The organism is Catenulispora yoronensis (assembly GCF_039531695.1).
In the GTDB taxonomy this organism is placed as follows: Bacteria; Actinomycetota; Actinomycetes; order Streptomycetales; family Catenulisporaceae; genus Catenulispora; species Catenulispora yoronensis.
This window is the reverse complement of sequence record NZ_BAAAQN010000082.1, coordinates 1-47,341: the sequence shown is the minus strand read 5'-3', so window position 1 is coordinate 47,341 and position 47,341 is coordinate 1. Positions and strand designations below refer to the sequence as shown.

Genomic DNA, 47,341 nt, shown 5'->3' with positions numbered 1-47,341 from the left:
TCTAGCGCTGCGGTTGGGCTTGCATGAACTTGACACCTGGTCGGCGGTACTGTAGGCAAAGCCCTGCCGACGTGACCGAGGAGAACAAACCAAAACCCAGGGAGAGAGCTGACAATCACTGGGTAGGGGGCTGGGCGCCTCTCTGACTACGGCCGCCGGGAAGGTTCAAAGCAAAAGCGGAGGACAGTTGAAGGACTCCCGCGCCAGCACCCCAAACACTTGCCTCACCGGCGACCTGCCGCACTGACGCCCCGAAGACCTGCTTCACCGGCGACCTACCGCGCTAGCGCCCGAGAGATCTGCCTGACCGGCGGCCGAAGTCCAGCCGCACCGGCACCCCAAAAGACCTGGCCCACCGGCGACCTACCGCACCGGCGCCCTAATGACCTGCCCGACCGGCAATCGAGGACCTGCTCTACCGGCAGTCGAAGACTCGCTCTACCGGCGGCCGAAGGTTTGCCCCACCGGCGGCCGCAAGCCTGAAGCGACCCACCTCTGCCTCCGGATCCTTCAGTCCTCTCCCGGGGTTTTGGTTTGTTCTCCTCGGTCACGTCGGCAGGGCTTTGCCTACAGTACCGCCGACCAGGTGTCAAGTTCATGCAAGCCCAACCGCAGCCCAACAACCATCACCGCAACGGCATGGACTTGATACCTGGGCGGCGGTGCTGTACCCGTAGGGCTGCCGACGTGAGCGAGGGGAACAAACCCCCACCCCACAAACCGCCAGCGCAGAGACTAACCAGACCCCCCTATGGAGCTGGCGCCAGTTCTCCGAGGGATCCGAGGCCCTCGCCGGAGGCGCCTGCCTTACCCAGCTCTTGACTTTGCCTGGCTTTTGACTGGCTTTTAACCGGATTCAGACCGATCGCCCACCACAGAAGTCTGCGATGGGCGATCAGAACGAACTCACCAATCAAATACCAGCTCAGCACCAGAACCAGAGCCAGCCCCAACACCAGGACCAGCCCCAGCCCCAGCCCCAGCTCCAGCTCCAGCTCCAACACCAGCTCCAACCCCAACCCCAAAACCAAGTTGAGGCTCAGCTCAACCCAGACCCCTTCAACATCGCCGCGATCGCCGGCCCGGCAGCAGAGTTGCCGAACCCGGCGTTGAGCACCAGTGCCGCGACTGCGATGTCGTGGTCGGGGTCCATGGCGATCATCCAGGAGTCGGTCTTGTCCTTGCTGTTCGGTTCGGCCGAGCCGGTCTTCGCGCCGAGCGTTGTCGAGATGCCCTGGAGCGAGGTGGCGGTGCCGTTGGTGATCACGCCCCGCATCATTGTCTGGAGGTTGGTCTTCACGTCGGCGGGCAGAGCCTGGGCCTTGGCCGGGCCTTGGAAGCCGGGGATCAGGATGGGCTGGTGGAACTGGCCCGTGGCCACGGTCGCGGCGACGGAGGCCATGGTCAGGGGGGACATCGTGATCCGGCCCTGGCCGAAGGCCTCGGCGGCGAAGAGGTCGCGGCCGTCGGCGGCGGGGACTTGCTGCTGGCCGGAGGTGCCGTAGGTGGCGGCGCCCAGGCCCATGTCCCAGGGCTGGTTCATGCCGTAGTAGTCGTGCGCGGTCTTGGTCAGGGTGTCCAGGGCCAGGTTGTGGCCCAGGGCCGCGTTGACGAAGGAGGTGTTGCACGACATCTCGTAGGCGGTCAGCAGGTTCGCGCCGGTGAAGCCGTTGGCCAGGCCCTCGTCGTTGTGGTAGGTCTGCGAGCCGACGGTCGCGGTGGGGGTGCACTCCGCCGGGTCGGTGAGCTTCATGCCGGCCAGTAGTAGCGCGGTCGAGGTCACCGTCTTGAACGTGGAGCCGGGAGCCCGGGTGGCCATCGTGGCCAGCTTCGGGTTGTCCTTGGCGTTGGAGGCGATCGCCAGCACCTCGCCGGTGGACGGCTTGATCACCACCATGCCGGAGTTCGGGAACGGCGCCAGCGCCTTCTCGGCCTGGGTCTGGATCTTGTCGTCGAGCGTGGAGGCCAGTTGCAGCGACCCGGTCGCGTTCTGGGCACCCAGCTGGATCGGGTTGGACCCGGGTATCGGGTTGCCGGTGTTGTTGTCCACGAACTGGATCTGCAGCGACGCCGAGGTGCCGTTCTGCGGCTTGGCGATCGCCAGCTTGGCCAGGATGCTGCTCAGGCTCGGGTGCGCGGTGGCCGACAGCAGGACGCCGTTGCGGTCCGCGACCGGCACCGACGGCGGCACCGCCTTCAGGTTCGAGGCCGCGCTCAGCTGCGGGTTGATGATCGAGGAGGCGAAGTGCACCAGCGGCGGCGTGCTGCCGTTGGCCGGCACCACCGCCAGCGTCGATGTGTACTGCCACACCAGGTCGCCGTCGAAGGTGTCGGTGACGTTGAAGTCGAAGTGCACTGCGTTGTCCAGCGGATTCGGCGTGGCCGCGCTGCTCGGCGCCCCGGACGACGGCGCACCGGACGAAGACGCCCCCGAGGACGGCGCGCCGGAGGACGTCGCCCCCGGCGTCGCGGACCCCGACACCGCGGACTTGGCCGGCTGCGGGGCGTTCACCTGCGAGCCGAGCTTGAGGTCGACCGTCTTGGGCGCCAGCGAGGTCATGACCTGCTTCAACCGCGGCCCGGCCTTGTCCGGCAGGTCGGTGTAGGAGCCGGCCTTGGTGTAGTCACCGGACTTCCACGCGGCCAGGAACGCCTGCGCCACCGACTCGGGCGTGGGCCCGGTGTCGGCGGAGGACGTCGCGGACCCCGGGGCCCCGTTCGCCGCCGCCTTCGGCTTCGAGCTCCCACCGGAGCAGCCGGCGGTGACCACCGCGAGCGAGGTGGCGGTCGCGGCTATCGCCAGGAGCACACGTCGAGAACCCATAAGGTCCCTCCCCAGTTCTTTCGGATCGGGTTTTCCAGCCTACGACCCTAACCGACGCGCGTGAGGGCCAGATGGTTGACAAGCGGACAGTGACGTTCCCGCCACCATCACCGCGCCGTCACCGGGAGGTGTCGGCCACCGTCGCGGACCCGATAACCCGCGAGCCGTCGTACAAAACCGCCGCCTGTCCGGGCGCCAGCCCGCGCACCGCCTCGTGCAGCACGACCTCGACGCGGTCCGGCCCGGTGCGCTCGGCCGTGGCCGGGACCGGCTCCCCGTGCGCCCGCAGCTGCGCGTGGCACTCGATCCGCCCGGTGAACTCCGGACCGCACCACCGCAGCCTGATCCCGGACAGCCCGGTGACGTCGAGCTCCTCGGCGGTACCGACAGTCACAGTGTTCGTGACCGGTGAGATGTCCAGCACATAACGCGGCCGACCGTCCCCGGCCGGATCGCCGATCCGCAGCCCACGCCGCTGCCCGATGGTGAACCCCCACGCCCCGTCGTGCTCACCGACCGTACGCCCGGTACTGTCCACGATCGGCCCGGAGGAGGTGCCGAGCGTCTTGGCCAGATACGCCTTGGTATCCCCATCCGGAATGAAGCACACATCGTGGCTGTCCGGCTTCTTCGCCACATACAGCCCGCGCTCAGCCGCCTCGGCCCGCACCGCCGTCTTCGTGTCGTCACCGAGCGGGAACATCGAGTGCGCCAGCTGCTCGGCGTCCAGCACCCCGAGCACGTAGGACTGGTCCTTGGCCGGATCGGCGGCCCGGTGCAGCTCGACCCCGTCCGGCCCGTCGAGCAGCCGCGCGTAGTGGCCGGTCGCCACCGCGTCGAAGCCCAGCGCCCGCGCCTTGTCCAGCACCGCCGCGAACTTGATCTTCTCGTTGCAGCGCAGGCACGGGTTCGGCGTCCGCCCGGCCCGGTACTCGGCGACGAAGTCGTCGATCACGTCCTCGTGGAACCGCTCGGCCATGTCCCAGATGTAGAAGGGGATACCAAGCATGTCCGCGGCGCGTCTGGCATCGTGCGAATCCTCGATCGTGCAGCATCCGCGCGCGCCATCACGCAACGCCTGACGGTTACGAGACAGCGCCAAATGGACCCCGGTCACCTCATGACCAGCATCCCGGACCCGCGCAGCCGCCACCGCGGAGTCGACACCACCGGACATCGCCGCCAAGACACGCATGCCTCAAGAGTACGTGCAATGGTTGACTGTGAGATGGGTCATAACGGCCGGGGAACGGCACCACGACTGGAGGACGCCATGAGCGGCGCGGACACCGCCGGAAGCACGGACGCCATGGTCATCGTCGGCGCGAGCCTGGCCGGGGCGAAAACGGCACAGGCGCTGCGCGAGGACGGCTGGGACGGCCCGATCGAGCTGATCGGCACCGAGCTGGACCTCCCCTACGAGCGCCCCCCGCTGTCGAAGGGGTACCTCCTGGGCAAGGAGGGCCGGGACAAGGTCTTCGTCCACGAGTCCGGCGCCTGGTACGTCGAGAACCGGGTGGGCCTGCGGCTGGGCCGCACCGCGGTGTCCCTGGACCGGGACCGCCACGTCGTCACCCTCGACGACGGCACCGAGGTCCCCTACGGCAAGCTCCTGCTCGCCACCGGCTCCAGCCCGAAGCGGCTGCCGATCCCCGGCGGCGACGCACCGAACCTGTCGTACTTCCGCACCCTGGAGGACAGCGAGCGGACCCGCGCCCAACTGCTGCCGGGCTCACGCCTGGTGGTGATCGGCGCCGGCTGGATCGGCCTGGAGGTCGCGGCCGCGGCGCGGGAGCAGGACGTCGAGGTGACCGTGCTGGAGGCGGCGGACCAGCCGCTGGTGCGCGCGCTCGGCCCCGAGGTCGGCGCGCTGTTCGCCGAGCTGCACCGGTCCCACGGCGTGGACCTGCGCCTGAACGCCGGCGTGGACTCCTTCGCGCTCCAGGAGCGGGACGGCGTCGAGGTGGCCGCCCGCGTCCGCCTGACCGACGGCACCGAGATCGAGGCCGACCACATCCTGGTGGCGGTGGGCATCACCCCCAACACCGGTCTGGCCGAGGCGGCGGGCCTCGAAGTCGACAACGGCGTCGTGGTGGACCGGACGCTGCGCACCGCCGACCCCGACGTGTTCGCGGCCGGCGACGTGGCCCGGGCCTGGCACCCCTTCTACGAGGAGGGGATCCGGGTCGAGCACTGGGCCAACGCGCTCAACCAGCCCAAGGTCGCCGCGGCCTCGATGATGGGCGTGACAGACCTGGCATACACCCGGCTGCCGTACTTCTTCAGCGACCAGTACGACCTGGGCATGGAGTTCGTGGGCCATCTGCCGTCGGCGGGCTACGACCGCGTGGTCTTCCGCGGCGACCGGGCGTCCGGCGCCTACATCGCCTTCTGGCTCAGCGCCGACAACCGGATCCTGGCCGGGATGAACGTCAACGTCTGGGACGTGGTGGACGAGATCCGGGCCCTGATCCTCGGCCGCGCCGAGATCGACGTGGCACGGCTGGAGGATCCGGGCGTCCCGCTGGCGGAGGTGGCGGCTTAGAAGTCAGTAGTCCAGGTCGCGTTCGTAGATGCAGATGTTCACATAGGTGATGTTGGTGGGGCTCAGCCCGGAGAGGATGCCGTAGGGCGTCAGCTCCCACTGCCGACCGCGCCAGCCCAGCCGCGACCAGATCCCCTCGGCCCACCAGCCGTTCTCGCTGTCGGCCGACCGGATCTGGTTCGCCAGGCCGTACGCGCTCAAGTCGAGCCAGCCGTTGGTGTGCTCCTCCGGGCACCACAGCGAGCCGGTGCTCAATCGCACCCCCGCGGCATCCACGTTCGAGGTGGAGTAAAGGCATATCTCGCCGGTGCTGCACCCGAACTCGGCTGCCGCCACCGCACCCGGGGCGGTCGCGGGTTTGTAGGTGAGAGTCACGTCGTCCTTGGCATAACGGATCGTGTTCCCGGAGGCCACACCTCCGGGATGCCGGGCCAGCTGCGCGGCGATGGAGTCGGCGACCCATTGCTGCCCGGTGTCGGTGGGCGTCGCGGACGTCGCGGGTAGCGTGGGCGCCGCGGACGTCGCGAGCGTCACGGGCAACGCAGGCGTCGCGGGCGTGGCCGCCCGGGCGATCGCCGGCAGACCGGCTCCGGCCGTCGTCAGAGCCGCGAGCAGGGCCAGCAGCGCGATCGGCCGTCGGCGGCCCGGGGGTGTCCTTGTCGAACCAGGCATGATTCCTCCATCAGCGTAGGTGATGCGACCAGGGAATCAGAGTCCTGTTTCACTCGCCGGAGTGTCAATAGAGTGGCCGGAAAGACCGTTCGCGCAAAGCGATCTCCAATTCGAAACAGGCGGCCGGATCAGCCAGGGCCGGTCCGAACAGGGCTTGGAGATGGTGCAGGCGCTGGCGCGCCGTCTGGGGGTGTACGCCCAGCCGCGCGGCGACCTCCGGGGCCGAACGGTTGGACTGGATCCAGGCGAGCAGGGTCTCCTCCAGCCGCCGGCGGCGTTTGGCCGTGAGACCGGCCAGCGGGGCCAGCCGGCGGTCCGCGATCAGCCGCACCAGCACCGGATCGGCGAGCAGCAGCAGGTCGGCCAGGTGCGCGTCGCAGTACACGGCCTCGGCGAACGGGGTCCCCGGCGCCGCCGGGCGGCTCCGGACGGCCCGGGCCCAGCGCAGGGAGTCCGCGGCCGACTCGATGGGCACCTCCGGGCCGACCACCGCGCCCGCGGCGTCCAGCAGGGCCCTGAAACGCCGGTCCGGGAGCAGCTCGGCGGGAGCGGGCACGACGAGGTAGGCGTCGGTCCGGTCCAGGTCGGCCAGGACGCCGTCCGGCAGGTCCGGCGGCGCGACGGCCGGCCCGGGCAGCGCGACGCAGCTCACCGTCCTGGGCAGCGGCCAGCCGGCGGCCGTGGCGGCGTCGGCGAGGACCTCGCGCGCCGCCCCACTGACCAACAGATGCAGCAGCCGATGACGCCGGAACCCCTCATTGCCGGCCTGGCGCGCTATCGCCTCGGCGTAGCCGCGCACCGACTCGGCGGACAGCTCGTCGATGAACGCGAACGCCGCCTCGGCCAGCTGCACCATGAGGTCCTGCCGGAGGTGGAAGCGGGCGCCGACGCGGGCGTAGCGCCGCCAGGCGATGCGCGCGCCGAGCCGGTACGCGGCTTGGAGCGCGTCCAGGCTGCGGCCCTCGGAGAACTCCCCACGGCCCAGGTGGCGGTAGATGCGGATCCGGTCGTCGGCGAACTCGCCGGCGGCCACGGCCCGGGCGCCGGCCAGGGCCTTGGCCCGGTTCTCACCGTCGTCGGCGCCGGTCACCTGGTCCACGAAGTCGGCGAGCGCCGCCTCCACGCCCATCCGGATCCCGTGCCCGAACTGCCCCGCCAGCGGACGCCCGAACTGCGGGATCTGGACCCGGATCTGATGGATGATCTCGGCGGCGATACTGCTGTTCTCCTGACGCAGCCCGGCGGCGAAGCCTTTCGGCAGCGCGGCGACGGCGAGCGGGGTGACGGTCACGCGGGCAGGATGCGCCGATGTTACCGGCGAGTCAACATCAGGGTTCCGGGCGGAGAACCCGCTCATCCGCGTGACACAAAACACACCCGGCGCACCGCGGATTCGAGCACTTCCTGTGCGAGTTCGCACCAGTCCGGCCCGGAGTTATTTACCTCGGTTCCAATAGCGCCCTACTTTGGCCCGCGCCGCGGCGTGGGGACGTCGCGGCACCCTCGACCACGGTCATGATCGGAACCACGCGTCACGACCACTGATCACGAACACTGATCACGACCACCGCCACGACCACCTGCTTCCGCCACGAGTGAGGAGTCGCACCATGCCCACCCGGAACACCCTCCGCGCCACCGCCGCCGCCCTCGGCGCCGCGCTACTGGCCGCCACGGCCAGTGTCACCGCGCACGCCGGCGGCTCGTCCACGCTGCCGGTCGACTACAGCTTCGCCAGCGGCTTCGTCCAGGGCTTCTTCTCGCCGCAGACCGCGCCGCCGGGGGCGAACGACTGGTCGTGTCACAGCACCGCGCACCCGAACCCCGTGGTGCTCGTCCACGGCACCCTGGAGAACCAGAACGACAACTGGCGCGGCGCCGCCCCGCTGCTGGCGAACAACGGCTACTGCATCTACACCTTCAGCTACGGCGGCCCGGCCGCGGCCTCCCCGATCCAGGGCACCGGCGCCATCGAGAACAGCGCGGCGCAGCTGTCGTCGTTCGTGGACACGGTGCTGGACCGCACCGGCGCGGCGAAGGTGGACCTGGTCGGGCACTCCCAGGGCGGGATGATGCCGCGCTACTACATCAAGAACCTCGGCGGCGCGGCGAAGGTCGGCAAACTCGTCGCGCTCGCACCCAGTAACCACGGCACCACCCTCGACGGCATCACCAAGCTCGGCGCGGCACTGCAGATCCTGGAGCCGGCCAACCAGTTCGTCGTCGGCCCGGCCTGCGCAGCCTGCGTGGAGCAGGAGATCGGCTCACCGTTCATCACAGCACTGAACGCCGGCGGCGAGACGGCGCCGGGCGTCCAGTACACGGTGATCGAGTCGACCAACGACGAGGTCGTCACGCCGTACCAGGGGGCGTTCCTGGCCGCCGCGCCGAACGTGCGGAACATCCTGCTGGAGAGCCAGTGCCCGCTGGACCAGAGCGACCACCTGGAGATCGCCTACTCCCCCGTGGCCCTCGGCGACGTCCTGAACGCGCTGGATCCGGCGCATCCGAGGCCGGTGCCGTGTCAGATCGTGCTGCCGGTGGTGGGGTGACAGCTAGCTGAGCCCCGCAGCGCGGGCCCGGGCCACCACCGGCCCGATCGCCTCGGCCAGGGCGTCCACGTCCGCCTTGGTCGAGGTGTGGCCGAGGGAGAAGCGCAGTGAGCCGCGGGCCAGTTCGCCGGACAGTCCCATCGCGAGCAGGACGTGGCTTGGTTGGGCCACGCCGGCTGAGCAGGCTGAGCCGGTGGAGCATTCGATGCCGCGGGCGTCCAGCAGCATCAGGAGGGAGTCGCCTTCGCAGCCCGGGAAGGCCATGTTGGCGATGCCGGGCAGGCCGGTGCCCGGGCCGCGGTCGCCGTTGACGATCACGTCCGGCACCGCTTCGCGGACTCGGGTCACCAGGTCGTCGCGCAGGGCGGTGAGGAGTTCGGACTTCGCCTCGCGGTTCTTCACGCTCTCCACCACCGCCGCCGCGAAGCCGGCGACGGCCGGGGTGTCGAGGGTGCCGGAGCGGACGTCCCGTTCCTGGCCGCCGCCGTGCAGGACCGGGACGGCGGAGGTCTTGCGGCCCAGGAGCAGTGCGCCGACTCCGATCGGGCCGCCGACCTTGTGGGCGGTGAAGGTCATCGCCGACAGGCCGCTGGAGGTCCAGTCCACCTCCAGGGCGCCCACGGCCTGGACGGCGTCGGAGTGCATCGGGATGCCGTACTCGTGGGCGACCGCGGCCAGGGCGTGGATCGGCTGGACGGTGCCGACCTCGTTGTTGGCCCACATCACGGTGGTCAGCGCCACGGTGTCCGGGTCGCGTTCGATGGCCGCGCGCAGGGCCTCGGGGTCCACGCGGCCGGCCCGGTCCACCGGCAGCCATTCGAGCTCGGCGCCCTCGTGCTCGCCGAGCCAGCTCAGCGGGTCCAGGACGGCGTGGTGCTCGATCTTGGCGGCCAGCACCCGGCGGCGGCGGGGGTCGGCGTCCCTTCGGGCCCAGTACAGGCCCTTGACCGCGAGGTTGTCGCTCTCGGTGCCGCCGGAGGTGAAGACCACCTCGGAGGGGCGGGCGCCCAGCGCCTCGGCGATCTGCTCGCGGGACTCCTCGACGACGCGCCGCGCGGCGCGGCCGGCGGCGTGCAGCGAGTTGGCGTTGCCCGTGACCCCCAGGCGGGCCGTCATCGCGTCGACGGCGGCCGGGAGCATGGGGGTCGTCGCGGCGTGATCCAGATATACGGCCATGATTAGCTGCGATTCTAAGGGCTGGCTCGGCGGTGGCGGGGATCGGCCCGCGTCCGCCGTCGCCCCGGGGGTCCGGGGTGCCGCCGGGCGCGCGGCGGCGGGAGCCTGGAGATGCGCCCGTCCCCAGGCCCAAGGCGGTCAGGCCAGCGCGTATTCCCCGCGCAGCGCGGCCAGCACGATCCTGGCCGGGAAGACCGAGCCCGGAAAGCTGAAGTGGATCCCGTCGTGCTGGCGGGCCAGCACCCGGTGGCCGTCGGTGTCGGTGAGGTAGTCGGTGTAGGCGCCGTTGTCGGAGGTCGGCCCGGCGACGTCGACGTAGCGCAGGCCGGGCACGGTCGGCACGGCGGCCCGGACCGCGGCGTTGATCCGCTCGAAGATGTGGATCCACGGCGCCGAGCGCGGCACCGGCGGGCCGGCCCAGTAGACCCGGCGCTGCGGGTCCCCGGCCAGGAAGTCGCGGGAGACGGCGGCGACCCGGCGGGAGTACTCGGCCACCCAGCGGGCCGAGCCGACGTCGGCGCCGTCCAGCGGCCAGCCGTCGTTCGCCCCGAGAACCATGATCACCACGTCCGGGTCGTAGCCGGCGGCCTCCTGCGCCGCCTCGTCGGACCAGTCGAAGACGTTCGGCTGGGTCAGCCCGGTGCCGTTGCGCGGCTCCACCCGGACCTTGGCCGGCAGGTGCTGCGCGGCCACCAGTCGCGCCAGCTGCTGGCCGTCGAAGTCGGACAGCGAGTCGCCGGTGACCAGGACGCGCAGCGGATCGTCGGCGGTCGGGTGGCGGACGGCGGCGGCGACCGGGGCGAGGCGGGGCTCGGGGCTCTGGCCGTCGTCGGGCGCTCCGGGCGCTCCGGGGGTTCCAGACGCTCCCGGCGTCCCGGCCGCCCCGGCGGACCCGGCCGCCGCCCCGGCGCCGGAGCCCCCCGGAACCGAGCCCGCCCTGCCGGCCGGCGCCCCATCGGCCATCGGCTGCTTGTCCGCGTCCTCCTCCAGATGGGTCCGGCCGCCGTCGCCGACGCCCCGGTCCGGATGGCCGAGCATCGCGTCGAGGGAGGTCCGGGGGCGGTCCAGGTCCAGGACGTGCGCCGCGCTGTTCAGCGGGCGGGCCACGTCCAGGAGCAGGTCCCGGGTCGGCCCGGGGGCCATCCCGAGCCCGGCGCGCACCACTCCGGCGGTGTTCAGCAGCAGCGCCGTCACCAGGGCGACGCGGATCACGCGGCCGGCCTGGCGCGCGGTGGTGACGGGTTCGGACCCCGCCTGTTCCTCGGGCACTGCTCGCTCCTAGAACCGGAAGTAGATGAACGGCGCGACCCCGCGGCCCCCGCTCACGGCCGCGACCACCAGAAGCAGGACGCCGAGCGAGACGCCCTGGGCGTAGACCGGAAGAGTGACGAAGGCACCGCGCAGGCGCGCTCCCGCGCCCGCGGGCAGCCACTGCACGAGCAGCGCCGCGGCGATCAGCAGGACCACGGTCGGCGTGAGGACGCCGGACCCCGGGCCGCCGGCGAACACCTGCCCGAGGACGCTGAGCGCGGTGCTGACGTCCGGCGCGCGGAAGAAGACCCAGGCCAGGCAGACGACATGGAAGGTCAGCACGCGGGCGGCCGTAGTACGGACGCTCCGCGGGACGCGCCCGGGCGCATTCACAGGGATTCGCAGGAATCCGGCAAGCGGCGGCCAGACGCGGCGGGCGACCGTCGGCCACGCCCGCTCGATCGCGAGGCCGACACCGTGGATGCCGCCCCAGAGCACGAAGGTCCAGGCCGCGCCGTGCCACAGACCTCCCAGAAGCATGGTCAGCATGAGGTTGCGGTAGGTCTTGAGACTGCCGCCACGGTTCCCGCCCAGCGGGATGTAGAGGTAGTCGCGCAGCCAACGGGACAGCGTCATGTGCCAGCGCCGCCAGAAATCCTGGAGCGAGCGGGCCGTATAGGGACGGTCGAAGTTGTCGGGGAACCGGAAGCCCATGAGCAGGGCCAGGCCGATCGCCATGTCCGTATAGGCGGAGAAGTCGCAGTAGATCTGGACCGCGTACCCATAGACGGCGAAGAGGGTCTCGGTACCGCTGTGCGCCTGCGGCGAACCGAACACCGGGTCGACCAGCCGGGTGCCGATCACATCGGCGACCACCATCTTCTTGACCAGCCCGCCGCCGATCAGGGCGAAGGCGCGGGCCGCCGGGATCCGGTCGGGGTCGCGCGGGCCGTCCAGCTGCGGAACGAACTCCGAGGCACGCACGATCGGGCCCGCGACCAAGTGCGGAAAGAAGCACGCGTAGATGGCGTAGTCCAGTGGCCGGGCGAGGGGAGTCCGGCCCCGGTAGACGTCGACGACGTAGGAGATGGCCTGGAAGGTGTAGAAGGACACGCCGATCGGGAGCACGAGGTGCAGCAGGCCGAGCGAGAGTCCCAGGGAGTTGCTGACGGTGTCGCTGAAGAAGTCCAGATACTTGAAGAAGCCGAGCGCGCCGAGGTTCAGGCCGATCGCGCCGACCAGCACGGCTCTGCGAACCTTCTCGGAGTCCTGACGGGTGATGAGCGTGGCGGCCGTCTGGTTGACGGCTGTGGAGCCCGCGAGCAGGAACACGTACTGCCAGCCGGCGGCCGCGTAGAAGTAGTACGAGGCCGCGAGGATGAACGGCCGCCACAGGCGCTGCCTGGGCATCAGGGCCCAGGACAGCGGCAGGACGAGGGCGAAGAAGAACGCGAACTGCACGGTGGGGAAGATCAAGGCGCCTGTCCCGGGTGGCGGGTTTCGGGAAGATGGGTCATAACCCCCAACGAAGAAGAACCCGAACGGTCACGGTCTTCCCCGCGATCCACTTCGCTCCTAGCTTGTCCGGTATGGAACCGCTGCGGGAGGACGACCCCAGGTCCCTGGGCGGTTTCCGGGTGCTGGCGCTGCTGGCCGTGGGGGGCATGGGGCGGGTGTACCTGGCGCTGGGCGCGGACCGGCGCGCGGTGGCGCTGAAGGTCGCGCGGACCGAGTTCGCGGCCGATCCGCGGTTCCGGGCGCGGTTCCGGCGGGAGGTGGAGACCGGGCGCGGGATCGGGAGCGGCTGGGGCCGGCCCGGCGGCGAGGCCTGGATCGCGCCGGTGGTGGCGGCCGACCCGGACGCGGAGCTGCCGTGGCTGGCGTCGGAGTACGTGCCGGGGCCGTCGGTGACCGAGGCGCTGATGGGGTTCGGGCCGCTGTCGGCGGTCGGCCTGCGGACCCTGGCCCTCGGGCTGGCGCTGGCCCTGGCCGAAGTGCACGCGGCGGGGGTGGTGCACCGGGACGTGAAGCCGTCGAACGTGCTGCTGGCGCGGGACGGGCCGCGGCTGATCGACTTCGGGGTGGCGCGCGCCATCGACGACGTGCAGCTGACCCGGGTCGGCGCGGTGATCGGGTCGCCGGGCTTCCTGTCGCCGGAACAGGCCACCGGCAAGCCGGCGAGCTTCGGGTCGGACGTGTTCTCGATGGCGTCGGTGGTGGCGTACGCGGCCTGCGGGGTGGGGCCGTTCGGGGCCGGGGCCGGGCCGGCGCTGCTGTACCGCGTGGTGCACGAGGCGCCGAAGCTGGTCAACGTGGCGCCGGAGCTCGGCGAGGTGCTGGCGGCGTGCCTGGTGAAGGACCCCGGGGACCGGCCGTCGGCGGCGGAGATCGCGCAGCGGGTGGCGGGGCTGCGGGGGTCGGAGGGCGTCGGCGGGGCCGGCACGGTGTACGGCGCCGAGACCGGGCACTGGCTCTCCGAGCAGGTGCTCGCCGACATCTCCCGGCGCGAGGCCGAGCTGGCCGCGTGGATCGAGGTGGCCGGCGGACCGGGCCCGCTGTGGGAACGGGCGGTCTCGGCCGGAATCGACTTCGAGGTGGCGGCCGACAGCGCCCTGGAGCTGGCGAACGCGGGGATCGAGTTCGAGATCGCGGCGGACAGCGCGCTGGAGCTGGCGAACGCCGGGTTCGAGTTCGAGCTGGCGGCCGGGAGCGCGATCGAGCTGGCGAACGCGGGAGGCGGAGCGGTCGGGGTGGGTCCGGGCCCGGGCCGTTCGGCGAAGCAGGACTCGGATGCGGACTGGGATGCGCGCTCGAATCACGACGGGGATCCACGCTCGAACCAGGGCTCGGATCAGGGCCGGGATCTGCGCTCGAACCAGGGCTCGAATCAGCGCTCGGATCAGGGCTGGAATCAGGGCCGGGATCAGGGCCGGGCCCAGGACCCGGACCAGGAACCGGGCCCGAAGCGCCGATCGGCCCCGAACCCGGGCCCGCGCACGTCGAAGCGGACGTCGCACCGCCGCTCCGGCCGCCGTCTCCGCTTTCCCGTCTACGCGGCCCTCGGCGCCCTCCTGGGCGCCGCGGCGGCCACGACGGTCCTCCTGCTCCACCATCGCGGCGCCGACGGCACGCAGCCCCCTCAGAGCCCGACCGCGACGGCGAGCACCGGACCGGGTGCGCCGGGCACACCGAGCACACCGCCCACGCCGCCCTCGGCCGCCGGAACGCAGAAGACCGCCCCGGCCGGCCCTTCAGGGCGGCGGAGCGGTGCTTCGGAGCGGACCGGAACCCCGGGGCGCAGCCCGGGCGCGCCGACTACTTCCGCTTCAGGATCTCCTCGGTGACCTGCGGGACCACCTTGAACAGGTCGCCGATCACGCCGTAGTCGGCGAGCTCGAAGATCGGCGCCTCGTCGTCCTTGTTGATCGCGACGATGGTCTTCGAGGTCTGCATCCCGGCCCGGTGCTGGATCGCGCCGGAGATGCCGGCGGCGATGTACAGCTGCGGGGAGACGGTCTTGCCGGTCTGGCCGACCTGCGCCTGGTGCGGGTACCACCCGGCGTCGACCGCGGCGCGGGAGGCGCCGACCGCGGCGCCCAGGGCGTCGGCCAGGCCCTCGATGATCGCGAAGTTCTCGCCGCTGCCGACGCCGCGGCCGCCGGAGACCACGATCGAGGCCTCGGTGAGCTCGGGGCGGTCGCCCTTGGGGAGCACGACCTTCTCCACGACCTTGGCCAGCTTGGCCCCGTCGGAGAGCTCCACGGCCACGTCGATCCGCTCGGGGGCGACCGGGGCGGCCTGCGGGGCGGTGGCGTTCGGGCGCATCGCGATGATCGGGGTGCCCCGGGTGACCTTGGTGTGCGCCACCGTCGAACCGCCGAAGATGGACTGCTCGGCGATCAGCTCGGCGCTGACGTCGACGGCGTCGGTGAGGATGCCGGAGCCGGACTTGACCGCCAGGCGGGCGCCCACCTCCTTGCCCTCGGCGGTGGCCGGGACCAGCACGGCCGCGGCGCCGGTGTCGGCGACCAGCTTGGCCAGCAGCTCGGCCTTGGGGGCGGTGACGTAGCCGTCGAGCTCGGCGTCCTCGGCCACGTAGACCTTGGCGGCGCCGTACTCGCCCAGCTTCTCGGCGGCCTTGTCGAAGCCGGCGCCGACGAACACCGCGCTCGGCGTGCCCAGCGCGCGGGCCTTGGTCAGCAGCTCCAGCGTGACCTTCTTGACCGCGCCGTCGGCGTGGTCGACGAGGACCAGGATCTCAGCCATCTTCCAACGCTCCCTTAGATGAACTTCTGCGCGGACAGGAACTCGGCGAGCTGCACGCCGCCGTCGCCCTCGTCGGTCACCTTCACCCCGGCGCTGCGCGGCGGGCGCTGCGCGGCGTCGGCCACCGCGGTCCACGCCCCGGCCGCGCCGACCAGCGCGGTGTCGATGCCGGCGGCGGCCGCGTCCAGGGTGGCGATCGGCTTCTTCTTGGCCGCCATGATGCCCTTGAACGAGGGGTAGCGGGGCTCGTTGATCTTCTCGACCACCGAGACCACGGCCGGCAGCTCGGCCCGGACCACGTCGTGGCCGTAGTCGGTGAGGCGGTTGACGGTGACGGCGGTGCCGTCGATCTCGACCTTCGAGGCGAAGGTGAGCTGCGGCACGTTCAGCCGCTCGGCGAGCATCGCCGGGACCAGCGAGGTGCGGGCGTCGGAGGCCTCCGAGCCCAGGATCACCAGGTCGTACTCGGTGGTGGCCAGGGCCTGCGCGAGGGCGTAGGAGGTGGCCACGGCGTCGGAGCCGGCCAGCGCCGGGTCGGACAGCAGGATGCCCGAGTCGGCGCCCATCGACAGGGCCTTGCGCACCGCGGCGTCGGCGCCGTCCGGGCCCATGGTCAGCACGGTGACCTCGCCCCCGTGCGCCTCGACGAGCTTGAGCGCCTCCTCGATGGCGAACTCGTCCATCTCGTTCAGCACCGGGTTCGAGCTGTCCCGGTCCACGGTCAGGGTGTCCGGGAGGAGCCGCTTCTCGGCCTCCGTGTCCGGCACCTGCTTCACACAGACGACGATCTTCATATCGCTGTCCGACCTCCTGCTTGAGGGCTAGCTTCCGGTCTCTCCTCCGCAGCTTGCCATGGTCGGACCGATGATCCGAACACGGGGTCTTCTCGCGCGTGAGGCGTCCCGCATCTTCGTTGGTGCGGCCCGGTCGTCACCGACGGTGCCGCCTGCGATTGCGACTAGTGGAATGCTATCGCGACAAAGTTACCGCTTGGTAGTACCGCTGTGCGCGACGCGCGTCACTCCATTCGAGTGAAGCCCTACGGTATTCGAGTGACTACCGTGGGTAAAACACACCAGGTAGGATGATGGAAACACTTTGACCAATGGGGGCGGTGGTTCGGATGATCGGGCCGGGAGGGCGGGGCGCGCGGGGCGCGCGGGACTTCGAGTTCGAGGTGAGTCCGCGGATCCTGGCCGAGTACGCGGACGCCCTCCAGGCCGCCGCGAGCGGGCTCGGAGCGGTCGGCGAGGCGCTGTCGAGAATACGGGTCGAGCGGTCGTGGTTCGGGGAGTTGCCGCAGTCCGGGTTCTTGTTCGATCGCTATGGGGTGCATAGGGAGAACGAGCTCGCGGTGGTCGAACAGCTGAGCGCGTGGGCGGCGCAGGCCGGTGTCGGGCTGTGCGGGACGGCGGGGCGGTATTCGGCGGCTGATCAGATGGTGGCGGATCTCGCGGGGACGGTCGCGACGGGACTGGGGGTGGGGATCGAGAGCGGAGCCGACTCCGTCCCGGACCTGGCCGACGGGGCGCGGGAATGAGCAGCTCGGCGGGGTGCGGCGGGGACTCGTTCGGGGTCGGGTTCAGGTGGGTGGTGGAGCAGCCCGCGGGCTTCGACTCCGGGCTGGCGGCGGTGCACCGGGCGATGCGGGCGGGTCTGGCCGGGGTGGTGGAGTCCGGGGTGGACTGGATCCTGCGGGAGGCCGGGCTGCTGGCGGTGCTGGACCGGGTCAGCGGCGACGCCGGGGAGCTGCACGAGGCCGCGGTGGTGTGGATGGAGCAGGCGTTGGCGGTGCGCGGCATATCGGCGCGCGTGCGTGGGGACGGCGCGGGGGTCGCGGGGAGTTGGCGTGGCGCGGCGGCGCGGGAGTTCGGCGAGGCGATGGGGACGTGGGTGGCGGCGGTGGACCGCCTGGCCTGCGAGACGGCGGCGACCGCGCATCTGCTCAACGAGGCCGGGGTGACGGCCGGCGCGGCGCGGGACCTGGTCACCGGGATCGTCACCGACGCCGCGGAGTGGGCGGCCGCCGAGTTGGCGGCGACGGCGGTGGCCGACGTGCTGACCCTGGGGCTGGCCACGATCGGCGGAGCGCTCGCCGAGTCGGCGACGCTGGCGGCGTTCGTGGTGCGGGCCGAGCGGGTGGCGGCGGAGTTCGGAGTGGCGCTGGAGCGGCTGGCCACGGAACTGGCGGAGTTGAAGGCGATCAGGGACGGCATCGCGGCGGCGCACGGTCTCAGGAGGCTGCGAGCGGTGCGGCAGGCCCAGGGCGGTCTGGCGGAGATGCGCGGAGCCGGGGCGGTGCTCCGCGCGGCCGAGCGCGGCGCCGACGCGATCATCGGGATGGAGACCGGCCTGCCGATCGACGGCGACGGGCCGAAGGGGCTGGGATCGGCGATCGCGAAGACCGCGGCCGAGGAGGTCCACGAGGTCGAGTCCGGGCGGTGAGGGGCTTCGACGGTGCTGGTGAGCACCGGTTCCGAGGCTTCGACCGCGATGGCGGGCGCCGTTGCCGGTACTCCGCCGCCTCGGCGCCCCGGACTACTTGACATGACAGAGCAAGTACTAGACGCTATCCGTCAAGTAGCCGTGACGAGCCCCGGAGGCACCCGTGCCGCAGTCACCACCCTGGAGTGCGGCCCATGAGGAGCTGGCGCGGGATCTGGAGCGCGTCGTCGAAGCCCGGGTGCTCGGTCCGGTCGATGTGCTGTTCGGCCTCGACGACCCGCTGCGCCGGCGGGCCCGCGAGCAACTCCTCGAATGGACCCTGACGCTGCTCGGGCCCGACGACGAGACCGCGTGCCGGACCGCCATCCGCCTGGTCGGCACCCTGTTTCCGGGCGACGCGCCCTTCGATCCGGAGCCGCGGTGGTGGGGTACGCCGTTCGGGCGGGCGGTGCTGTTGCGGGCGGGGCATCCGAGCGCCGAGGCGGTGTCGTTCGCGGTCGCGGCGGCGATGCTCGGCATCACCCGGCAGGGGGTGCACGACCTCGCCAGGCGCGGCAAGGTGCGGGCGCATCCCGACGGCGGCGTGACCGTGGCGTCGGTGCGGGCCCGGCTGCGGGACCGCCTGCTTGCGGACGCCGAAGTCACGACGGCCTGACGGTCTGACGGCCTGAGGGCCTGACGGTCCGGCCGAGCCGTTCCAACGCCGCCGCGGCCGGTCGATCCACCGCGACCGCTGCCCGACACTCCCATCAGCGAAGGGATCTCGCTTCCCCATGCGCACATTCACCCCGACCACCGCACCCAGCCTCACCGTCACCCGCCTCGGGTACGGGACCATGCAACTCCCCGGCCCCGGCGTCTGGGGACCGCCCGCCGATCGCAGTGCCGTGCTGACGGTGCTGCGGCGGGTCGCGGACGCCGGCATCACCCACCTCGACACCAGCGCCGCCTACGGCCCGGACGTCGCCAACGAACTGATTCGCGAAGCGCTGCACCCCCACGGCGACGACCTCGTGGTCGCCACGAAGGTGGGCGTCGAGCGCGGTTCCGAGGGCACGTTCCGGCCGGCCGCCTCACCCGATCAGCTGACCGCGCAGGTGCACCGCAACCTCGAAACCCTCGGCGCGGACAGCCTTCCGTTGGTCTATCTGCGCGTCGGCGGCGACGGTCTGCTGGCTCCGGACCCGACGCCGGTCGCCGAATCCCTTGGCGCGCTCAGCGATCTGCGTGACAAAGGCCTGATACGCGAGCTGGGGCTGTCCGGCTGCACCGTCGAACAGCTCGGGAGCGCCGAGGTCCCGATCGCCGCCGTCCAGAACCGGTTCTTCCTGTTCGACCGCTCCAGCGACGACGTGCTCGCCGCGTGCGAACAGCTCGGCATCGCGTTCGTCCCCTACTTCCCGCTGGCGGCCGGCATGGATCTCCCCCACGCCGCGCAACGAGCCGCACTGCGGACCGTCGCCGCGAAACACGGCGCCACGCCCGCGCAGACCACCATCGCGTGGCTGCTGGCCCGCTCCTCCGTGATCCTCGCCATCCCCGGCACCAGGAACCCGGCGCACCTCGAAGAGAACCTCACCGCCGTGGACCTCGCGCTGACCGCCGAGGACGTCGCCGTCCTCGACGGCATCGCCGGGCTCACGGACCAGCGATAACGGCCGCCGGCGCCTAGTAGCGCCGCAACGCGACCTGGCACGGGTCGTCAGGATCGTTCGTGCTGCACAGCAGCAGATCGGGACCGGCCTTGTAGAGGTCGAACCACAGCGAGTTCGACAAGTCGCCGTCCACCAGCAACCGCACCCCGGAGTGGCCGTCCGCGCTCTCGGCGTCCCAGCGCCCCGACGAGGCCGCGATCGGCTCGCCGTCGCGCAGCCCGCCTCCGGTGAGCGGGCTCGCGGCGAAGGTCCCGTCGGGCCGCAGCTCCACCGACATCCCGGACCGGGAGTGCCAGGTCCCCAGCAGGTCGCCGTCCGCGCCGACGGCGACCTGTTCGGCGTCCGAGGCCGGGGCGTCGACCCGCCAGGCGACGCCGCCGGCGGCCACCAGCACGGCCAGGCCCGCCAGCAGCAGGCGGCGGGACATCGCGGCTCCGGGGCGACGGATGGCCATCGCGCCGACCGAGGCGGCCAGGCCCAGCGGCCAGAAGAAGGCGGTCACCAGGCAGGCGAAGCACCACGCCAGCCGGGCGAAACCGCCGCGGGTGGCCAGGCCCCAGACCCCCACGCCGACCGCCCACAGCGCGCCGACCAGGTAGTACGCGGCCCACGGCCGGCCGTCGGCCAGGTTCGGCATATCAGGGTTCGTGGAACTGCCCTGGAAGCACACGCGGTATCCGTACACCAGGACCAGCACCGCCCAGAACAGGACGCCCAGGCCGAGCGCCGCCGCGAGGCAGACGCGGGCCAGTCGGCGCAGTCCCGGGCCGAGCGCCAGGCCGGTGAGCACCAGGCCCTCGCTCTGCATGCCGAAGAACGACCCCTCGTCGGCCGCGCCCTCGGAGCCCTCGTAGCCCTCATGGCCCTCATGGGCTTCGGGGGCTTCGGGGGCTTCGCCGTCGGCTGCCCCCTCGGCACCCTCGGCACCCTCGGTCATCCCAGCCCCCTCGGCCTCCTGCGACCGGGGTCCCGGCACGACGCCGTCACCACCGGTGTCAGGATCCGCTGGAACGTCGGTGACAATGTCGCTTCCGGCGTCGGCGCCGGCACCCGTGGAGAACACGCGCCCAACAATGCCGAAAGCCCGGCGGGAACGGAAGTTCCCGCCGGGCTTCGCCTCCGGCACCGGTACCAGGACCGGCGCCGGGACTAGACGTTCTCGGGGAAGTGGCACGCCACCTGGTGCGCGTAGCCGGCCTCGGAGCGCTGCCCGATCTGCAGCAGCGGCGGCTCCTGGGTCCGGCAGACCTCCTGAGCCTTCCAGCACCGGGTGTTGAACCGGCAGGCCGGCGGCGGGTTGATCGGCGAGGGCACGTCGCCCACCAGCCGGATCCGGTCGACCTGGCCCTCGGCCTTGCCGTCCTTGCGGTCCGGGTCCGGGATCGGCACCGCGGACAGCAGGGCGTTGGTGTACGGGTGGTGCGGCTTGGTGTAGAGGTCGGCCTGGTCGGCGATCTCCACGATCTTGCCCAGGTACATCACCGCGACCCGGTCGGAGATGTGGCGCACCACCGACAGGTCGTGGGCGATGAACACGTACGCCAGGTTCAGCTCGGTCTGCAGGTCCTCCAGCAGGTTCATGACCTGGGCCTGGATCGACACGTCGAGCGCGGAGACCGGCTCGTCGGCGATGATCAGCTTGGGCTTGAGGGCCAGCGCGCGGGCGATGCCGATGCGCTGGCGCTGACCGCCGGAGAACTCGTGCGGGTAGCGGTTGTAGTGCTCCGGCGACAGGCCGACCATCGAGAGCAGGTCCTGCACCGCGCGCTTGACGCCGTTCGGGGTCTGGATGCCCTGGATGTGGAACGGCGCGCCGACGATGGTGCCGACCGTGTGCCGCGGGTTCAGCGAGGACTGCGGGTCCTGGAACACCATCTGGATGTCCCGGCGCAGCGGCCGCAGCCGGCCCTGGCTCAGGTGCGCGATGTCCTGGCCGTCGAACAGGATCTGCCCGGAGGTGGGCTCGTCCAGGCGGGCCAGCATCTTGCCGGTGGTGGACTTGCCGCAGCCGGACTCGCCGACCAGGCCCAGGGTCTCCCCGGCCCGGACGGAGAAGCTGATGCCGTCCACCGCCTGCACCGCGCCGACCTGGCGCTGCAGCAGGCCGCGCCGGATCGGGAAGTGCTTGACCAACTGGTTGACCTGCAGCAGCGAGTCCGGTTCCACCGCGGAGGTCTCGGACGGCTGCGCCGTGGTTTCGGTGCTCACAGCGACCCCTGGATCTTCTCGGTGAATATCTCCCGCCGGCGGGCCGGGTCCATGTGGCAGCGCACCAGGTGGCCCGGCGTGGTCGCGGCCAGCTCCGGGATCTCGGTGGAGCTGCGGCCGCCGGTCTCGGCGGTGTACGGGCAGCGCGGGTGGAAGGCGCAGCCGGACGGGACGTTGATGAGCGAGGGCGGGTTGCCCTGGATCGGGGTCAGGCGGTCGGCCCGCTCCCGGTCCAGCCGCGGCATCGAGGCCAGCAGCCCCCAGGTGTAGGGGTGCTCCGGAGCCTTGAACACGTCGTGCGCCCGGCCGTACTCCACGGCCTTGCCGCCGTACATCACCATGATGTCGTCGGCCAGCTCGGCGACCACGCCCAGGTCGTGGGTGATCACGATCAGGGCGCTGTTGAACTCGCGCTGCAGGTCCCGCATCAGGTCCAGGATCTGGGCCTGCACGGTGACGTCCAGGGCGGTGGTCGGCTCGTCGGCGATCAGCAGCGCCGGGTTGCAGACCAGCGCCATGGCGATCATCGCGCGCTGGCGCATACCGCCGGAGAACTGGTGCGGGTAGTCGTCCACCCGGGTGTTCGGCTGCGGGATCCCGACCAGTTCCAGCATCTCGATCGCGCGCTTGCGGGCCACGTCCTTGGAGACGTTGTTGTGCACCCGGTAGGCCTCGATGATCTGCGCGCCCACCGTGTAGAACGGGTGCATCGCGGACAGCGGGTCCTGGAAGATCATGGCCAGCTTCTGGCCGCGCAGCCGGCGGACCTCCTCGGGACTGGCCGAGACGATGTCCTGGCCGTCCAGCCAGATCTCGCCGGAGATCTGGGCGCCGCGCTGCTTCTTCTTGTCGGTGGCGGTGCGGTGCAGGCCCATCAGGGCCAGCGAGGTCACCGACTTGCCCGATCCGGACTCGCCGACGATGCCCAGCGTCTTGCCGCGCTCCAGCGCGAAGGTGATGCCGTCGACGGACTTCACCACGCCGTCGTCGGTCGGGAAGTGCACGCGCAGGTCGCGCACGTCCAGGAACGAGCGCGGGCTGGTGTTCTCCAGCGCGATGTCCTCGACGATCGGATTGAAGTCGTTGCTCATGACAGCCTCACTCGGGGGTCGACGACGCCGTACAGCAGGTCGACGACCAGGTTCGCCAGCACGATGAAACCGCTGGCCACGATGGTCACGCCGATGATCACCGGCAGGTCGGACTGGCCCACCGCGCCGACCGCCTCGCGGCCGATGCCCGGCAGGTTGAACACCTGCTCGGCCAGCACCACGCCGCCGAGCGCGAAGCCCAGGTCCATGCCGAAGATGGTGACGATCGGGGTGAGCGCCGCGCGCAGCGCGTGCTTGAAGATCACGGTCCGCTCCGGCAGGCCCTTGGCCCGCGCGGTGCGGATGAAGTCCTCGTTCAGGGTGTCCAGCATCCCGACCCGGGTGAGCCGGGCGTACAGCGCGGCCAGACCGAACGCCACCGCGATCCAGGGCAGGATCAGGTGCGTCGCCCAGCCCACCGGGTCGTCGAAAAGCTTGACGTAGTCGGGGTCCGGGAAGATGTGCCAGTTCACCACGAAGACCAGGGCCAGCAGCGGGCCGACGAAGTACACCGGCAGCGAGACGCCGATCAGCGCGGTGACCATGCCGGCGCGGTCCACCCAGGTGCCGCGCTTGAGCGCGGAGGCGACGCCCACGGCGACGCCGAAGATCAGCCACAGCACGGCCGCGCCCAGGGACAGCGACAGCGTCACCGGCAGCCACTGGCCGATGCTGGTGGAGACCAGGGTGTTGGTGCGGAACGAGTAGCCCAGGCACGGGGCGGGGCAGTGCACCAGCCCGGTGCCGTTGTCGTAGTCGTACCCGAAGAAGATGCCCTTGAGGTAGCGGCCGTACTGCACCCAGACCGACTGGTCGAATCCGAAGCGGTGGATCACGCCCTGGATCGCGTTCGGGTCCTGGGTCTTACCGACGAACTGCGACGCCAGAGACTCCGTGGTCTGCCCGCCCAACCGCGGGAACACGTAGAAGATGAAGAACGTGATCAGGCTGATCACGAACAGCAGAACGACTGCGGCGAACAGGCGCCTGATGATGTAGGAAATCACGGAGTGCGGCGGCGGTCGCCCGAGGGCGCCGCCGGGATCTTGTGGATCCCGACGGCGCCGCCGGGGTTCCCTGCCTTCACCTGCCTATCTGTGAAAGCGGAGGGTTGTGGCCTTCGACGGGCTTACTTCACGCCCAGCTGGGACATGTAGAGCATGCCCAGACCCTGGTTGAACATGACGTTCGTCAGGGACTGCGGACGGTAGATCAGGTTCTTGTCCCAGACCAGCGGCACCACGAGGGCGTCTTCCAGAGCCTGGTGGTCGACCGCGGCGTAGAGCGCGCCGCGCTTGGTCGGGTCGTTCTCGGCCAGGGCGGCCTTGAAGCCGTCGTCGATCTTCTGGTCCGGGTAGAACGACAGGTTGTAGCCACCCGAGTCGTGGATCGCCGAGGACGCCAGGATGCCGTACATGAAGCCGTAGCCGGACGGGAAGTCCGCGCCCCACTTCATGAAGCTGATCGCGACCTTGTGGTCGGCGTCGTACTTCTTGTTGCCGGCGAAGGCGGAGTTGTACTCGCCGAAGGGCTTGGCGTCGATGGTGACGTTCATGCCCATGCTCTTGAGGTTGTTCTGAACCGTCTGAGCGATGTTCTCTTCCTTGGTGCTGTTGTCACGGATGGTCAGCGTGAAGGTGTCCTTCAGCGAACCGTCGGTGTTGAAGAAGGTCGGCTCGGCGGTCTGGCACTTGGCCAGCGAGGCCTTGGCCTTGGTGACATCACCCTTGTTGTCGTCGGTGATGTACTGGTCGCCCTTGACCCAGCCCGGCACGGTCGGCGGGGTGATCGTGCTGGCGATGTCGCCACCGCCGATCGCGCCACCGGACTGCGTCAGGATCGTCTTCTTGTCGACCACCCACTCGACCGCCTGGCGGCAGTCGATGTTGTCGAACGGCTTCGTCAGCGTGTTGATGGCGAAGAACTCGGTGGAGTTGGCGTACGCCGAGTCCGAGTCCGCCTTCAGCTTCGGGTCGTTCACGATCTTGGTCTGGGTGGCCGGCTGCACGCCGACGCCCGCCAGGTCCGCGTTCGCCGAGCCGTCGAACAGCTTGTCGTCGATGGTCGCCTTGTCCTGCTTGAGCTTGACGACGATCTTCGAGGCGCGCAGCACGTGCAGCTTGTCCGGGTCGGTCGAGGTGTCGAACGCCGGGTTCGGCGAGAGCTCCATCGAGGCGCCGACCTGGTAGCTGTCGATCTTGTACTGGCCGGTGGACAGGTAGGACTTGAAGTAGTCCGCACCCTTGTCGGCCGCCTGCGGCACCGGGGCCGAGCCCGGGATCGCCATCAGGTAGTCGAAGTCGGCGAACGGCTGCGTGAGGTGGAAGACGATGGTGGTGTCGTCCGGGGTCTCGATGCCGGACACCCCGTGCGTGGTGTCCTTGTCCTTGTAGGGACCGGCGTACGAGGTCTTGTCCTCGACGAAGTTCTTGAAGTAGTTCGGGCCGTTCTCCAGCACGTCCTGGCCCCAGTTGGAGCGCTCGATGGCGTACTTGACGTCGGCCGACTTCACGACCGAGCCGTCCTGGTACTTCACGCCCGGCTTGATCTTGTAGGTCCAGGTCAGACCGTTGTCCGAGACCACGCCGGGGCCCTGGGCCAGGTCCGGAACGACCTTGGCGCCGTCGATGCCCGGCTTGGGCGCGTAGGTCATCATCGAACGGGAGTAGAACCCGGCGAACGCCCAGGAGAACGCCGCGTAGGTGTTACCGGTGTCCGGCGAGTCCCAGTCGGAACGGTCGACGAAGGTCAGCGTGCCGCCCTCGGTCGTGGTCGGGCGCACGATGCCGGTGACCGCGGCGTTGAAGCCGGTCGCCGCGCCCGTGCTGCCCGAGGGCAGAGTGGTGACGGCCGAGGTCGGCGTCGTCGGCTTGGAGCCTGAGCTCTTGGAGCTCGAGCACGCCGATGCTGCCAGGGCGACGGACGCGGCGAGCGCGACGCCTCCCAACAGCTTGGAGTGACGATTCATTACGGGTGGACCCCCTTGGTCAGCCCGGCATCCCAGCGGGTGGGATGCTTGAGGTGTCTGTGCATCTGATCTTGCGGATCTCGCAGGTGGTGGCGGGCTCGGCCCGCCTGCCCCCCGGCGGTGCGACGCCGGGGGAATCCTTGTGGTGGTTCGGCACGCACGGTGCGCGGCGCGTCAGTGCGCCTTCGGGTCGAAGGCGTCGCGCAGGCCGTCGCCGAACAGGTTGAACGCCAGCACCGTGACGAAGATCGCGGCGCCCGGGACGATCAGGTACTCCGGGTCGACCCGGTAGTACTGGATGGCGTCGTTGAGCATCTTGCCCCAGGACGGTGTCGGCGGCCGGATGCCGACGCCCAGGAAGGACAGCGCCGCCTCGAACAGGATGTTGGCCGGGATCAGCAGCGTGCCGTACACCAGGATCGGGGCGACCAGGTTCGGCATCAGCTCGCGCAGGATGATCCGGCGCGGCTTGGCGCCGAGCACCCGTGCGGCGTCGACGAACTCGCGCTCGCGCAGGGCGATGGTCTGACCGCGGACGATGCGTCCGGCATAGGGCCAGCCGAAGAACCCGATGATGAACACCAGCATGGCGATGCGCAGCGCGTCCCCGGTCATGCCGAAGAAGGTGTCCGGGACGATGGCGGCCAGCGCCAGCGCGAACAGCAGCAGCGGGAAGGCCAGGAAGACGTCCATGATGCGGGAGATGACCGCGTCCACCCAGCCGCCGAAGTAGCCGGCGACGACGCCGGCGGCGATCCCGATCAGCAGCGACACCAGCGAGGCCGCGGTGGCTATCAGGAGGCTGATGCGCGAGCCGAACAGCACCCGGGACAGCACGTCGCGGCCGTTCACCGGCTCCACGCCCAGCAGGTGGTGGCTGTTGATGCCGCCGAAGCTGCCCAGCGGCATCGAGGTGTCCGGGTTGATGTAGTCCATGTACTGCGCCCGCGGATCGCCGGCGCCGGCGGCCGAGGCCAGCAGCGGGGCCAGGATGGCGATGACGACAAGGACCAGCACCACGATTCCGGCGCCCATGGCGACCTTGTCCCGCTTCAGGCGGGTCCAGCCGATCCGGGTCAGCGACCGGCCCTCGATCGCCTTCGCCGCCACGGTACCCGGTTCCGGCGTGTTCTCCTCGCCGAAGTCATTCAGGGTGGAGGCGTCCCCTGGCAGCGTTGTCATGTGAATCCTTGGTGGTCGTCTGACTCGGAAGGCCTTGTGAGCGCACCGGTGAGCCAGGCAGGGCGGAGTCGTATCGCGCCCGGCGATCGCCCCCTGCGAGCGCCGGTGATATTGCACATTGCACTGTCGGGGCCGGAGCCCTCCACAGGAGAGTGGCGCCTGCGGCACCGGCTTGGCTAGGGGGTCCGGGCAGGCTTGTCCGAACTGTGATCAATCCTGGATCGGCCGGTCACCGACGGTTTTTCGGGTATCAGAGGGCCGCTTCCCCTCATCGGAGCGCAGGAGTAATCGTCCTGCCGGTAAACGGAGTATTACCGCCGACGACCCGGATCCTTAGGCGGTTGCCCCTTGACACGGGGGACCTTAGGCGGGATGTGATCGCTCGCCTAAGGTAGCTGAGCGGGGTTGTGGCGTCACCACATTGTGGCCGCTCCGGGGCGTGGACGCATAGTGAATCGGCGATCGGGCGCGCGCAAAGGTGCCCAGCGCCGTGGATCAGTGACGCCGGGTGTCGGGCAGGGTGTCGGGCAGGGTGTCGGGAGGAGCGCCGGTTACGCGGTGCGGGCCGCGGCTATTCGAGCCGGATCCGGGGGTCCAGGACGGCGTAGGCGGCGTCCACCGCGAAGTTGGCCACGACGATGAAAAGCCCTGAGAACAAGGTGACGCCCAGCACCACCGGCAGGTCCTGGCCGTCGACCGCGTCCTGGGCCAGCGCCCCGATGCCGTGCAGGCCGTAGATCTTCTCGGCCAGCACCGCGCCGCCGAGCAGCAGCCCGAGGTCCATGGCGAAGACCGTGGCCACCGCCGGGAAGGTGACCCGCAGGGCCTGCCAGACCACCCGGCGCCGGGGCAGGCCCTTGGCGTGCGCGGTGCGGATGAAATGGCCGGACAAGGCATCGATCATGCCCGAGCGGGTGAGCCGGGTGTAGAGCGCGAAGTAGCCCAGGGACAGCGTGAGCCAGGGCAGGAACAGGTGGTCGGCCCACACCAGCGGGTTGTCCAGGAACGAGGAGTAGGTCACCGACGGGAACAGCCAGGCGAGCTTGGCGCGGGCCAGCGGGCCGATGAACACCACCGGCAGGCAGACGCCGAGCAGCGCCGCCACCCGGATCGCCCGGTCGGCCAGGCCGCCGCGGGTCACGGCGGCCACCGCGCCGGAGGCGACGCCGAGGGTCAGCCAGAGCACCGCGGCGCCGGCCGCGATGGAGACCGTGACCGGGAGCCGGTCCAGGATCAGCGTCAGCACCGAGTCGTGCAGCCGCCAGGAGTAGCCGAAGCAGGGGGCGTCGCAGTGGCTCGCCCCGGAGCCCGGCGGCAGGTCGGTGCCGACCACCAGAGCCTTGAGATAGTCCCAGAACTGGACCGGCACCGACTGGTCCAGGCCCAGCCGGTGCTTGACCACCGCGAGCTGGTCCGGGGACGGGTCGCGGCTGGCGAACTGGGCGGCCAGCTGGTCGGTGGTGCGGCCGCCGAGGGCCGGCACGAGGTAGAAGACCGCGAAGGTGACCGTGGCCACGCCGAACATCAGGACCAGCGCGGTGACGGCCCGGCGCACTAGGAAGGTCGTCATGCCGCGGTGCGTTCCCCTCGTTGTTTCCCAATGGTTTCCGGGTGCCGCGGCCCGGGCCCAGGCTGTCCCAGGTGCCGGCGGCGTCGGGCGCGGACTACTTCACGCCGAGCACCGACAGGTCGTAGCCGCCCATGCCGGCCTGGTCGATCATCACGTTGGTGAGCCGGGCCGAGCGGAACCGCATGACGTGCCGCTGGATCAGCGGGACGAAAGCGGCCAGGTCCATGACCCGGTGGTCCATCTTCACCCAGTCCTGCTGCTGGGTGGTGGCCTCGACGCTGGACAGCGCGTGCGCCTCCAGCGCGTTCACCACGCTGTCGCTGAGGAAGGCGTAGTTCTGGCTGCCGGTGGCCGCGATACCGTTCTTGGTCACCAGCTGGTCGAGCATGCCGTAGCCGGTGAGCCAGTCCGGGCCCCAGTTGGCCAGGCACATGCCCAGGCGGTGCGCCCTGGCGTACTCCTGGTTGCCGCAGTACTGGCTGTACTGGCCGAACGGGTAGAGCTTGACCTCGGTGTCGATGCCCACCAGGGCCAGCGAGGACTGGATCGCGGTGGCGGCGTTCTGCAGGTCCGGGGCGTTCACCTGGGCGGCGATCTTGAAGGTCAGCTTGCCGTTGGGGAACAGCTCCGGCGCCTGGCTCTTGCAGGTGGCCAGCAGCTGCTGGGCCTTGGGCACGTTGAAGTCGTAGGTCGGGAACGCCACCGCGCCGGGGATGCTGTCCGGCAGCAGGTTGCTGGCGATCTTGCCGCCCCACTGGCCGCCGAGCTGGTTCAGCACGGTGCTCTTGTCCACGCCGTACTCGATGGCCTGCCGGCAGCTGACGTTGGGGATCAGCTGGGTGTTGATCGAGGCGTAGGCCACCGAGGAGTCCGCGGCGTCGTCGGTCTGCGACTTCAGGGCCGGGTCCTGGAGCACCTTGGCGTGGTTGGCCACGGTCAGCGCCGAGCCCAGGTCGGCGTCGGCCTGGCCGGTCAGCAGCCGCTGGTCGCGCTCGGCGGAGTCGACGGCGAGCTGCACGTCGATGGTGTCGGCCAGGGCCACGTGGAGGTGGTCGGGGTCGGACTGCTGGTTGTAGGCGTCGTTCTTGACGAGCTTGAGCTCCTTGCCCGGGGAGTAGCTCTGGATCTTGTAGGCGCCGGTGGACACCGGCTGCTTGCCGTAGGTGTCGCCGGCGTCCTTGTCCTTCTCCCGCTCCACCGGGGCGGTCTGGAGCAACGACATCACGTAGTCGAACTCGCCGAAGGCCTCGGGCAGGTTGAAGGTGATCTTCTTCGGGTCGGTGGTGACGATGATGTTGTCGAAGTCCCTGTCGCCGTCCTTGTAGACGTCCAGGTCCTTGAACTTGGGGTCGCCGGCCGGCACCAGGATGTTGCGGAAGTAGGTGGGGCCGTTGCCGATCAGCGAGGACCAGTTGGAGCGCTCGATGGCCCAGCGCACGTCGGCCGAGGTGATGGTCTTGCCGTCCTCGAACGTGGCGTTGTCGCGCAGCGTGTAGGTCCAGGTCTTGCCGCCGTTGCTCTGCACGCCGGGGCCGGTGGCCAGGTCGCCGACGATCTGGTTGCCGCCGGGCGTGTGCTGGTAGGTCATCATCGGCCGGGCGAAGGTGCGGAACAGGTTCCAGGTCGAGGCGGAGTAGGTGACCCCGGGGTCCAGCGAGTCGAAGGTCTGGCTGGAGACCAGGTTGATCGTGCCGCCGGACTTCGTGGACGGGTTCAGGATCTGTTTGGCGGCCAGGTCGAACCCGGGGCCCATGGCCCCGGTCGCGCCGCCGCCGGAACTGGAGCCGCAGGCCGTGGCGGCCAGCGCGATCGCGGCGGCCGCGGCCAGGGCGCGTATCGAGAGTCTGGGTATCACAGCGGTTTCCTCACTAGATCGCCTGAAACGCCGTGCCGCTAAGCGTCACTGTGCGGTGGGGTCGAGGGCGTCGCGCAGCCCGTCGCCGAACAGGTTGAACGCCAGCACGGTGATGAATACTGCCATGCCGGGGACGACGAGATACGCCGGGTCGGTGTAAACCGTGGCGACGGCGTCCGTCATCATCTGGCCCCAGGAGGCGGCCGGCGGGTCCAGGCCGATGCCCAAAGCGGACAATCCGGCCTCGAAGATGATGTTCGCCGGGATCAGCAGCGTGGCGTACACCAGGATCGGCGCCATCAGGTTGGGCATCAGCTCGCGCCACACCACCCACCAGGTGCCGGCCCCCAGGGCCCGCGCGGCGTCGACGAACTCCCGCTCCCGCAGCGACAGCACCTCGGCGCGGACGATCCGCGCCAGGTAGGGCCAGCTGAAGAAGCCCATCACGAAGATCATGATGCCGATCCGCAGCGCGTTCCCGCTGAGCCCGAACGCCTCGTCCGACAGCGCGCCGGTGAGCCCGAGCGCGAACAGCATCAGCGGGAACGCCAGGAACACGTCGGCGGACCGCATGACCACCATGTCCACCCGGCCGCCGAGATACCCCGACACCACGCCGAGCCCGGCGCCCAGCACCACGCTGAGCACCGTCGCCCCGAACGCGATGAGCAGGCTCACCCGCGATCCGAACAGCAGCCGCGCCAACACGTCCCGCCCCATCCGCTGGTCCACCCCGAGCGGATGCGCCCAGCTCATGCCGCCGAACGCACCGTGCGGCCCGAACGTGGCGTCGGTGAGCTCCGGATGCGGGGTGTTCGGATCCACCCCGAACAGCCCGGTGACCGCCGGCGCGAACACCGCCAGCACGATGAGCAGCACGATCGTGTACCCGCCGAGGACCGCCGCCCGGTCCGCCTTGAGCTTGCGCCACACCGTCGAGGCGGTGCTCCGCGACCGGATCCGCTTCGACGGCGCGGCGGCCGGACGCCGCATCGCGTGGAACGGCCAGAGGCTGGCGGCGAGGCTGCGCTTGGCCCGGCGGCGTCCGCGGCCGGGGGTCGGCGCGGTGGATGGCGGAGCTGTGGTTGGTGCGGTGTTCGGTGACGCGGCGGCCGAGGCGGCGGCTCGACGGCGGGCCGGCGGGTCCGAGGCCGGATCGGGCGCGGGCCAGGGCCGGGTGGTCAGGGGCGGGTCGACCGGCGGCTGGCTCCCTTGCCGGGCCTGCGGTTCGGCCAGGGGTTGGGGGTCCGGCCACGGTTGCATCGGACTCGGTGCCGAAAACCGTTGCCCGGCCGACGATCGCGCGGCCGGCTCCGGCCAGGGCTGCGTCGTCGGAGCAGTTCGAGGCGGCAGGCCGGTGTTCCGGTCATAGCCATCGGGATGTTGATGTTGCGCAGGCGTTTCGGAACGCGATGACTGAACCCCATGCTCGGACACCGGTCGAGTTGTCGGCACGGACTCCGGCCACGGCTGCATCGCCGGAGCGGTCCGAGGCGGCAGGTTGTTGCCCGGCTCGAAGGCACTGCGCTGAGCCTGCGGCGGCCGGGGTGCCTGCGCGGTTCGCGGCGGCTCGTCCCGGTCGGGTGCCTGGTTCTGCGCGTGATGCTGCGCAGTGCGCGGCCGCTCGCCCGGCGCCGGCGTTTGTGGCCGAACCGGTGCCTGGCTCAGAGGTGCGCGGTCCGGATCGCCCGGTTCGGGGCGCGTCAGCTGCTCCCGGCTCGGTATCCGGTCGGGCAGTTCCTCCGGCGCCGGATCCGGGATGCGGTCCGCCGGGCGCGGCGGGGCCTCGGCGCGGGCCGCGGGGATGTGCGGGAGGCCGTCTTCGGGGCGGGCCGGGTAGGCGAAGAACTCGGGGTAGCTCTCCAGTGCGCGCCGTGTCCCGTGGGCGTCCTGGTCCGGCCCGTCGGCGGGGGGCGTGGTCATCTGGGTCCGTGGTGTGAAGTGGTGGCGGCAGGCGTGCGGCCGGTGGGCGTACGCGCCCGATACTCTGCCGGGTGCGGCGGTCGGCGCGCCAGTCGGGGTGGCGCGCCTTTGCCGATTCGTGATCCGCGGGTGTGCGCTATTCGCCCAGGACGAAGCGCTGCAGCACCTCGCGGGCGCGGGCGTTGGAGCGCGCGGCCTCGGCGATGGCCGCGGACAGCGTCTCGATCCAGACGTCCAGGCCCACCTTCTGGCGGGACAGCACGATGCCGCGGACCTCCTTGCAGATCTCGCCGACCGGGCCGTGCTTGTCCAGGCGCAGCGTCATGCGCTGCTCGCCGAGGGAGACGTCGACCGACTCCACCCGGCCCTCCCGGCCGGCCGCCCGGTCGGCCAGGCTGCGCTTGCGCTCCAGGGTGACGGCGCCCGGCGGCAGGGTCTCGATCAGGCTGGCCGACAGCACCCGGGCGTAGACCTCCAGGTCCGCGGTGTCCGCGCGCAGCGAGGCCGCGATCAGCTCCGCCGAGACGCCGTCGGCCGGCTCGGGCAAATTCTCAGTGCTCATATATACGAGGTCTCCCTAATGGCCGGTCAGTCCAGGCTCAGCACCATGGTGGGGCGTTCGATGCGGTGGTCCGGGCGCAGCGGGCGGACCGCGGTGCCCAGCGCGAAGAACTCGGTGGTGTGCGAGCCCCAGGTGTGGCTGTGGTTGCGCAGCTGCACCCCGACGATGCCCTCGGCGTGCAGCGCCTCGGCCTCGGCCTGCATCCGGGCCATCGCCAGCTCCCGGGCGTCGTACAGGGCCTGGGTGAACTGCTCCAGCTCCACGTTCTTGCCGATGTTGCCCATCATCGCCCCGAACCGCTGGTGCGCGATGTGGTAGACGCACGACCCCATCACCATCCCCAGCGGCGCGTAGCCGGCCCGGATCAGGGTCCAGAAGTCCTGCCCGGACAGGTCCGAGGTGAACGGCTGGTTCTTGTTGTTGCGCCAGGTGACGTCGCCGTGCTGGCCGCTGCCGTCGTCCTTGACCGCGGTGCCGATCGCGATGAACTCCGCGACGTCGGAGCCGAACTCCTTGAACTCCACCTCCAGCCGGACGCCGACGATCCCGTCCGCGCCGAGCTGGTCGGCCTCGGCCTCCATCCGGGTCATCGCCAGCTCCCGGGCGTGGTACATGGCCTGGGACAGCACGTCCAGCTCCTGGCTCTTGCCCCAGCGCGCCACCTGCAGCCCGACGTGGTAGATCGAGGAGCCCAGCACCAGCCCCAGCGGCCGGAACCCGGCCTCCTTGACCAGCAGGAACTCGTTCACCGTCAGGTCCGAGGTGAAGATCGAGCCGGGCGCGCCGGGCTTGAGCTCGGCGAGCCGGCGCATCGCGTCCTCGGGCACGCCCTCGGCGGTGTGGGCGATCTTGTCAGCCATCTTCGTCTCTTCTCCAGCCTCAGCTCACAGATACCGCAGGGAGGTCTCGCGCCGGGCGGCCGCGCGCCGCTCCGGGTCCAACGACATGATCGCCAGCGATCCCGGCGGCGGCGGGGCGCCCCGGCTCTTGAAGGAGACGATCGCGGTGCCGATCGCCGTCGACTCGCAGATGTGGTCGCGCTGGCCGTCGGTGACCGGGCACTCGCGCTCCCGGATCTCCAGGTCGATCGAGGACACCACGACGCCTTCGCCGTGCGCCTCCTGCACGTGCCGCTTCAGCTCCACCCGGGACTCGTGCCGGGTCCGGTTCACCAGATCGGTGTACCCCGCCACCTCCTGGTTGCCGGCCCAGCGCCGGGACGACATCCGGGTCCACCAGTCGTCGTGCCGGGTGCCGATGGCGATCCCGAGCACCAGCGCCACCGGGATCCAGCCGTTGAGCACCAGCTTGGCGAACTCCTGGCCGGTGACGTGCGAGGTGAAGGGCCGCCGCGGCCGCACCCGGCTGCCGGCGGCGCGCACCGCGGTGCCGATCGCCGTGAACTCCACGCCGCCGGCCGGGAAGCGCCGGATCGCCAGCCGCACGCCGACCACCCCGTCGCCGCCGAGCAGCGAGCACTCGGTGGTCATCCGGTCCAGGGCCCGGCGCCGCGCGTCGTACAGCGACTGCACCATCGGCCCGTAGGCCGCGTAGTAGCCGCGCGAGGACGTGGTCTGGGTGTACCCGGCGCCGCCCATCCAGGCCCCGGGGCACTGGTAGGAGCCGGTGTAGCCGAGGTGGTACACGCACGAGCCGAGCACCTGGCCGACCGGTTCGAAGCCGGCGGCGCGCACCGCGGCGAACTCGTTGGTGGTCAGCGCCGAGCCCCAGGTGCCGGAGGCCCGGATCTCCTCCATCCGGGCCCGGGCTGCCTCCGGGAGCTGTTCCATGCCTGTCAAGCCTCCCTGGCCTGTCGGTAGCCCCTGGCGGGGCCGTACGGGCGGTGCGGGCAGTACTGGCGATACGGGTCGGTACGGGTCGGTGCCGGGTCGCGACGGGCGCCACCGGCGCCGTCAGCGGCCGGTGAACCCCGGCTTCTCCTTGGCCACGAAGGCGCGCATGCCCTCGGCCCGGTCCTCGGTGGCGAAGGTGCCGGTGAACTGCAGGCGCTCCAGCTCCAGCCCGGTGGCCAGGTCCACCTCCAGGCCGCGGTTGACGGCCTCCTTGGCGGCTTTGAGGGCCAGCGCCGCGCTGTCGGCGAAGCCGGCGGCCCACTCCACGGCGGTCTTGTAGACGTCGGCGGCCGGCACCACCCGGTCCACCAGGCCGATGGCCAGCGCCTCGGCGGCGTCCACCTGGCGCCCGGAGAAGATCAGGTCCTTGGCCTTGGCCGGGCCGACCAGCCGGGGCAGCCGCTGGGTGCCGCCGGCCCCCGGGATCACGCCGAGCAGGATCTCCGGCTGCCCGAGCTTGGCGTCCTGCGCCGCGACCCGGAAGTCGGCGGTCAGCGCCAGCTCGCAGCCGCCGCCGAGGGCGTACCCGGTGATCGCGGCGATGACCGGCTTGGGGATGTCCGCCAGCGCCTTGAACGCCTCCTGGAGCCGCACGGAGTGGTGCGCCATGTCCGCGTAGGACATCTGCTCCATCTCCTTGATGTCGGCCCCGGCGGCGAACACCCGCTCCCCGCCCCAGATGACGACGGCGCGGATCGCGGGGTCGGCGCCCACCTGCTCGGCGGCCTCGTGCAGCTCGCGCTGCACCTGCACGTTGAGCGCGTTCATCTTCGGGCGGTCCAGGCGGATGACGCCCACCGCGCCCTCGGTCTCCACGCGTACGAACTCGCCCATGATCAGCGCTGGCCTTTCTCGCAAGTCCCGGTCGTCCCGGTGGTTCTCGGTGTTCTCATCAAATCAGAAGGCCCGCCCCGCCGGGAGGGCGGGACGGGCCTGGTGATCCGTTTCGCGGCGCGGCGCGGCGCGCCGCCGGCTCAGGACTGCGGGTGGACGTTGAAGCCCGGGATGGCCAGCGTGTCGGAGGTCAGCAGGTACTGGTCGACGTGGACGTCGCCGAAGGAGATCGGCGGCAGCGGCAGGTTGAGCTGCAGCAGCGTCATCACGAACTGGCTGAGGAAGTCCGAGCCGGCCTCGTTCGGCGGGCCCAGCGTGACCTCGCCGAGCGGGATGCCGAGCAGCGGCTTGATGATCCCGTTCTGCTTCAGGACGTGCAGGGTGACGTTGGTCAGGTGGACGTTCTTGCCCTTGCCGCCGTTGGAGTCGATCTTCCGGTTGCCGTCGAGGTTGTAGGTGACCATGTCGGTCAGGTCGACGGCGTCGGCGTGGATGACCATGACGGTCACCGTCCGGCCGTCCCCGGTGGTGATGTCCTTGAAGCCCTCGAACTTCTGATTGGTCAGGGTCAGGTTCGAGGCGTCCAGGTGCCACTCGACCTCGCGGTAGGCCTGGTCCGAGGCGTCCTGCACACAGACCGTGGCGGGCGGCGGCGGGACCGTCGTGCCGTCGATGACCACCGGCGTCGAGGAGTTCGGCGCCGACGGCTCGGTGCTGCTCGGCGCCGACGACGGGGCGCTGGTCACCGAGCCGGTGGGCTGCGGCGGGGCCGGCTCGGACGGGGCCGAGGACGGCGCCGAACTCGGGGCCGAGGACGGTGCGGACGACGGGGCCGAGCCGGACGGCGCCGACGACGGCGCGGAGCTCGGGGCCGAACTCGGCGCGGAGGACGGCGCCGACGAGGGTGCCGACGCCGGGGCCGACGGATCGGCGGAGGGCGTGCTGCCGGCCAGCGCCACCTGGTTCGGACCGGTCGCGGCCAGCTGGTTCGCGGCGCCGGTGGTCGCGCCGTCCGGGTTGAAGACCCCGTCGACGGTGGTCCCCAGCCAGCTCAGCGGGTTCCACCAGGTGACGGTGGAGGTCGGGCTCGGCGGGCTGGAGGCCGGGCTGCTGGGCTTGGCCGGGCTGGAGCTCGCCGGCGCGCTGGGCTTGGCGGCGGTGGTCCCGGTCGGCGTGGGCGTGGCCGGACCCGACGGCGCGGTGGACGCCGGCGGCTTCGCGGTCGCGGAGGAGGTGGCGGCCGGCGGAGCCGGGACATGCGTGGCCGAGGTCGGGCCGGGAGCCGGCACCTTGTCGGACCCGGCGGCCGGGGACTTGGCACCGGTCTTGGCCGCCGAAGAGGAGGTCGGGGAGGTGCTGGGAGCGCCGGTCGCCTTCGCAGTGGTCTTGACGTTGGTCTTCGCGGCCGGCGTCTGGGCCGAGGAGGGCACGGCCGGGTTCGGCACCACCCGCGACCCCGCCGGGCAGGACGACGTCGACGGCGACGACGACTGCGCGGCGTTCGCGACCGTCGGCATCACCGCGACACCGGTGGCGGCCAGCACGACGGCCGGCAGCCCGAACGCGGTGAGCTTGCGGGCCCGCCGGACGCTCGCGGCGTGCACCAGCCGCGCGGCCTCGGCCGTCAGCAGCGGCGTCGGGACGACCGCGCGCGGCCGGTTCACGCCGCCGGCGCGCGAACGCAGCGGAGCCTCGGGCTCGGGGATGCGCTGCGGCTCGGGTGCGCGCCCCGGCTCGGTGGCGCGGTCCGGCTCGGGTGCGCGCTCCGGCTCGGTGGTGCTCTCGTTTCCGTGTGTGGCACTCAAGACGTCATGCCCCCATAGGAGTGTCCTCGGCGCGGGGCAGCGGCGGGACCACGTCCTGCTGCTCCCGCGGCGGCGCGGCCGGAACGGAGTCGTCGGGTGCGGAGTCGGCGGCGGCCGGCATCGGCAGCGACGGGGCGACTTCGCCCCGGGCCCCCGAGTAGCCCGCGACGCCCGCGATGGGCCCGGCGGCGAGCTTGCTCGACTCGCCCTCCGGCAGGAACAGGGCGTCCCGGCCGTCGGTACCCGGACCGGCCGGGCCGGCGAAGTCCGGACCGGTGGAGCCGGCGAACTCGGCGAAGCCGGCGTCCTCGGCGCCCGGGGTGCCCAGCGGGGCGCGCGCCGAGGGCGGCATGTCGCCGGCCAGCGCGTCCCGGTAGGCCTGTTCGGCTCTGGCCTGGGCCGTGATCTGCTCCTGGGTCAGCCGGGGCTGCCAGGAGAAGGCCAGGCCGCCGCCGAACACGCCGAGCAGCATCCCGAGCAGGAAGCCGCCGAAGTTCGAGACCACCATCGACAGCAGCGCGCACACCAGCGTGAACACGCCGGCGAAGATCCGGTAGCTGGGCGCGAACCACATCGCCGCGGCCATCATGATCAGCGCCGGGGTGATCGCCATCGTGGACACGCCGGCGATGCCGGCCACCTTGATGTTCAGCTTGTGCTGGACCAGCAGCGGCTGCAGGAACGGGATGCTCCACAGTTCCAGGGCGGCCAGCAGGGTCCACAGGCCGGCCCAGAACGGCCGGGAGCGGCGCCAGTAGCCGAACGCGCGCCAGCCTCTGGCGATCGCGCTCTCCTGGGCCCCCGGGAATTCGGCGTCCATGGTGCTCACTACTTCTCCCGCCGTCGTGCTGATGGGATCGGGGCGGACGCGCCCTACTCGCGCCCGCCCCTGGGTGTCTCAGGCGGCTTCCCGCCCGCGAGGAATGGCTAGAAGCACTGCTTGCCGTTGAGGTTGGCCGAGATCGACAGGCCCTTCAGCGACATGGTGCCGGCGGTGGTGGAGTAGGCGGTCTGCGTGACGTTGGTCAGCGTCGCCTTGTCCACGATCTGGCCGAAGTCGCCGGCCGCGAAGTCCTCGGGCTTGGTGCCGGTCTTGTCGGTCTTCTGCCACCCGGCGATGTTGGCGTGCGCCTGGATGTCGGCGGCCGAGGCGCCGATGTTCACGCCCTCGAACAGCGCGTCGGCGTTCACCTGGTCGGCGTCCAGCACCAGGTCGGTGGCGTGCACCGGGGTGTCGGCGCCGGCCCGCAGCACGATGGTCAGGCTGCCCAGGCCCAGGATCGGCACGTCCACCGACTGGCACATGTTCTTGATGTCGGCGGTCTTGATGCCGGCCACGGCCACCGCGTGCGGCTTGCCGTCGGCGGTGACCATGACGGTGCCGGACTGGGCGAAGGTCTGGCCGATCAGCGAGTCGGCGGAGACCTTGAACTGCTGGCCGGAGACGGCGAACGAGCTGGCCAGCACCCCGTTGGCCATCATCACGGTCATCGCGCCGGCGATCCCGACGGTCGGCACCATGACCAGGGCGAAGCGCTTCCACTTGGTGCCGCCCAGGACCTGGGCGCCGATTGCGTCCTTCATGCGTTACTCCTCCACGAGCGGGTGGGACGGGGCCGGCGCGTGCCGGACCGCGGCATGCGGCCGAGGAGGCCGTGGGGCCGCCGTCGGCTACGGCAGCGACGAGAGACTCTGCCGACCCGGTGGGGACCTGCCGCCGCGATCGCTTCGGGGATCGTCGGATGAACAGACCGAGCGGATGTGATCCTGTTCTACTCGCGCCCGCCGCACAAGGGGTTCGTTACCCGTCGGTAACACGTTCGAGGGACTCCGGTCGCCCGATCGGGGAGGGATCCCGGGCGACTTCGGGGAACTGACGGTCTATTGGATACGCTGTGTAGTTCAAGAATATGGACAAAGACGCTTATTCTCCCTGGCTGTGACCGCGATCTCATCGGACCCCTGATAACCCATCAGTGCCGTGTGACACTCGGCAAAGAAAAGGTAAAGAGAACGCCCCGCGCCCTGGTGATCAGGGGCATGGGCGCCGGGGCGGAGCGGCCGGCGCGGGGGCGGCGAAGGGTCGGCGAAGGGTCGACGGAGTGCTGGTGGAGGGCCGGTGGTCGGCCAGAAGGCGGCCGGTGGACGCACCGCCGGGAACTGCTGGAACGCCGGCGGCGAGCCGGGAAACGACGAACGGGCGGACCGGCACAAGGCCGGTCCGCCCGTCGGGGCACTTCAGGACGAAAGGGTCAGAACAACACGCGGGTCAGGGCCTGGCGGCCGGCCGCGGTGCGGGGGTCGTCCGGCCCCAGGAGCTCGAAGAAACTCAGCAGCTTCACCCGCGCGGCGTCGCGGTCGGCGCCGGCGCTGCGGGCCACGAACCCGACCAGCCGCTGGATCGCCGGTTCGACGTCGCCGAGCGCCAGGTCCAGCTCGGCGGCCGAGATCTGGGCCTGGACGTCGTCCGGACGCGCCGCGGCGTCGGCCCGCACCTGGCCGGCGTCCAGATCACGGGTGCTGAGCATCAGCTCGACCTGGGCCAGCGCCAGCTTGGCCTCGGTGTCGCCGGGGTTGGCCGCGACGACGTCCCGGAACGCCTGCGCGGCGCCCTCCAGGTCGTTCTCCTCCAGCGCGCCGTAGGCCGCGGCCAGCGCCGGGTCCATCGGCGGCTCGGGCACCTCGGCCGGCGCCTGCCCGCTGGCCACGCCGGTGACGCCGTTCTCGGCGGCCAGCCGCAGCAGCTCGTCCAGCAGCCTTCTGACTTGAGCCTCCGGCTGCGCACCCTGGAACAGCGGGACCAGACGTCCGCCGACCACGGCCAGCACCATCGGGATGGACTGGACGCCGAACTCCTGCGCCAGCGCCGGGTTCGCGTCGACGTCCAGCTTGGCCAGCACGAAGCGGCCGCCGTACTCCTCGGCCAGGCGCTCCAGCACCGGCGAGAGCTGCTTGCACGGCCCGCACCACTCGGCCCAGAAGTCGATGACCACCGGCACGGTCAGCGAGCGCTCGATGACGTCGGCGTCGAAGGTGGCGTCGGTGGTGTCGTAGACCAGGGGCGAGTCGGTGCCGCCGGCCCCGTCCGGGCCCGCGGCGGCCGGGCCGGCCCCGGCGGCGGCGGTCGGGGCGGGTGCGGCTGGGGGCTTGGCGGCGAGGGCCCCGAGGTCCACCACTCCCCGCAGGGCGGAGGCGGGAAGTCCCGCACCTCCGCCCGAAGCCGTCCCGGGGAACTGCGGTCGCTGTCTCATGGCGCCATCCTCCCCTTTCCGGCTAACCTCACGCCAACCGCCCTCCAGGTCCCCACCTAGAGGGCGTGGCGCTCTTGCGTGTCCCGCTCGTGGAAGCAAGACTCATCTTTAAGATACGCGTCGAAGCGTATCGCAAATGCGCGGGGTAGGGAACGCTCGCGCGCGACCATCGGATGAACGTCGGAGGAGTGTCCGGTTCTGTGAACGGCAAGGCCGGCAAGGCAAGCGCGAGCAGGGACGGCGCCGGGATACCGGCGGCGTCGGCGGCGCGCACCCGGGGCCGTCCGCGCAGCCCCGAGGCCGACACCGCGATCCTGGCCGCGACGCGCGCCCTGCTGGCCGAGCGCGGCTGGGTCGATCTGACGATCGCCGAGGTGGCCTCCCGCGCCGGCGTCGCCAAGACCACGCTCTACCGCCGCTGGCCCGGGAAGGCCGATCTGGTGGTGGACGCCATGGCGGAGCTGTTCTCGCACTTGGAGGTCGTGGACCGGGGCTCGATGGTGCAGGACGCCCTGGCGACCGTCGGGCAGTACGTCGAACTGCTCCAGCTCCCGGAGACGCAGGCGGCGCTGCTGGCCCTGGCCTCGGAGGCGGACCGGGATCCCTCGCTGCGCGCGAAGGTGCGCGGCCAGGTGATCGATCCGCAGCGGCGGCTGGTGTACGAGGCCTGGGAGCGGGCCTGCGCGCGTGGCGAGGTCGACGGCGAGACGGACGTCGATCTGGTCTTCGACATGATCTGCGGGACGTTGGTGCACCGGATCCTGATCAAGGGCGAGCCGGTGGACGAGGGGTACTTGACGCGGTTCGTGACGGTGTTGCTGGCGGGGTTGGCGCAGCTGCGGATCAGTGGCGGGGTCTGAGGCCGCGCTGTATTCGCGCTGTATTCGCGCTGTATTCGCGCTGTATTTGAGACGGAGAGGAAAGAGGAAGAGGTCTGGACCGCCGGCGGCGGTCCAGACCTCTTATAGCCGTGATGCAGCTGTTCTCCGGCCAGGAGTCAGCCGGATGTCACCGTCGAACGTCACCGTCGAACGTCACCGTCGAACGTCACCGCGTCAGATGCGCGCCGGCTCCCGATAGACGCCCCATTCGGCGCGCAGCGCGTCGCAGATCTCGCCCAGCGTCGCCTCGGCCCGCACCGCGTCGAGCATCGCCGGCACCATGTTCGCGCCGGACCGCGCGGCGTCGAGCATCCGCGCCAGGGCCGACTCCACCGCCGCCGAGTCCCGCGCCGCCTTGCGGCCGCCGAGCACGCGGACCTGCTCGCGCTCGACCTCGTGCGAGACGCGCAGGATCTCCAGCGGCTCCTCGATCGTGTCGGTGTGGGCGTTCACGCCGACGACGCGCTTGTCGCCCTTCTCGACGGCCCGCTGGTAGGCGAAGGAGCTCTCGGCGATCTCGGAGGTGAACCAGCCGTCCTCGATGCCGCGCAGCAGGCCCGCGGTCATCGGGCCGATCGGGTGCGCGGCGCCGTTCGGCGCCAGGTCCTTGATCCGCTGGAAGACGGCCTCGGCCTCGGCCTCGATGCGGTCGGTGAGCGCTTCGACGTACCAGGAGCCGCCGAGCGGGTCGGCGACGTTGGCCACGCCGGTCTCCTCGAGTATCACCTGCTGCGTGCGCAGCGCGATCTCCGCGGACTTCGCCGACGGCAGCGCCAGGACCTCGTCCAGGGCGTTGGTGTGCAGCGAGTTGGTGCCGCCCAGGACGCCGGCCAGCGCCTCGATCGCGGTCCGGACCACGTTGTTGTCCGGCTGCTGCGCGGTCAGGGACACCCCCGCGGTCTGGGTGTGGAAGCGCAGCCACTGCGCCTTCTCGGTCTTGGCGCCGTAGACGTCGCGCATCCAGCGGGCCCAGATCCGGCGGGCGGCGCGGAACTTCGCGATCTCCTCGAAGAACTCCACATGCGCGTCGAAGAAGAAGGACAGGCCGGGGGCGAAGACGTCCACGTCCATCCCGCGGGACAGGCCCAGCTCCACGTAGCCGAAGCCGTCGGCCAGGGTGAACGCCAGCTCCTGCGCGGCCGTCGCACCGGCCTCGCGGATGTGGTAGCCGGACACCGACAGCGGCTTGTAGGCCGGCACCTCGGCGGCGCAGAACTCCATCAGGTCGCCGATCAGGCGCAGGTGCGGCTCGGGGTCGAAAAGCCACTCCTTCTGCGCGATGTACTCCTTGAAGATGTCGGTCTGGAGCGTGCCGTTGAGCCGGCTGATGTCAACGCCCTGGCGCTCGGCCGCGACCAGGTACATGCAGAACACCGGGACCGCGGGGCCGGAGATGGTCATCGAGGTGGTGACGTCGCCCAGCGGGATGCCGCCGAACAGCACCTCCATGTCGGCGGCGGAGTCGATGGCCACGCCGCAGTGCCCGACCTCGCCCAGGGAGCGCGGCGAGTCCGAGTCGTAGCCCATCAGCGTCGGCATGTCGAAGGCCACCGACAGGCCGCCGCCGCCGGCGTCCAGGATCATCCGGTAGCGCTCGTTGGTCTGCTGGGCGTTGCCGAACCCGGCGAACTGGCGGATCGTCCACGGCTTGCCCCGGTAGCCGGTGGGGTGGATGCCGCGGGTGTAGGGGAACTCCCCCGGCCAGCCGATCCGCTCGAATCCGGGCACGTCGGCGCCCTCGGCCGGACCGTAGACGGGGTCGACGTCGGAGCCGGAGATCGTGGTGAAGTCGGCGTCCCGCTTGCGCGCGGCGTCGTAGCGCTGCTGCCAGCGGGCGCGGCCCGCGGAGATCTGCTCGGAGTCCATGGTGCGAGATTTTACTAGGACGTCCTACTAAATGCGACCGGCGGGGAGGGGAAGAGGGGTTTCCGCATTTGAACGGGGGTGGGGAGGGGGTGGGGGGTGAGAGGAGTGGAGGGTGAGAGGAGTGGGGTGGGAACTAGACGCCGAAGTCGCCGGCGGCGACCCGCAGGTCGCGCAGGACGGTGAAAAGCGTCCGGTGCTGCTCCGGGGACAGCGCGGCCATCCCGAACTCGTCGGCCATCAGATCGCGGGTCGCTTCCTCAACAACCTCACGCCCCTTGGCGGTGATCTCGGCCAGCGTGCCGCGGCCGTCGTCGGGGTTGGGACGGCGGGCCACCAGGCCGGACTTCTCCAGACGGTCGATGATGTTCGTGACCGAGGTCGGGTGCACCTGGAGGCGCTCCCCCACTTTCGACAGCGGCAGCGCGCCGGCCCGGGAGAAGGTGAGCAGCACCAGCGCCTCGTAGCGGGCGAAGGTGAGGCCGTAGGGCTTCACGATGGCGTCCACCCGGGCCAGGAGCAGCTGCTGGGCGCGCATGACCGAGGTGATGGCGAGCATCGAGGTGGACTCGCCCCAGTGGTCCTTCCACGACTCGAAGGCGCGCTCGATCGGGTCGAAGTTCAGGCTGCGGTCCTTGGGCACGCGGTTACGTTAGTCGGTCGGGGCGGGGAACGGGTGGGGTGACCGGGAGGCGGACCGGGAGGCGGGAGGTGGGCGGGGTTCCCCTAAAGCGGACGCTGCGCGCGTTGAGTGGACGAACCACGACCGGATCGCGTTGACTGGCAAACGTGACAGAGGTCAAGAGCGAACCAGGCACGCCGCAGGCCGATTCGGCCGCCGCGTCATTCCCCTGGCCGATCCACGAAGCAGTGCTCGAAAACGGCTTGCGCGTCGTGGTCAGCCCCGATCCCACCACCCCGATCGCGGCCGTGAACCTCTGGTACGACGTCGGCTCCCGCCACGAGCCGGCCGGCAAGCACGGCTTCGCCCACCTCTTCGAGCACCTGATGTTCGAGGGGTCGTCGCACGTGGCCAAGGGTGAGCACTTCGAGTGGGTGACCGCGGCCGGCGGCGCGGCGATCAACGCCACGACCAACCCGGACCGCACCAACTACTTCCAGGTCATGCCCTCCGCGCAGCTGGAGCTAGCGCTGTGGCTGGAGGCCGACCGCATGGGCTCGCTGGCCCTGACCCAGGAGACCCTGGACAACCAGCGCGAGGTCGTGAAGAACGAGCGCCGGCAGCGTTATGACAACCCGCCGTACGGCCGCTGGGTGGAGTACGCGTTCGAACTCACCTTCCCCGAGGGGCACCCGTACCACCACACCACCATCGGCTCGATGGAGGAGTTGCAGGCGGCGGCGCTGGAGGACTTCCAGGACTTCAACGCGGTCTACTACTCGCCGAACAACGCGGTGCTGACCGTGGCCGGCGACGTCGACCCGGCGGAAGTGGTCCGGCTGGCCGAGAAGTACTTCGGCGGCATCGAGCGGCACGGCGCGATCCCGCCGGCGCCGGACGGCGCGCTGCCGCAGCTGAAGATCGGCGAGACCCGGCGGCGCGTCGAGGTCGACGACTCGGTGCCGCGGCCGATGACGTTCTTCATGTTCCGCGCGCCCGACTCGCGGGACGAGACGTTCATCGCGACCGAGGTGCTGGCGGCGGTGCTGGGCCGGGGGCGGGGGTCGCGGCTCTACCGGAAGCTGATCACTGAGAAGAACCTGGCGCAGCGGGAAGAGGCTTATACGTCGACGTGGGGGTTGGCGTACGGGGCGTCGGTGTTCATCGGCCTGTTCAGCCCGCGCGACGGGGTGGAGGCCGGTGAGGTGGAGGCCGAGTTCCTGGGTGTGCTGGACGGGCTGGCGGATGGTTCGGCGCCGGTCAGCGAGGCGGAGCTGGGGCGGGCGAAGGCCATTCTGACGAGCGACTGGCTGCGGGCGGTCGGCGAGTTGGGGGGGCGGGCGGACATGTTGGGGCAGTATGCGACGTTGGAGGGCGATCCGAAGGTGGTTTTGGACTACCTGGAGCGTCTGGAGGCGGTTACTGCTGAGGATGTGCAGGCTGCGGGTGCGGTGATTCTGCCTGGGGACAACCGGGTTGTGATCGAGTATGTGAAGCCTGATGGGGGTGGGGGTGAGGCCGGGGATGGCGCGGTTGGTGCTGTCGGTGATGGGGGCGACGCGGAGGCTGCGGGGGCTGCGGCCGGTGAAGGCGTGGAGCTGAGTGGCGAGGGTGTCACGGTCGACGAGAGCGTGACCGCTGAGGAGGACTCGGAATGAACACCCTGATTTCCGAACGGCCGGCCGGTGGGCCGCCGCGCCCGTACGTGTTCCCCGCTGTCACGCGGACTCAGCTGCCGGGTGGCGAGGTCGTCGCGGCGCATCTGCCGGGGCAGCGCATGGCTTACGCCGGCGTGCTGTTGGAGGCGGGCGTCGTCCGTGAGCCTTCCGGGAAGGAAGGCGTCGGAAAGATCACCGCGGATCTGCTCCGCGAGGGCACGGTGACCAAGAGCGGCGACGATTTCGCTCTGGCGCTGGAGTCGCTGGGCGCGTCGTGGTCCGGCTCGGTGGACGCGGACGTTCTGCGAGTGGGTGTGCAGGCGCCGGTCGACCGGATCGCGGCGGCAGTGACGCTGGTCGCCGAGGCGCTGCGGCGTCCGCGGCTGGCGGAGGCCGACTTCGATCGCGTGCGACACGACCGGGTGGCGAAGCTGACGACGGCTTGGGCCATGCCCGGGACGCGCGCGAACGAAGCGCTGATGCGCGGGCTGTTCCTGCCGGAGAGCCGGTACAGCAAGCAGGACACGGGGTCGGTGGCGTCGGTCAGCGCGTTGACGTTGGACGACGTGCGGGCCTTCCACGACGCGCACCTGGCGGCGGGCGGCACGCTGTTGCTGGCCGGGGACCTGTCCGAGGTGGACGTTGCGGAGCTCGGCGAGATCCTGCTCGGGACGGCGGCGCCGGCCGCCGAGCCGGCGGAGCCGACGGCGGCGCGGGAGCTGACGACGCGCGAGATCGTGGTGGTGGACCGGCCGGGGAGTGTGCAGTCGGTGCTGGCGATCGCGCACCATGGACCGCGACGCGACACTGAGGATTACACGGCCATCGAGGCCATGGCGACGATTCTGGGCGGGACGTTCAACTCGCGGCTGAATCACCAGTTGAGGGAAGTGAAGGGGTATACGTACGGGGCCCGGGGCGGGTTCGAGCTGGGGCGCGACAGTGGAATCTTCTCGGCCACGGCTTCGGTCCACACGGAGGTCACGGCCGAGGCGGCGGTGGACGCACTGGCGGAGATCGAGCGGATCAAGGCCGGGGGCGTGACGGAGGAGGAGCTGTCGTCGACGAAGGCGTACCGGACCGGGTCGCTGCCGATCGCGCTGCAGACGCCGGGGTCGGTGGGCGGGGCGCTGGCGCAGATCGTGGAGTTCGGGCTGCCGGATGACTACTTCACGAGGAAGTACACGGAGTATACGAAGTTGGGGAAGGCGGAGGTTGATGCTGCTGCGGCGCGGAGGTTGGCGCCGGAGCGGGCGGTTGTTGTGGTGGAGGGGGATGCGGAGAAGATTTTGCCGGGGTTGGAGGGGGCTGGGATTGGGGTTGTGAGGGTGGATGGGGAGGGGGAGGCGTGAGGTAGGGGGGTGTAGGGGTTTTTGGTTTTTGGTTTTTGGTTTTTGGTTTTGGGGTTTTGGTTTTGGGGTTTTGGGGTTTTGGGGTTTGAGCTGGGCCCGTCGGTCGGTGATCGGCGGGCTTGGTTTTTTTGGTGAGGGGAAGGGAAGGTCAAAAGCCAGTCAAGGTCAACTGCGCCTCCGGCGGCCCCTCCGGGGAGGGCCTCGCTCTGGAAAGAGTGGGGCCGGGCGGTTACCTTGCCCTTGGTCTGTGGTTCCGGTTTCGGTCCCGGCCTTTCCGTCGCATCGTCGCCTAAAGGAATCACACCGCCCAGGCGGTATCAAGGCGACCCTTCAGGCCTGTGCCCCAGCTCATGCGAGCCTTGACACCGCCTGGGCGGCGCGATTGGCTACGCCCGCCGACGCGACAGTCAGTCATGATGGTCTGGGCACTGCGGCCTCGGGTCTGACCCGCGACGCGATCGACACCCCGGCCCTTCT

Annotated in this window: 39 protein-coding genes; 10 read left to right on the top strand and 29 right to left on the bottom strand. The window is 70.9% G+C overall.

Going from position 1 to position 47,341, the window contains the following annotated elements; genetic code table 11:
- Positions 1-749 precede the first annotated feature (749 nt).
- The 3 genes from ABD481_RS41880 to mnmA all read right to left on the bottom strand — a co-directional run bounded on the left by ABD481_RS41880 (position 750) and on the right by mnmA (position 4,019).
- Entirely contained in the window at positions 750-1,001 is a 252-nt protein-coding gene (locus ABD481_RS41880) for a hypothetical protein (protein WP_344671479.1), read from the bottom strand.
- Between the two features lie 38 nt (positions 1,002-1,039).
- Positions 1,040-2,824, bottom strand: a complete 1,785-nt coding sequence (locus ABD481_RS41875) for a penicillin-binding transpeptidase domain-containing protein (protein WP_344671478.1) — start codon at positions 2,822-2,824, stop codon at positions 1,040-1,042.
- 118 nt (positions 2,825-2,942) lie between these two features.
- Positions 2,943-4,019 carry a tRNA 2-thiouridine(34) synthase MnmA gene (mnmA, locus tag ABD481_RS41870; protein WP_344671477.1) on the bottom strand — a complete coding sequence of 359 codons (1,077 nt, stop codon included), beginning with the start codon at positions 4,017-4,019 and terminating at the stop codon, positions 2,943-2,945.
- A 78-nt stretch (positions 4,020-4,097) separates the two neighbouring features.
- On the opposite strand from mnmA, the gene ABD481_RS41865 reads away from it, so the two are divergent.
- Entirely contained in the window at positions 4,098-5,369 is a 1,272-nt protein-coding gene (locus tag ABD481_RS41865; RefSeq protein ID WP_344671476.1) for an NAD(P)/FAD-dependent oxidoreductase, read from the top strand.
- 3 nt (positions 5,370-5,372) lie between these two features.
- On the opposite strand, the gene ABD481_RS41860 is transcribed toward ABD481_RS41865, so the two are convergent.
- The gene (locus ABD481_RS41860; RefSeq protein ID WP_344671475.1) at positions 5,373-6,041 is read right to left on the bottom strand and encodes a hypothetical protein; all 669 of its coding nucleotides are present in this window, start codon (positions 6,039-6,041) and stop codon (positions 5,373-5,375) included.
- 64 nt (positions 6,042-6,105) lie between these two features.
- Positions 6,106-7,332 carry a PucR-like N-terminal domain-containing protein gene (locus ABD481_RS41855; protein ID WP_344671474.1) on the bottom strand — a complete coding sequence of 409 codons (1,227 nt, stop codon included), beginning with the start codon at positions 7,330-7,332 and terminating at the stop codon, positions 6,106-6,108.
- A 319-nt stretch (positions 7,333-7,651) separates the two neighbouring features.
- Between ABD481_RS41855 and ABD481_RS41850 the strand changes: the two genes are divergently transcribed.
- On the top strand, positions 7,652-8,593 hold the full coding sequence (locus ABD481_RS41850) for an esterase/lipase family protein (protein ID WP_344671473.1): 942 nt from the start codon (positions 7,652-7,654) through the stop codon (positions 8,591-8,593).
- A gap of 3 nt (positions 8,594-8,596) precedes the next feature.
- On the opposite strand, the gene ABD481_RS41845 is transcribed toward ABD481_RS41850, so the two are convergent.
- The 3 genes from ABD481_RS41845 to ABD481_RS41835 form a co-directional block, all read right to left on the bottom strand.
- The gene (locus ABD481_RS41845; RefSeq protein ID WP_344671472.1) at positions 8,597-9,769 is read right to left on the bottom strand and encodes a cysteine desulfurase family protein; all 1,173 of its coding nucleotides are present in this window, start codon (positions 9,767-9,769) and stop codon (positions 8,597-8,599) included.
- A 138-nt stretch (positions 9,770-9,907) separates the two neighbouring features.
- Positions 9,908-11,038, bottom strand: coding sequence for an SGNH/GDSL hydrolase family protein (locus ABD481_RS41840; RefSeq protein ID WP_344671471.1), 1,131 nt, complete (start codon positions 11,036-11,038; stop codon positions 9,908-9,910).
- 9 nt (positions 11,039-11,047) lie between these two features.
- A complete protein-coding gene (locus ABD481_RS41835) occupies positions 11,048-12,496 on the bottom strand; it encodes an MBOAT family O-acyltransferase (RefSeq protein ID WP_344671470.1) in 1,449 nt (482 codons plus the stop codon).
- 113 nt (positions 12,497-12,609) lie between these two features.
- Here ABD481_RS41835 and ABD481_RS41830 point away from each other — a divergent pair, with 113 nt between their 5' ends.
- Positions 12,610-14,364: a serine/threonine protein kinase gene (locus ABD481_RS41830; RefSeq protein ID WP_344671469.1), complete on the top strand. Its 1,755-nt coding sequence runs from the start codon at positions 12,610-12,612 to the stop codon at positions 14,362-14,364.
- On the opposite strand, the gene ABD481_RS41825 is transcribed toward ABD481_RS41830, so the two are convergent.
- Both ABD481_RS41825 and ABD481_RS41820 read right to left on the bottom strand, forming a co-directional pair.
- The gene (locus ABD481_RS41825) at positions 14,336-15,286 is read right to left on the bottom strand and encodes an electron transfer flavoprotein subunit alpha/FixB family protein (RefSeq protein WP_344671468.1); all 951 of its coding nucleotides are present in this window, start codon (positions 15,284-15,286) and stop codon (positions 14,336-14,338) included. The two genes, ABD481_RS41830 and ABD481_RS41825, sit on opposite strands and share 29 nt — an antisense overlap.
- A 14-nt stretch (positions 15,287-15,300) precedes the next feature.
- A complete protein-coding gene (locus tag ABD481_RS41820; protein ID WP_344671467.1) occupies positions 15,301-16,080 on the bottom strand; it encodes an electron transfer flavoprotein subunit beta/FixA family protein in 780 nt (259 codons plus the stop codon).
- A gap of 311 nt (positions 16,081-16,391) precedes the next feature.
- Here ABD481_RS41820 and ABD481_RS41815 point away from each other — a divergent pair, with 311 nt between their 5' ends.
- The 4 genes from ABD481_RS41815 (at position 16,392) to ABD481_RS41800 (ending at position 19,386) form a co-directional block, all read left to right on the top strand.
- Positions 16,392-16,826, top strand: a complete 435-nt coding sequence (locus ABD481_RS41815) for a hypothetical protein (RefSeq protein ID WP_344671466.1) — start codon at positions 16,392-16,394, stop codon at positions 16,824-16,826.
- Positions 16,823-17,731, top strand: coding sequence for a WXG100 family type VII secretion target (locus tag ABD481_RS41810; protein ID WP_344671465.1), 909 nt, complete (start codon positions 16,823-16,825; stop codon positions 17,729-17,731). The genes ABD481_RS41815 and ABD481_RS41810 overlap by 4 nt, the downstream gene beginning before the upstream one ends.
- A 163-nt stretch (positions 17,732-17,894) precedes the next feature.
- On the top strand, positions 17,895-18,386 hold the full coding sequence (locus ABD481_RS41805; RefSeq protein WP_344671464.1) for a hypothetical protein: 492 nt from the start codon (positions 17,895-17,897) through the stop codon (positions 18,384-18,386).
- A 118-nt stretch (positions 18,387-18,504) separates the two neighbouring features.
- On the top strand, positions 18,505-19,386 hold the full coding sequence (locus tag ABD481_RS41800; RefSeq protein WP_344671463.1) for an aldo/keto reductase: 882 nt from the start codon (positions 18,505-18,507) through the stop codon (positions 19,384-19,386).
- Positions 19,387-19,399: 13 nt separating this feature from the next.
- Here the strand turns inward: ABD481_RS41800 and ABD481_RS41795 are convergent, their stop codons facing one another.
- The 17 genes from ABD481_RS41795 to ABD481_RS41715 form a co-directional block, all read right to left on the bottom strand.
- Positions 19,400-20,449 carry a hypothetical protein gene (locus ABD481_RS41795; protein WP_344671462.1) on the bottom strand — a complete coding sequence of 350 codons (1,050 nt, stop codon included), beginning with the start codon at positions 20,447-20,449 and terminating at the stop codon, positions 19,400-19,402.
- Between the two features lie 86 nt (positions 20,450-20,535).
- Positions 20,536-21,594 carry an ABC transporter ATP-binding protein gene (locus ABD481_RS41790; RefSeq protein WP_344671461.1) on the bottom strand — a complete coding sequence of 353 codons (1,059 nt, stop codon included), beginning with the start codon at positions 21,592-21,594 and terminating at the stop codon, positions 20,536-20,538.
- On the bottom strand, positions 21,591-22,685 hold the full coding sequence (locus ABD481_RS41785) for an ABC transporter ATP-binding protein (protein ID WP_344671460.1): 1,095 nt from the start codon (positions 22,683-22,685) through the stop codon (positions 21,591-21,593). The genes ABD481_RS41790 and ABD481_RS41785 overlap by 4 nt, the downstream gene beginning before the upstream one ends.
- Positions 22,682-23,692, bottom strand: coding sequence for an ABC transporter permease (locus ABD481_RS41780; RefSeq protein WP_344671459.1), 1,011 nt, complete (start codon positions 23,690-23,692; stop codon positions 22,682-22,684). Before ABD481_RS41780 ends, ABD481_RS41785 begins: the two co-directional genes overlap by 4 nt.
- Positions 23,693-23,814: 122 nt before the next feature.
- Complete coding sequence (locus tag ABD481_RS41775) at positions 23,815-25,653, bottom strand: ABC transporter substrate-binding protein (RefSeq protein ID WP_344671458.1); 1,839 nt, start codon at positions 25,651-25,653, stop codon at positions 23,815-23,817.
- Between the two features lie 174 nt (positions 25,654-25,827).
- A complete protein-coding gene (locus tag ABD481_RS41770) occupies positions 25,828-26,835 on the bottom strand; it encodes an ABC transporter permease (protein ID WP_344671457.1) in 1,008 nt (335 codons plus the stop codon).
- Between the two features lie 571 nt (positions 26,836-27,406).
- Positions 27,407-28,405 carry an ABC transporter permease gene (locus ABD481_RS41765; protein WP_344671456.1) on the bottom strand — a complete coding sequence of 333 codons (999 nt, stop codon included), beginning with the start codon at positions 28,403-28,405 and terminating at the stop codon, positions 27,407-27,409.
- 94 nt (positions 28,406-28,499) lie between these two features.
- On the bottom strand, positions 28,500-30,260 hold the full coding sequence (locus ABD481_RS41760; protein ID WP_344671455.1) for an ABC transporter substrate-binding protein: 1,761 nt from the start codon (positions 30,258-30,260) through the stop codon (positions 28,500-28,502).
- A 45-nt stretch (positions 30,261-30,305) separates the two neighbouring features.
- Positions 30,306-31,253: an ABC transporter permease gene (locus tag ABD481_RS41755; RefSeq protein WP_425559405.1), complete on the bottom strand. Its 948-nt coding sequence runs from the start codon at positions 31,251-31,253 to the stop codon at positions 30,306-30,308.
- 1,066 nt (positions 31,254-32,319) lie between these two features.
- The gene (locus ABD481_RS41750; protein ID WP_344671453.1) at positions 32,320-32,745 is read right to left on the bottom strand and encodes a hypothetical protein; all 426 of its coding nucleotides are present in this window, start codon (positions 32,743-32,745) and stop codon (positions 32,320-32,322) included.
- 26 nt (positions 32,746-32,771) lie between these two features.
- On the bottom strand, positions 32,772-33,605 hold the full coding sequence (locus ABD481_RS41745; protein ID WP_344671452.1) for a heavy metal-binding domain-containing protein: 834 nt from the start codon (positions 33,603-33,605) through the stop codon (positions 32,772-32,774).
- Between the two features lie 24 nt (positions 33,606-33,629).
- Positions 33,630-34,535: a heavy metal-binding domain-containing protein gene (locus ABD481_RS41740; protein WP_344671451.1), complete on the bottom strand. Its 906-nt coding sequence runs from the start codon at positions 34,533-34,535 to the stop codon at positions 33,630-33,632.
- Between the two features lie 123 nt (positions 34,536-34,658).
- Complete coding sequence (locus ABD481_RS41735) at positions 34,659-35,432, bottom strand: enoyl-CoA hydratase-related protein (protein ID WP_344671450.1); 774 nt, start codon at positions 35,430-35,432, stop codon at positions 34,659-34,661.
- 140 nt (positions 35,433-35,572) lie between these two features.
- Entirely contained in the window at positions 35,573-37,237 is a 1,665-nt protein-coding gene (locus tag ABD481_RS41730) for a hypothetical protein (protein WP_344671449.1), read from the bottom strand.
- A gap of 4 nt (positions 37,238-37,241) precedes the next feature.
- Positions 37,242-38,057: a DUF6114 domain-containing protein gene (locus tag ABD481_RS41725; protein ID WP_344671480.1), complete on the bottom strand. Its 816-nt coding sequence runs from the start codon at positions 38,055-38,057 to the stop codon at positions 37,242-37,244.
- Between the two features lie 107 nt (positions 38,058-38,164).
- On the bottom strand, positions 38,165-38,821 hold the full coding sequence (locus tag ABD481_RS41720) for a DUF6230 family protein (protein ID WP_344671448.1): 657 nt from the start codon (positions 38,819-38,821) through the stop codon (positions 38,165-38,167).
- Positions 38,822-39,489: 668 nt separating this feature from the next.
- Positions 39,490-40,488, bottom strand: a complete 999-nt coding sequence (locus ABD481_RS41715; RefSeq protein WP_344671447.1) for a tetratricopeptide repeat protein — start codon at positions 40,486-40,488, stop codon at positions 39,490-39,492.
- Between the two features lie 248 nt (positions 40,489-40,736).
- Between ABD481_RS41715 and ABD481_RS41710 the strand changes: the two genes are divergently transcribed.
- On the top strand, positions 40,737-41,348 hold the full coding sequence (locus ABD481_RS41710) for a TetR/AcrR family transcriptional regulator (protein WP_425559404.1): 612 nt from the start codon (positions 40,737-40,739) through the stop codon (positions 41,346-41,348).
- Positions 41,349-41,543: 195 nt separating this feature from the next.
- Here ABD481_RS41710 and icmA read toward each other — a convergent pair whose 3' ends face one another.
- Both icmA and ABD481_RS41700 read right to left on the bottom strand, forming a co-directional pair.
- Complete coding sequence (gene icmA, locus ABD481_RS41705) at positions 41,544-43,235, bottom strand: coenzyme B12-dependent isobutyryl-CoA mutase large subunit (protein ID WP_344671445.1); 1,692 nt, start codon at positions 43,233-43,235, stop codon at positions 41,544-41,546.
- 133 nt (positions 43,236-43,368) lie between these two features.
- Positions 43,369-43,875 carry a MarR family winged helix-turn-helix transcriptional regulator gene (locus tag ABD481_RS41700; RefSeq protein WP_344671444.1) on the bottom strand — a complete coding sequence of 169 codons (507 nt, stop codon included), beginning with the start codon at positions 43,873-43,875 and terminating at the stop codon, positions 43,369-43,371.
- A 146-nt stretch (positions 43,876-44,021) separates the two neighbouring features.
- Here ABD481_RS41700 and ABD481_RS41695 point away from each other — a divergent pair, with 146 nt between their 5' ends.
- Together ABD481_RS41695 and ABD481_RS41690 are read left to right on the top strand one after the other, a co-directional pair.
- The gene (locus ABD481_RS41695; protein WP_344671443.1) at positions 44,022-45,512 is read left to right on the top strand and encodes a M16 family metallopeptidase; all 1,491 of its coding nucleotides are present in this window, start codon (positions 44,022-44,024) and stop codon (positions 45,510-45,512) included.
- A complete protein-coding gene (locus ABD481_RS41690; protein WP_425559403.1) occupies positions 45,509-46,864 on the top strand; it encodes an insulinase family protein in 1,356 nt (451 codons plus the stop codon). The genes ABD481_RS41695 and ABD481_RS41690 overlap by 4 nt, the downstream gene beginning before the upstream one ends.
- Positions 46,865-47,341 lie beyond the last annotated feature (477 nt).

Coding starts and splice junctions, on each gene's coding strand:
- ABD481_RS41875 (WP_344671478.1), bottom strand. CDS start 2,824: ATGGGTTCTCGACGTGTGCTCCTGGCGATAGCCGCGACCGCCACCTCG.
- mnmA (WP_344671477.1), bottom strand. CDS start 4,019: ATGCGTGTCTTGGCGGCGATGTCCGGTGGTGTCGACTCCGCGGTGGCG.
- ABD481_RS41865 (WP_344671476.1), top strand. CDS start 4,098: ATGAGCGGCGCGGACACCGCCGGAAGCACGGACGCCATGGTCATCGTC.
- ABD481_RS41860 (WP_344671475.1), bottom strand. CDS start 6,041: ATGCCTGGTTCGACAAGGACACCCCCGGGCCGCCGACGGCCGATCGCG.
- ABD481_RS41850 (WP_344671473.1), top strand. CDS start 7,652: ATGCCCACCCGGAACACCCTCCGCGCCACCGCCGCCGCCCTCGGCGCC.
- ABD481_RS41845 (WP_344671472.1), bottom strand. CDS start 9,769: ATGGCCGTATATCTGGATCACGCCGCGACGACCCCCATGCTCCCGGCC.
- ABD481_RS41830 (WP_344671469.1), top strand. CDS start 12,610: ATGGAACCGCTGCGGGAGGACGACCCCAGGTCCCTGGGCGGTTTCCGG.
- ABD481_RS41825 (WP_344671468.1), bottom strand. CDS start 15,286: ATGGCTGAGATCCTGGTCCTCGTCGACCACGCCGACGGCGCGGTCAAG.
- ABD481_RS41820 (WP_344671467.1), bottom strand. CDS start 16,080: ATGAAGATCGTCGTCTGTGTGAAGCAGGTGCCGGACACGGAGGCCGAG.
- ABD481_RS41815 (WP_344671466.1), top strand. CDS start 16,392: ATGGGGGCGGTGGTTCGGATGATCGGGCCGGGAGGGCGGGGCGCGCGG.
- ABD481_RS41810 (WP_344671465.1), top strand. CDS start 16,823: ATGAGCAGCTCGGCGGGGTGCGGCGGGGACTCGTTCGGGGTCGGGTTC.
- ABD481_RS41800 (WP_344671463.1), top strand. CDS start 18,505: ATGCGCACATTCACCCCGACCACCGCACCCAGCCTCACCGTCACCCGC.
- ABD481_RS41785 (WP_344671460.1), bottom strand. CDS start 22,685: ATGAGCAACGACTTCAATCCGATCGTCGAGGACATCGCGCTGGAGAAC.
- ABD481_RS41775 (WP_344671458.1), bottom strand. CDS start 25,653: ATGAATCGTCACTCCAAGCTGTTGGGAGGCGTCGCGCTCGCCGCGTCC.
- ABD481_RS41770 (WP_344671457.1), bottom strand. CDS start 26,835: ATGACAACGCTGCCAGGGGACGCCTCCACCCTGAATGACTTCGGCGAG.
- ABD481_RS41765 (WP_344671456.1), bottom strand. CDS start 28,405: ATGACGACCTTCCTAGTGCGCCGGGCCGTCACCGCGCTGGTCCTGATG.
- ABD481_RS41755 (WP_425559405.1), bottom strand. CDS start 31,253: ATGCGGCGTCCGGCCGCCGCGCCGTCGAAGCGGATCCGGTCGCGGAGC.
- ABD481_RS41750 (WP_344671453.1), bottom strand. CDS start 32,745: ATGAGCACTGAGAATTTGCCCGAGCCGGCCGACGGCGTCTCGGCGGAG.
- ABD481_RS41745 (WP_344671452.1), bottom strand. CDS start 33,605: ATGGCTGACAAGATCGCCCACACCGCCGAGGGCGTGCCCGAGGACGCG.
- ABD481_RS41740 (WP_344671451.1), bottom strand. CDS start 34,535: ATGGAACAGCTCCCGGAGGCAGCCCGGGCCCGGATGGAGGAGATCCGG.
- ABD481_RS41735 (WP_344671450.1), bottom strand. CDS start 35,432: ATGGGCGAGTTCGTACGCGTGGAGACCGAGGGCGCGGTGGGCGTCATC.
- ABD481_RS41725 (WP_344671480.1), bottom strand. CDS start 38,057: ATGGACGCCGAATTCCCGGGGGCCCAGGAGAGCGCGATCGCCAGAGGC.
- ABD481_RS41720 (WP_344671448.1), bottom strand. CDS start 38,821: ATGAAGGACGCAATCGGCGCCCAGGTCCTGGGCGGCACCAAGTGGAAG.
- ABD481_RS41715 (WP_344671447.1), bottom strand. CDS start 40,488: ATGAGACAGCGACCGCAGTTCCCCGGGACGGCTTCGGGCGGAGGTGCG.
- icmA (WP_344671445.1), bottom strand. CDS start 43,235: ATGGACTCCGAGCAGATCTCCGCGGGCCGCGCCCGCTGGCAGCAGCGC.
- ABD481_RS41690 (WP_425559403.1), top strand. CDS start 45,509: ATGAACACCCTGATTTCCGAACGGCCGGCCGGTGGGCCGCCGCGCCCG.